Source organism: Pseudomonas sp. LA5 (genome assembly GCF_028640825.1).
GTDB lineage: Bacteria > Pseudomonadota > Gammaproteobacteria > Pseudomonadales > Pseudomonadaceae > Chryseomonas > Chryseomonas aestiva.
Window position 1 is genome coordinate 1 of sequence record NZ_JAQYZY010000034.1, and the last position, 49,780, is coordinate 49,780.

80 protein-coding genes and 1 tRNA gene (1 of these 81 cut by a window edge) are annotated in these 49,780 nt (G+C 64.0%); 41 read left to right on the top strand and 40 right to left on the bottom strand.

Features of this window, described 5'->3' with window-relative positions:
* The 25 genes from PVZ72_RS11225 to PVZ72_RS11345 form a co-directional block, all read right to left on the bottom strand.
* Nucleotides 1-1,523: sialidase family protein (locus PVZ72_RS11225; protein ID WP_273861918.1), on the bottom strand; the 1,523-nt coding region annotated here is incomplete at its 3' end.
* Complete coding sequence (locus PVZ72_RS11230) at nt 1,523-2,437, bottom strand: hypothetical protein (protein WP_273861919.1); 915 nt, start codon at nt 2,435-2,437, stop codon at nt 1,523-1,525. The genes PVZ72_RS11225 and PVZ72_RS11230, both read right to left, overlap by 1 nt.
* Nucleotides 2,434-8,148, bottom strand: coding sequence for a DUF4214 domain-containing protein (locus PVZ72_RS11235; RefSeq protein ID WP_273861920.1), 5,715 nt, complete (start codon nt 8,146-8,148; stop codon nt 2,434-2,436). The genes PVZ72_RS11230 and PVZ72_RS11235 overlap by 4 nt, the downstream gene beginning before the upstream one ends.
* A gap of 353 nt (nt 8,149-8,501) precedes the next feature.
* Nucleotides 8,502-8,855, bottom strand: a complete 354-nt coding sequence (locus PVZ72_RS11240; RefSeq protein WP_273861921.1) for a hypothetical protein — start codon at nt 8,853-8,855, stop codon at nt 8,502-8,504.
* 70 nt (nt 8,856-8,925) lie between these two features.
* Nucleotides 8,926-9,399 (bottom strand): phage tail tube protein, encoded by a 474-nt coding sequence (locus PVZ72_RS11245; RefSeq protein WP_273861922.1) that lies wholly within the window; start codon nt 9,397-9,399, stop codon nt 8,926-8,928.
* Between the two features lie 56 nt (nt 9,400-9,455).
* Nucleotides 9,456-9,854 carry a DUF3168 domain-containing protein gene (locus PVZ72_RS11250; RefSeq protein ID WP_273861923.1) on the bottom strand — a complete coding sequence of 133 codons (399 nt, stop codon included), beginning with the start codon at nt 9,852-9,854 and terminating at the stop codon, nt 9,456-9,458.
* Complete coding sequence (locus PVZ72_RS11255) at nt 9,838-10,347, bottom strand: HK97-gp10 family putative phage morphogenesis protein (RefSeq protein ID WP_273861924.1); 510 nt, start codon at nt 10,345-10,347, stop codon at nt 9,838-9,840. Before PVZ72_RS11255 ends, PVZ72_RS11250 begins: the two co-directional genes overlap by 17 nt.
* Nucleotides 10,348-10,349: 2 nt before the next feature.
* Entirely contained in the window at nt 10,350-10,535 is a 186-nt protein-coding gene (locus PVZ72_RS11260) for a hypothetical protein (protein ID WP_273861925.1), read from the bottom strand.
* Complete coding sequence (locus PVZ72_RS11265) at nt 10,532-10,873, bottom strand: phage head closure protein (RefSeq protein WP_273861926.1); 342 nt, start codon at nt 10,871-10,873, stop codon at nt 10,532-10,534. The genes PVZ72_RS11260 and PVZ72_RS11265 overlap by 4 nt, the downstream gene beginning before the upstream one ends.
* Complete coding sequence (locus tag PVZ72_RS11270; RefSeq protein WP_273861927.1) at nt 10,873-11,349, bottom strand: head-tail connector protein; 477 nt, start codon at nt 11,347-11,349, stop codon at nt 10,873-10,875. Before PVZ72_RS11270 ends, PVZ72_RS11265 begins: the two co-directional genes overlap by 1 nt.
* 3 nt (nt 11,350-11,352) lie before the next feature.
* Nucleotides 11,353-11,853 (bottom strand): hypothetical protein, encoded by a 501-nt coding sequence (locus tag PVZ72_RS11275; protein ID WP_273861928.1) that lies wholly within the window; start codon nt 11,851-11,853, stop codon nt 11,353-11,355.
* A 42-nt stretch (nt 11,854-11,895) separates the two neighbouring features.
* Nucleotides 11,896-13,272, bottom strand: a complete 1,377-nt coding sequence (locus tag PVZ72_RS11280; protein WP_273861929.1) for a phage major capsid protein — start codon at nt 13,270-13,272, stop codon at nt 11,896-11,898.
* Nucleotides 13,273-13,283: 11 nt separating this feature from the next.
* A complete protein-coding gene (locus PVZ72_RS11285; RefSeq protein WP_273861930.1) occupies nt 13,284-14,126 on the bottom strand; it encodes a head maturation protease, ClpP-related in 843 nt (280 codons plus the stop codon).
* Nucleotides 14,127-14,129: 3 nt separating this feature from the next.
* Nucleotides 14,130-15,440, bottom strand: a complete 1,311-nt coding sequence (locus PVZ72_RS11290; protein WP_273861931.1) for a phage portal protein — start codon at nt 15,438-15,440, stop codon at nt 14,130-14,132.
* Nucleotides 15,433-15,597: a hypothetical protein gene (locus PVZ72_RS11295; RefSeq protein WP_273861932.1), complete on the bottom strand. Its 165-nt coding sequence runs from the start codon at nt 15,595-15,597 to the stop codon at nt 15,433-15,435. Before PVZ72_RS11295 ends, PVZ72_RS11290 begins: the two co-directional genes overlap by 8 nt.
* On the bottom strand, nt 15,594-17,327 hold the full coding sequence (locus tag PVZ72_RS11300; RefSeq protein WP_273861933.1) for a terminase large subunit: 1,734 nt from the start codon (nt 17,325-17,327) through the stop codon (nt 15,594-15,596). Before PVZ72_RS11300 ends, PVZ72_RS11295 begins: the two co-directional genes overlap by 4 nt.
* The gene (locus PVZ72_RS11305; RefSeq protein WP_273861934.1) at nt 17,327-17,806 is read right to left on the bottom strand and encodes a phage terminase small subunit P27 family; all 480 of its coding nucleotides are present in this window, start codon (nt 17,804-17,806) and stop codon (nt 17,327-17,329) included. Before PVZ72_RS11305 ends, PVZ72_RS11300 begins: the two co-directional genes overlap by 1 nt.
* 135 nt (nt 17,807-17,941) lie before the next feature.
* Nucleotides 17,942-18,307 (bottom strand): HNH endonuclease, encoded by a 366-nt coding sequence (locus PVZ72_RS11310; RefSeq protein WP_273861935.1) that lies wholly within the window; start codon nt 18,305-18,307, stop codon nt 17,942-17,944.
* On the bottom strand, nt 18,307-18,483 hold the full coding sequence (locus tag PVZ72_RS11315; protein WP_273861936.1) for a hypothetical protein: 177 nt from the start codon (nt 18,481-18,483) through the stop codon (nt 18,307-18,309). Before PVZ72_RS11315 ends, PVZ72_RS11310 begins: the two co-directional genes overlap by 1 nt.
* Nucleotides 18,480-18,650 (bottom strand): hypothetical protein, encoded by a 171-nt coding sequence (locus PVZ72_RS11320; RefSeq protein ID WP_273861937.1) that lies wholly within the window; start codon nt 18,648-18,650, stop codon nt 18,480-18,482. Before PVZ72_RS11320 ends, PVZ72_RS11315 begins: the two co-directional genes overlap by 4 nt.
* Entirely contained in the window at nt 18,650-18,922 is a 273-nt protein-coding gene (locus tag PVZ72_RS11325; protein ID WP_273861938.1) for a hypothetical protein, read from the bottom strand. The genes PVZ72_RS11320 and PVZ72_RS11325 overlap by 1 nt, the downstream gene beginning before the upstream one ends.
* Nucleotides 18,923-18,954: 32 nt before the next feature.
* The gene (locus PVZ72_RS11330; RefSeq protein WP_273861939.1) at nt 18,955-20,595 is read right to left on the bottom strand and encodes a cellulase family glycosylhydrolase; all 1,641 of its coding nucleotides are present in this window, start codon (nt 20,593-20,595) and stop codon (nt 18,955-18,957) included.
* A 211-nt stretch (nt 20,596-20,806) separates the two neighbouring features.
* Nucleotides 20,807-21,037, bottom strand: coding sequence for a hypothetical protein (locus PVZ72_RS11335; protein ID WP_273861940.1), 231 nt, complete (start codon nt 21,035-21,037; stop codon nt 20,807-20,809).
* Between the two features lie 17 nt (nt 21,038-21,054).
* A complete protein-coding gene (locus PVZ72_RS11340; protein ID WP_058790151.1) occupies nt 21,055-21,381 on the bottom strand; it encodes a hypothetical protein in 327 nt (108 codons plus the stop codon).
* Nucleotides 21,381-21,677, bottom strand: a complete 297-nt coding sequence (locus tag PVZ72_RS11345; RefSeq protein ID WP_143008497.1) for a hypothetical protein — start codon at nt 21,675-21,677, stop codon at nt 21,381-21,383. The genes PVZ72_RS11340 and PVZ72_RS11345 overlap by 1 nt, the downstream gene beginning before the upstream one ends.
* Before the next feature lie 97 nt (nt 21,678-21,774).
* Here PVZ72_RS11345 and PVZ72_RS11350 point away from each other — a divergent pair, with 97 nt between their 5' ends.
* The 4 genes from PVZ72_RS11350 to PVZ72_RS11365 all read left to right on the top strand — a co-directional run bounded on the left by PVZ72_RS11350 (nt 21,775) and on the right by PVZ72_RS11365 (nt 23,017).
* Complete coding sequence (locus PVZ72_RS11350) at nt 21,775-21,957, top strand: type II toxin-antitoxin system HicA family toxin (protein ID WP_058790149.1); 183 nt, start codon at nt 21,775-21,777, stop codon at nt 21,955-21,957.
* Between the two features lie 62 nt (nt 21,958-22,019).
* Nucleotides 22,020-22,445: a type II toxin-antitoxin system HicB family antitoxin gene (locus tag PVZ72_RS11355; RefSeq protein ID WP_273861941.1), complete on the top strand. Its 426-nt coding sequence runs from the start codon at nt 22,020-22,022 to the stop codon at nt 22,443-22,445.
* Complete coding sequence (locus tag PVZ72_RS11360) at nt 22,442-22,666, top strand: helix-turn-helix domain-containing protein (protein ID WP_273861942.1); 225 nt, start codon at nt 22,442-22,444, stop codon at nt 22,664-22,666. The genes PVZ72_RS11355 and PVZ72_RS11360 overlap by 4 nt, the downstream gene beginning before the upstream one ends.
* A gap of 87 nt (nt 22,667-22,753) precedes the next feature.
* Nucleotides 22,754-23,017, top strand: coding sequence for a hypothetical protein (locus PVZ72_RS11365; RefSeq protein ID WP_273861943.1), 264 nt, complete (start codon nt 22,754-22,756; stop codon nt 23,015-23,017).
* 232 nt (nt 23,018-23,249) lie between these two features.
* Here the strand turns inward: PVZ72_RS11365 and PVZ72_RS11370 are convergent.
* The 13 genes from PVZ72_RS11370 to PVZ72_RS11430 all read right to left on the bottom strand — a co-directional run bounded on the left by PVZ72_RS11370 (nt 23,250) and on the right by PVZ72_RS11430 (nt 28,951).
* Nucleotides 23,250-23,325, bottom strand: a tRNA-Asn gene (locus PVZ72_RS11370).
* A 105-nt stretch (nt 23,326-23,430) separates the two neighbouring features.
* Entirely contained in the window at nt 23,431-23,985 is a 555-nt protein-coding gene (locus tag PVZ72_RS11375; protein ID WP_273861944.1) for a hypothetical protein, read from the bottom strand.
* Between the two features lie 2 nt (nt 23,986-23,987).
* Nucleotides 23,988-24,287, bottom strand: coding sequence for a hypothetical protein (locus PVZ72_RS11380; protein ID WP_273861945.1), 300 nt, complete (start codon nt 24,285-24,287; stop codon nt 23,988-23,990).
* Nucleotides 24,265-24,696 carry a hypothetical protein gene (locus tag PVZ72_RS11385; protein ID WP_273861946.1) on the bottom strand — a complete coding sequence of 144 codons (432 nt, stop codon included), beginning with the start codon at nt 24,694-24,696 and terminating at the stop codon, nt 24,265-24,267. Before PVZ72_RS11385 ends, PVZ72_RS11380 begins: the two co-directional genes overlap by 23 nt.
* The gene (locus PVZ72_RS11390; protein WP_273861947.1) at nt 24,693-25,130 is read right to left on the bottom strand and encodes a VRR-NUC domain-containing protein; all 438 of its coding nucleotides are present in this window, start codon (nt 25,128-25,130) and stop codon (nt 24,693-24,695) included. The genes PVZ72_RS11385 and PVZ72_RS11390 overlap by 4 nt, the downstream gene beginning before the upstream one ends.
* Entirely contained in the window at nt 25,127-25,438 is a 312-nt protein-coding gene (locus PVZ72_RS11395; RefSeq protein WP_273861948.1) for a Ref family recombination enhancement nuclease, read from the bottom strand. Before PVZ72_RS11395 ends, PVZ72_RS11390 begins: the two co-directional genes overlap by 4 nt.
* On the bottom strand, nt 25,435-25,632 hold the full coding sequence (locus PVZ72_RS11400; RefSeq protein WP_273861949.1) for a hypothetical protein: 198 nt from the start codon (nt 25,630-25,632) through the stop codon (nt 25,435-25,437). Before PVZ72_RS11400 ends, PVZ72_RS11395 begins: the two co-directional genes overlap by 4 nt.
* Complete coding sequence (locus PVZ72_RS11405; RefSeq protein WP_273861951.1) at nt 25,629-25,937, bottom strand: hypothetical protein; 309 nt, start codon at nt 25,935-25,937, stop codon at nt 25,629-25,631. The genes PVZ72_RS11400 and PVZ72_RS11405 overlap by 4 nt, the downstream gene beginning before the upstream one ends.
* Entirely contained in the window at nt 25,934-26,143 is a 210-nt protein-coding gene (locus PVZ72_RS11410; RefSeq protein WP_273861952.1) for a hypothetical protein, read from the bottom strand. Before PVZ72_RS11410 ends, PVZ72_RS11405 begins: the two co-directional genes overlap by 4 nt.
* Nucleotides 26,140-26,934 carry a hypothetical protein gene (locus PVZ72_RS11415; RefSeq protein WP_273861953.1) on the bottom strand — a complete coding sequence of 265 codons (795 nt, stop codon included), beginning with the start codon at nt 26,932-26,934 and terminating at the stop codon, nt 26,140-26,142. Before PVZ72_RS11415 ends, PVZ72_RS11410 begins: the two co-directional genes overlap by 4 nt.
* Complete coding sequence (locus PVZ72_RS11420; RefSeq protein ID WP_273861954.1) at nt 26,921-27,892, bottom strand: helix-turn-helix domain-containing protein; 972 nt, start codon at nt 27,890-27,892, stop codon at nt 26,921-26,923. Before PVZ72_RS11420 ends, PVZ72_RS11415 begins: the two co-directional genes overlap by 14 nt.
* Nucleotides 27,889-28,599 carry a phage regulatory protein/antirepressor Ant gene (locus PVZ72_RS11425; RefSeq protein WP_273861955.1) on the bottom strand — a complete coding sequence of 237 codons (711 nt, stop codon included), beginning with the start codon at nt 28,597-28,599 and terminating at the stop codon, nt 27,889-27,891. Before PVZ72_RS11425 ends, PVZ72_RS11420 begins: the two co-directional genes overlap by 4 nt.
* Before the next feature lie 148 nt (nt 28,600-28,747).
* Entirely contained in the window at nt 28,748-28,951 is a 204-nt protein-coding gene (locus PVZ72_RS11430; RefSeq protein ID WP_273861956.1) for a Cro/CI family transcriptional regulator, read from the bottom strand.
* On the opposite strand from PVZ72_RS11430, the gene PVZ72_RS11435 reads away from it, so the two are divergent.
* From PVZ72_RS11435 to PVZ72_RS11455, 5 genes are all read left to right on the top strand, one after another.
* Nucleotides 28,950-29,804 (top strand): LexA family protein, encoded by an 855-nt coding sequence (locus tag PVZ72_RS11435; protein ID WP_273861957.1) that lies wholly within the window; start codon nt 28,950-28,952, stop codon nt 29,802-29,804. The genes PVZ72_RS11430 and PVZ72_RS11435 overlap by 2 nt on opposite strands.
* A gap of 23 nt (nt 29,805-29,827) precedes the next feature.
* Nucleotides 29,828-30,553, top strand: a complete 726-nt coding sequence (locus PVZ72_RS11440) for a thermonuclease family protein (protein ID WP_273861958.1) — start codon at nt 29,828-29,830, stop codon at nt 30,551-30,553.
* Between the two features lie 280 nt (nt 30,554-30,833).
* The gene (locus tag PVZ72_RS11445) at nt 30,834-31,163 is read left to right on the top strand and encodes a hypothetical protein (RefSeq protein WP_273861959.1); all 330 of its coding nucleotides are present in this window, start codon (nt 30,834-30,836) and stop codon (nt 31,161-31,163) included.
* A 96-nt stretch (nt 31,164-31,259) separates the two neighbouring features.
* Nucleotides 31,260-32,363, top strand: coding sequence for a hypothetical protein (locus tag PVZ72_RS11450; RefSeq protein ID WP_273861960.1), 1,104 nt, complete (start codon nt 31,260-31,262; stop codon nt 32,361-32,363).
* A complete protein-coding gene (locus PVZ72_RS11455) occupies nt 32,363-32,902 on the top strand; it encodes a hypothetical protein (protein ID WP_273861961.1) in 540 nt (179 codons plus the stop codon). Before PVZ72_RS11450 ends, PVZ72_RS11455 begins: the two co-directional genes overlap by 1 nt.
* Before the next feature lie 36 nt (nt 32,903-32,938).
* On the opposite strand, the gene PVZ72_RS11460 is transcribed toward PVZ72_RS11455, so the two are convergent.
* Nucleotides 32,939-33,199: a hypothetical protein gene (locus PVZ72_RS11460; RefSeq protein WP_273861962.1), complete on the bottom strand. Its 261-nt coding sequence runs from the start codon at nt 33,197-33,199 to the stop codon at nt 32,939-32,941.
* 131 nt (nt 33,200-33,330) lie between these two features.
* Between PVZ72_RS11460 and PVZ72_RS11465 the strand changes: the two genes are divergently transcribed.
* From PVZ72_RS11465 to PVZ72_RS11620, 32 genes are all read left to right on the top strand, one after another.
* Complete coding sequence (locus tag PVZ72_RS11465) at nt 33,331-33,951, top strand: hypothetical protein (RefSeq protein ID WP_273861963.1); 621 nt, start codon at nt 33,331-33,333, stop codon at nt 33,949-33,951.
* Between the two features lie 105 nt (nt 33,952-34,056).
* Nucleotides 34,057-34,317 (top strand): DUF1654 domain-containing protein, encoded by a 261-nt coding sequence (locus PVZ72_RS11470; RefSeq protein ID WP_108582119.1) that lies wholly within the window; start codon nt 34,057-34,059, stop codon nt 34,315-34,317.
* 717 nt (nt 34,318-35,034) lie between these two features.
* Entirely contained in the window at nt 35,035-35,211 is a 177-nt protein-coding gene (locus tag PVZ72_RS11475; protein ID WP_158541725.1) for a hypothetical protein, read from the top strand.
* A gap of 62 nt (nt 35,212-35,273) precedes the next feature.
* Nucleotides 35,274-35,498 (top strand): hypothetical protein, encoded by a 225-nt coding sequence (locus PVZ72_RS11480; RefSeq protein WP_273861964.1) that lies wholly within the window; start codon nt 35,274-35,276, stop codon nt 35,496-35,498.
* The gene (locus tag PVZ72_RS11485) at nt 35,495-35,710 is read left to right on the top strand and encodes a hypothetical protein (protein WP_273861965.1); all 216 of its coding nucleotides are present in this window, start codon (nt 35,495-35,497) and stop codon (nt 35,708-35,710) included. Before PVZ72_RS11480 ends, PVZ72_RS11485 begins: the two co-directional genes overlap by 4 nt.
* Nucleotides 35,711-35,719: 9 nt before the next feature.
* A complete protein-coding gene (locus PVZ72_RS11490; RefSeq protein WP_273861966.1) occupies nt 35,720-36,094 on the top strand; it encodes a helix-turn-helix domain-containing protein in 375 nt (124 codons plus the stop codon).
* Between the two features lie 80 nt (nt 36,095-36,174).
* On the top strand, nt 36,175-36,618 hold the full coding sequence (locus tag PVZ72_RS11495; RefSeq protein ID WP_273861967.1) for a tellurite resistance TerB family protein: 444 nt from the start codon (nt 36,175-36,177) through the stop codon (nt 36,616-36,618).
* Between the two features lie 4 nt (nt 36,619-36,622).
* Entirely contained in the window at nt 36,623-36,802 is a 180-nt protein-coding gene (locus tag PVZ72_RS11500; RefSeq protein WP_273861968.1) for a hypothetical protein, read from the top strand.
* A gap of 2 nt (nt 36,803-36,804) precedes the next feature.
* A complete protein-coding gene (locus PVZ72_RS11505; protein ID WP_273861969.1) occupies nt 36,805-37,059 on the top strand; it encodes a hypothetical protein in 255 nt (84 codons plus the stop codon).
* A 536-nt stretch (nt 37,060-37,595) separates the two neighbouring features.
* Nucleotides 37,596-37,814: a hypothetical protein gene (locus PVZ72_RS11510; RefSeq protein ID WP_273861970.1), complete on the top strand. Its 219-nt coding sequence runs from the start codon at nt 37,596-37,598 to the stop codon at nt 37,812-37,814.
* Complete coding sequence (locus tag PVZ72_RS11515) at nt 37,811-38,362, top strand: 3'-5' exonuclease (protein WP_273861971.1); 552 nt, start codon at nt 37,811-37,813, stop codon at nt 38,360-38,362. The genes PVZ72_RS11510 and PVZ72_RS11515 overlap by 4 nt, the downstream gene beginning before the upstream one ends.
* Nucleotides 38,359-38,670, top strand: a complete 312-nt coding sequence (locus PVZ72_RS11520; RefSeq protein ID WP_273861972.1) for a hypothetical protein — start codon at nt 38,359-38,361, stop codon at nt 38,668-38,670. Before PVZ72_RS11515 ends, PVZ72_RS11520 begins: the two co-directional genes overlap by 4 nt.
* Complete coding sequence (locus PVZ72_RS11525) at nt 38,624-39,118, top strand: hypothetical protein (protein ID WP_273861973.1); 495 nt, start codon at nt 38,624-38,626, stop codon at nt 39,116-39,118. The genes PVZ72_RS11520 and PVZ72_RS11525 overlap by 47 nt, the downstream gene beginning before the upstream one ends.
* A gap of 9 nt (nt 39,119-39,127) precedes the next feature.
* Nucleotides 39,128-39,373, top strand: a complete 246-nt coding sequence (locus PVZ72_RS11530) for a hypothetical protein (RefSeq protein WP_273861974.1) — start codon at nt 39,128-39,130, stop codon at nt 39,371-39,373.
* A complete protein-coding gene (locus tag PVZ72_RS11535) occupies nt 39,370-40,095 on the top strand; it encodes a hypothetical protein (RefSeq protein ID WP_273861975.1) in 726 nt (241 codons plus the stop codon). The genes PVZ72_RS11530 and PVZ72_RS11535 overlap by 4 nt, the downstream gene beginning before the upstream one ends.
* Nucleotides 40,096-40,128: 33 nt before the next feature.
* Nucleotides 40,129-41,373, top strand: a complete 1,245-nt coding sequence (locus PVZ72_RS11540) for a phosphoadenosine phosphosulfate reductase family protein (RefSeq protein WP_273861976.1) — start codon at nt 40,129-40,131, stop codon at nt 41,371-41,373.
* Nucleotides 41,374-41,409: 36 nt separating this feature from the next.
* A complete protein-coding gene (locus PVZ72_RS11545) occupies nt 41,410-42,822 on the top strand; it encodes a DNA cytosine methyltransferase (RefSeq protein WP_273861977.1) in 1,413 nt (470 codons plus the stop codon).
* A 43-nt stretch (nt 42,823-42,865) separates the two neighbouring features.
* Complete coding sequence (locus PVZ72_RS11550) at nt 42,866-43,438, top strand: DUF3850 domain-containing protein (RefSeq protein ID WP_273861978.1); 573 nt, start codon at nt 42,866-42,868, stop codon at nt 43,436-43,438.
* On the top strand, nt 43,428-43,745 hold the full coding sequence (locus tag PVZ72_RS11555; RefSeq protein WP_273861979.1) for a hypothetical protein: 318 nt from the start codon (nt 43,428-43,430) through the stop codon (nt 43,743-43,745). Before PVZ72_RS11550 ends, PVZ72_RS11555 begins: the two co-directional genes overlap by 11 nt.
* The gene (locus tag PVZ72_RS11560) at nt 43,738-44,163 is read left to right on the top strand and encodes a hypothetical protein (protein WP_273861980.1); all 426 of its coding nucleotides are present in this window, start codon (nt 43,738-43,740) and stop codon (nt 44,161-44,163) included. The genes PVZ72_RS11555 and PVZ72_RS11560 overlap by 8 nt, the downstream gene beginning before the upstream one ends.
* A complete protein-coding gene (locus PVZ72_RS11565) occupies nt 44,156-44,533 on the top strand; it encodes a hypothetical protein (protein WP_273861981.1) in 378 nt (125 codons plus the stop codon). The genes PVZ72_RS11560 and PVZ72_RS11565 overlap by 8 nt, the downstream gene beginning before the upstream one ends.
* Before the next feature lie 112 nt (nt 44,534-44,645).
* Nucleotides 44,646-45,113, top strand: a complete 468-nt coding sequence (locus tag PVZ72_RS11570; protein WP_273861982.1) for a hypothetical protein — start codon at nt 44,646-44,648, stop codon at nt 45,111-45,113.
* A 19-nt stretch (nt 45,114-45,132) separates the two neighbouring features.
* Nucleotides 45,133-45,567 (top strand): hypothetical protein, encoded by a 435-nt coding sequence (locus PVZ72_RS11575; RefSeq protein WP_273861983.1) that lies wholly within the window; start codon nt 45,133-45,135, stop codon nt 45,565-45,567.
* Between the two features lie 57 nt (nt 45,568-45,624).
* Nucleotides 45,625-45,978, top strand: a complete 354-nt coding sequence (locus tag PVZ72_RS11580; RefSeq protein WP_273861984.1) for a hypothetical protein — start codon at nt 45,625-45,627, stop codon at nt 45,976-45,978.
* Nucleotides 45,975-46,205 carry a hypothetical protein gene (locus PVZ72_RS11585; protein WP_273861985.1) on the top strand — a complete coding sequence of 77 codons (231 nt, stop codon included), beginning with the start codon at nt 45,975-45,977 and terminating at the stop codon, nt 46,203-46,205. Before PVZ72_RS11580 ends, PVZ72_RS11585 begins: the two co-directional genes overlap by 4 nt.
* A complete protein-coding gene (locus tag PVZ72_RS11590; protein ID WP_273861986.1) occupies nt 46,202-46,426 on the top strand; it encodes a hypothetical protein in 225 nt (74 codons plus the stop codon). Before PVZ72_RS11585 ends, PVZ72_RS11590 begins: the two co-directional genes overlap by 4 nt.
* Nucleotides 46,427-46,428: 2 nt before the next feature.
* Nucleotides 46,429-46,734 carry a hypothetical protein gene (locus PVZ72_RS11595; protein WP_273861987.1) on the top strand — a complete coding sequence of 102 codons (306 nt, stop codon included), beginning with the start codon at nt 46,429-46,431 and terminating at the stop codon, nt 46,732-46,734.
* A 96-nt stretch (nt 46,735-46,830) separates the two neighbouring features.
* Complete coding sequence (locus PVZ72_RS11600; RefSeq protein ID WP_273861988.1) at nt 46,831-47,052, top strand: helix-turn-helix transcriptional regulator; 222 nt, start codon at nt 46,831-46,833, stop codon at nt 47,050-47,052.
* A 340-nt stretch (nt 47,053-47,392) separates the two neighbouring features.
* Nucleotides 47,393-47,929, top strand: a complete 537-nt coding sequence (locus tag PVZ72_RS11605) for a hypothetical protein (RefSeq protein WP_273861989.1) — start codon at nt 47,393-47,395, stop codon at nt 47,927-47,929.
* A gap of 86 nt (nt 47,930-48,015) precedes the next feature.
* Entirely contained in the window at nt 48,016-48,186 is a 171-nt protein-coding gene (locus tag PVZ72_RS11610) for a hypothetical protein (protein ID WP_273861990.1), read from the top strand.
* Nucleotides 48,187-48,221: 35 nt separating this feature from the next.
* On the top strand, nt 48,222-48,689 hold the full coding sequence (locus PVZ72_RS11615; protein ID WP_273861991.1) for a hypothetical protein: 468 nt from the start codon (nt 48,222-48,224) through the stop codon (nt 48,687-48,689).
* 100 nt (nt 48,690-48,789) lie between these two features.
* Complete coding sequence (locus tag PVZ72_RS11620; protein WP_273861992.1) at nt 48,790-49,110, top strand: hypothetical protein; 321 nt, start codon at nt 48,790-48,792, stop codon at nt 49,108-49,110.
* A gap of 22 nt (nt 49,111-49,132) precedes the next feature.
* Here PVZ72_RS11620 and lptG read toward each other — a convergent pair whose 3' ends face one another.
* Nucleotides 49,133-49,780 carry the 3' portion of an LPS export ABC transporter permease LptG gene (gene lptG, locus PVZ72_RS11625; RefSeq protein ID WP_273861993.1) on the bottom strand. 414 nt of this gene lie beyond the right edge of the window, so 648 of the gene's 1,062 nt are visible here — the last part of the coding sequence; its start codon lies off the right edge, out of view — the gene reads right to left on this strand; its stop codon occupies nt 49,133-49,135.

The following is a 49,780-nucleotide window of genomic DNA, read 5'->3' on the forward strand; positions in this document are numbered from 1 at the left end:
GGAAGTGGGGGTATCCAAAACTGAGCAGCAGGATCGTAGTGCTGACCAATAATTACGTTACCCATATTTACCTTATTTCCGGATAACTGAGTGGGCCACCATAGGAAGCTGAGATATTGCCCGCCAGGAACACCAGTGAAATAATTCCAAGTAGCTCCATCAGAGCTGAATGCGACAACACCAAGCGTTGTACCGCCCACGGAAATTGTGCCACCACACACGGCTTGGCCGTTGAAGAGGCCAAGTCCGCCGCGAAACATAAAAGGGACGGTAATCGCAGCCGACCACGACTGACCGTTGTTGTCACTGTAATGGAATACGTTCCCTGTAGGGCCCGAGTATTGCGCTGTAGCCATGATGACTATGCGACCGCTGGGCAGCACTTCGATACCGGACACCACAAGCGCTGAGGGAATAGCGAGTCTTGTCCAGTCCTTGCCGTTGGCGCTTCGAAATATATAGCCAGGCCCATTGCAGGCCCAAAAGTAACCACCTACAAACTTGAAGACATAAGAGGTAGTAAACTGCGTTAAGCTTCCAGCTATGGATGAAATGGAAGTAAACGTGAAGTTAACGCCATCGCTACTAATACTTACGCCATCGCCCGGATGCCAACTAACGAGCAACCCATTCCCTTGCGCAATATAGTTATCATATCCGCCAGTCACACCAAGCGGTTTATAGGCTCCAGTGCCGGACGTAGCGCTAATGTCCGAAAACGCCCACAGCCGGTCGCGCTGGTTCTGCAGCGAAACAAAGAAGGTACCCTTGAAAAACTCTATCTGGCGCGTCAGATAACCGTTGCCTGTTGCACCTGCCCCATTCACCGTGAACTTTGCCCAGGTACCGCCGCCATCAAGAGAGCGAGCGAATACCAAGTCTTCATTCGTAGGCACAGCCATCGTGTTGCCGTTCTTTGCGGTAATCCCTGTCGGGTTGGGCTGATAGGTGCCTAGGTTTCGGGTCCAGTCGATCAGCGTGCCCAAGCGGGCGAAGAGCTTCGGGTAGGCCGCCTGGTTCGCCGTCAGTCCCGCGGCGATTGGCACGTAGCTCGCACCTGGGTTCACCGATGAGTAGAGGTAGTCGCCCGGGCGCAGGCCGACGTCCTGATAGCTCACCGTCTTCTCGTTGGCGTCCACCACGATGGCCTTGCCGGCGTTTCCAGCAAGGCTGCCGAGGCCAGCAGCAGAGCCGGCGGCGGCCGCGAAGACCTGGGCACTGTCGGCAGATGCCTTGGCGGCGTCGGCCGAGGCCTTGGACGCCACGGCCTGGTCGCTGGCCAGCTTCACCTGTGCAGCCGCATCGCTCACGGACTGGCCAGCGGCAGTCTGGCTATCCGCTGCGGCCTTCTTGGCGGCGGCAACGGCCGCGGCCTGCTCTCCCGTCCAGGCGAGAGCGTTGTTCATCTCGCCGACCAGGTTCTGCTGCGCAAGGAGGCTGGCCGCGGCGTTTTTGTTGAACGTGGCCTCATCCTGCTCAGGCTGGGGCGCCGGTGGGAACGGGGTCAGAGTGGGGGTTGCCATCAGTTCAGGCTCCTTACTTCAGCGGTGGCCTCGCAGTACGAGGGGTTCGAGATGTTGATGCGCAGGTTTTCGAAGCGGCCGACGGTGATCGACGCCTCCAGGTCCTCGGTGCCGATGTAGACGCACACGGTGTCGCGGAGCTGGTCCAGCAGCCGGGTGACCCGGGACAGCTCTTCGGTCGGGACGCGCACGTCGTAGTCGACGATCCGGCGGGAGCCGCGGCTGATGATCGTCTCGTTGCCGAACTGGTCGACGGTGGTGGTGCTATAGGACTGGATGCTGATCGAGGTGCCATAGACCGACTCGCCGACCTCGACCAGCCGGCCCATGGTGAGCAGGCCGACACGGGCGGTGGCGCCTGGGTTCTTCACGACGATCCGGAACGTGGCGGTGCCGTAGGCCGGCAAGCCCGTCAGCACCATCGTTTCGGCTCGATCGATGGGCGTGAAGTAGTACTCGTACCAGCTGTTCACGCCCTTCCGGTCCTGGGTGATGGTCTTGTTGAGCAGCTCCTGGTCGCCGACCTTCATGATCACCTGCACCGACGAGGCATCCAGGCCAAACAGCGCAATGGAGTTCACCACCTGCCCAGGCGTCACGGTGACGTCGATGGTCTCGGCGTTCGTCGTGGCGGTGCCGATCATCCAGGTGTTGCCGGCCTTCTTGTCGAACATCTTCCAGCGGTTGCTGGCACCGGTGTCGAACCACTTCGGCGGACTGGAGGTGTCCGCCGAGGGCTTTACCGTCGTGTTGCTTTTTGCGTCGCTGAGCCATTCCCAGACGTGGTTGGCGTCCAGCACCCTTTCGCCCTTGGCGTAGTCGGTGCGGGCTACGCTCCAGGCTGGGACGGTTTCCAGGACGTTCGAGCTGGTGAGAGCGGCGCCTTTGATGGGCGCCGGGTTGATCAGCTTCATGCCGTGACCGCCTTTGTCGTGACCGTGCCTGCGATTACCAGGCCGGCGTCGTTCTGCTGCTGGACTGCCGCCCGGGTGCCGTTGGTGTGCTTGGCGATGTCGCTCAGCGCGCCGCGCATATCGGCGGTCTGCTGGCGCAGGCCCTGGACTTCGGCAATCAGCGCGGACAGGTCGGCGCTGGAAAGCATCCCGGCCGTCTGCCTGGCGTTGAACACCTGGCCGGGCTGGTTGAAGTCGATGACCTCCGGCCCGCGCTCGCCTACCAGCGCCAGACCACCGAGGTAGCTGCCGCCGTTGGCGAACGCTGGAATCTGGCCATTGGCGATCGCCGCCGCCTTGATGGCCGCAGCGACGTCGTGCACGCCGCCATTGGCAACCTGCCCTGTCCAGTACGCCATGTCGGCCTCGGTCGGCATCCGCCCCAGGGTCGAGGCATAGGCCGCCGCAATCTGGCTGGGCGCTGCTGCAGCATTCGCCGCCCCGGCCGCCGCGATGGCGGTGGAGAGGTTGTTGCTGTTCACTGCGCCGCCCGCCAGCTGCTGCTTCCAGTAGGCCGCACCCGCCGCATCCGCCGACCGCCCGAGCGCCGCCCGATAGGCCGCCTCGATAATGCTGTCCGCGTTGGTGGCACCGGTGCCGTCGGGCGAAGCCTTGGTGATGGCCTTCAGGATCTCGGCCAGGGCCTCGTTGACCGTCAGCAGGCGGTTGTCGATGCCGTTGATGCCATCGATCTGCGCCTGCGCCAGGTCCAACTGGCCCTGCAGCTTCGTCGACTCCATGTCGTACTGCTTTTTCGCCAGGGCGATCTGGTCCTGCAGCGCCTTGACGCTGGCCTGGGCCTGATCCAGCTGGCCGCCGGCGGCGCTGTTCAGCTCATCGATGAGCACCAGCGAACGACCCTGGTCCCGGGCAAAGTCCTCCCAGTTGCCGTAACGGCTCGCGTCGTTGTTGGTCACCGTCGACAGGGCGTCGTCGATACCCGCCAGGCCGGCAATGGATCCGCCAGCGCGGGCGATGGCCGCGGCGCTCACCAACGTGGCCTGGGCCTGCTGGTACAGCACCGCTTTCGCGGCATCGCTCTGGCCCTGAAGGGTCTTCAGCGCCGAGGCCAGGCCGTTGGCCATCGAGGTCAGCGAGGACATCACGCCCTGGCTGGTGGTCAGGCTGGCATTGAGGCCTTCGGCCTGGGCGTTGTAGGCGGCGCTCAAGGCGTTCTGCTGGCGCTGGACGGCGCGCTGCAGCGTGCCCATGGCACCGGACAGCATGTCGCTCTGCGCCTGCTTGGCCGCCTTGTTCTGCGCTTCCAGGATGTCGTAGTAGCTGCTGGCCGTTTCCCAGAGGCCGGTCAGACTGGTGAACATCGCCTGGCCCGCAGCCGTGCTCACGTCGATAGCGCTTACGATGTCACGGTAGCCTTGGCGCAGCGGCGGGAGCGAAACGCCCATTGCCTGGAACTGCGCGTTGACCGCCGACAGGGTGTCGGCCTGCTTCTCGGCCTCGGTGAAAAACGCGCCGTAGTAGCCGTTGACGTTCTCGGTCAGCTTGTCCATGCCGCCGGCCAGCGCACCCAGGGCCTCCGCCGCGTAGGCGCCGGCCGGGGTGATCTTGAGCACGCCGACATTCAGCAGATCCAGCATCCCGTTGACGCTGATCAGGTTGCCCAGCAGCAGCTTCAGACCGTCCAGCGTCAGGCCGGCCCGGAACTGGCTGCCCATGGCGGTGTTGATCTGGTCGGTGATGCTGTCGAACGTACCGGTGAACCAGTCGCCGATGAGCTTCTGCAGCTCCTCGGTCGTCTTGCCCTTGGTGCTAATCTGGGTGGCCGCAACGCTCAGGCCGTCCAGCGCGCTCTGGCTGACGTCGATCCCGAACTGCTCGTAGAGCGCCTGGATCTGGTCGATGCCCGCGTCGAAGGTGGCGTCGAGAACAGACTGGGTGCCTTCGTCCAGGGCGCTGAAGACGGTGCGCTTCTTGTTCTTCGAAAAGAGGCCCCCCTTCTTCTTCTGGAACTCGAAGCCGGAAGCGCTCAGGTCCCCGCCTTCAACGCCCAGGCTGATCCCGGCGTCCTTCGTTTGCCACTGGCCGCCGAATAGCTTGGAGCCGAACGCTGCGCCAGCGACCGTACCGATAGCCGCACCGATGGCGGTGCCGATGGGACCGAAATAGCTGCCGATCTGTGCGCCGGCGTAGAAGCCACCGACCGCGCCACCGGCACCGGCAACAGCCCCTTTGAACCCGGACTGCTGCCACCCCTGCAGAGCGCCGGCGATCGCGGCGAAATACGGGCCGTAGGAAGAGATGGTGCTGGCGACATTGCTGGCCGCCTGGCTGGCGTACTGCCCTGCCGCCCAGTTGGCGTATGCCTGCCCCGTGTACCCCGCAGCAGAGGCGCCCGCCGCCGAGCTGGCCGCGGCGCTACCGGCAGCAGCGCCACTGGCAGCGCCGCCAAACATCCCTGACACGTAGTTCGCGCCATTGCTCAGCATGTTGCCGTAGTAGCCCACGCCAGCCTGGGCCGCGCCGGATAGGCCGCCGACCTGGTACCCGCCATAGATCGCCGAGCCCACGCCGGTCAGGCCGTTGTAGACGCTGTAAGCGTTCTGGGCGAGCGAGACGATGTTCAGGCCGCCGCCACCCGAGCCGCCGATAGCGCCCACGCCTTGGGACGCAGACAGCCCCCCTACCCCCAGCGCCGCGCCGATCTGCATGATGATCGGCTTGGTAATGGCCATGTGAGCCAGCTCGGCCAGCAGCTGCTTGAAACCATCCTTCAGGTTGGTGGCGAAGCCGTCGAAGCCCTGGCCAATGTTCTTCCAGGCGTCGGCAAACGCATCGTCGACACGATCCACCGCACCTTCGGTGAACTGGCCCCAGGCCGTGGCCTTCACCCGGTTCTGCTCGTACTCCAGACCCAGGAGCCGCAAGGTCTCGGCGTATTGCGCCGAATGGTCCTTGTCCAGCTCCATCGCCTTGGTGAGGGCGCTGACCTCCTTGGTGTAGTCCCGGAGCAGCTTGGCCTGCGGCTGCAGGCGATCCATGATCCCCTCGACGGAGGACAGCTGCTGGCTGACCTTCAGCGCCTGGTTGCGCTGGTCCATGGCCGCCACGTAGGCGGCGGTCTCCTTGGTCAGCGCTTCTGCGTTGCGGCCCGCCAGTATCTCGGTCTTGCCCCGCTCCAGGTTGTACGCCTCGAGCGCAGTCGTTCCTTGGAGCGTGGCCACGCCCTGGGCGAGCAGCGCGGCGGTCTCCAGCTGCAGGTCCTGGGTCGCCTTGTTGATGTCCCGGCGCGCCTCAGCGTCCATTTGCGCCTTGACCGCAGCGGTCACCTGCTCGCGTGCAGCGGCACCGGTCTTGAGCAGTTCCTCCTCGACCCTCTGCTGCAGCGTCAGATCGTAGAGGCTGTCCTTTCCGGCCGCGTAGGCATCCGCCAGGCCTTTGGCCTTGGTCGTTGCGATGCCAGCCTGGCTGAGGAAGTCCGCCAGGGCCTTGGCCTGGTTCTTCACCAGGGTCTCGGCTTCCTTCGTGGCGCTGTTGCTGTCCTTGGTGGCCTGGGTAGCCGCCTGATTGGCTGCCTTCTGCTTATCGATCGCGGCAGCCTGATCCAAGATCGCCTTCTTGTCGGCGTCGTTGAGCTCCGTGTGCTCGCTGATGTAGCGGTTCGCGGCCTTCACCGCGTTGCCGTTGTCCTCTAGGCCGGCGAGTGTCTTGTCCAGGGTGGCCAGATAGGTCTTGCCCGCCTCGCTCATTTCGCCGGCGGCGAGCGTGGTGGCGGCCGCGTTCTGGCCGACGGACTTGCGGAGGTTGCCCAAGGTGGAATCGAGTTGCCGTGCCGACAGGCTCAGCGAGCTGATCTTCCCAGCCTGCTCGTCCCACTGCCCGACAGTGTCGGCCGGCAGACGGAAGCGCGACTTCAGGTCGCCCAGCACGTCTGAGAGCGGCTTGCCGGAAGCGCTCGCGGCCTGCATGGCAGTCACGAATTCGTTGGCCACCCGCGCGCCGTAGCGGCTCGACAGGGTCTCCTTCATCGACGACGCCAGGTCATCGAAGGCGGAGGTCGCCTGCTGGGCAACTGCGCGCTGCTCCTTGGCAAGGCTAGCGAGCTCGCCTTCCTGCTGGTCGCGGGTGAGCGTCCGGAATTTCTCGCTCAGCGATTTGACGCGGCCTTCCAGCACGCCCAGGTCGGTCTCAGCCTTGTGGGCATTCGCGCCCATGGTGAGGAACGCAGCGCCCACGCCCACCGCCAGGGAAGCGATACCCAGCGGCCCGCCGAGCAGCCCCACGAGACCGCCAGCTGCACGCGCCAGCAGGTTCTTGGCAGCCGCCGCCTCGGTCTGCGCCGCAGTGTTGGCGACAGTCGCGGCGGTATCCCGGGCACGCGCAGCCGCTTCAGCGGTGGTTGCCACAGCTAGAGCGTCAGAAGCTTTAGCTGAAGCTCGCTTCGCGGTCACAAGATCCTTTTCAACCACCGTCAGGACAGTTGAAAAGCGAGCAGCATCAGCGGTACCAGCAGCCAGCTGGGCCTGATAGGCCAGCTGCTCGCGGGTAGCAAAAAGTCCTGCCACCCGAGCAGAGGTCTCTGCCTCCAGCGCTTTTGCAGAGACGAGGGTCGCCGACGCATCACGCAGGCGAGCAGCAGCCGCCTGAGCAGTGACAGCGGTCTCCTCGGCCTTGGCGATGGCCGCCGCCTTGCTGGCAATGACGCTATCCAGCATCGCCTTGGTGGCCTGGTAGCCGGAGGCGACTGCCTCCAGACCGAACTTCGTGAACGCAGCGGCCAGCTTGCCGCCAAGCGCCGCGACCAGGATGTCGACGTTCTCGGCCAGGAAGCCGATGGTCTGCCCGATCTTCTCGGCCGCGCCGTTATCGCGCATGTTGGCCAGTTTGTCGGTGACCGCCTCGATGCCCGGCAGCAGGCCCACGGCAATCTGCCGCGAGACGCCAGTGAACGTCGCCTGCAGGTCGGTGAAGGACTGCTTGGCTTTCACCAGGCGATCGATGTCGAAGGCGTTGATGATCAGGCCGGTAGTCTGCGCCCGGTCGCCGAACTCTTTGAATCCAGCACCGGCGTTCTTGAGCAGCGGCGCCAGGGCGGAGGCCTCGTCGGCCATCTGCTCCATGTAGGTGGTGATCTGCTGCTGGCTGATCCCGGCCTTTTCCAGCGAGGAGTAGTAGAGCTGCAGCGCCTGCGGGCCGGACAGCCCTTTGAAGGCATCGGCGGTCAGCCCGATCTTGGGCGCAATTTCCTTGAAGAAGTCGGACATCTCGCCCGAGCCACGGGCCAGGAATTCGCCCACGCGATCGGTGGTGTCCTTGAAGATGTCGGCCAGCTTCTCCTGCTCGACGCCAACGGACTTCGCGCCATAGGCATAGCGCTGGAACTCCTCCACCGAGGCGTTCGACAGCGAGGCGAGGTTCTTCACCTCCTTGGCATAGTCGATGGTGGAGTTGGTCAGGGCCACCAGGCCGGCGATGGATCCCGCGGCGGCCAGGTTGCCGGCGCCGATGGCGGAGAACGCGCCAGACACCGCCTGCTGCAGGGTGCCGGCGTTGCGGCCGACCCGGTCGAACGCCTGGTCTACCTTGCTCAGGTTGCGGTCGATGTTGGTGCTGGTCTTCGCCACGGCGGCATCGCCGCGGTTGATCTCCTGGATCATCTGCTGGGCGGTGGCCTCCAGCTGCACCAGCATCTTGATAACGTCGCCGTCGGCCATCTGGCTTTTCTCCAGGCACAAAAAAACCCGCCGCAGCGGGTTCTTAGAATTCGATGATCTAGGTGTAGGGCGGCGCTAATCCAGCGGCCGCCCTAATCAGGCGCCTGGTCTCGACGCGGCAACGCCACGAAGAGCAGCCTTGAGGTCCCGAGGGTCGACCGGCTTGACCTGTTCCGACCCTTCGGCGGGGGTTCCCCCGAATGGGCTGGTGGCCCGGGTGAATTCGATCTTCCCTTCGTAGGCCAGCAGGATCTCCGGGACCAGAGCAGACCAGGCATCGCGCGGTGCCCAGCCCAGGACACCGGTGGCGATCTTGAAGAGGTCCGCCCAGTAGCTGCCGTTTCCGGGGCGCGTTACGCGTTTCCCGCTTCGGCTTCCTCTTCGATCTGCTCTTCGGTCTTCTGGGCCGGGTTGAGCATCGCCAAGAGGTAGGGATTGACCGCAGTCATGACGCTGCTCACGCCGGCGCAGGTGATCGCCCACTCCAGCGCCTCGACGTCCTTGGGCTTGGTGGACAGGCCGGCGCCGAAGGTGACGATGGCGCCCAGCGCTTGGGGCGAGAGGCTAGTGATGGCCCGTACCGCGTTCAGCAGCCCATTGAAATGGGTGTCGATAGCCTTGACGGCCTTCAGGTTGAATTTCAGCTCGTACTTCTCGTCGCCGATGGTGACGAAGGTGTTGCCGTGATCGATGTTGGTGGTGGACATGGGTCAGTCTCCGAAGGAATGCAGGAAAAAGAGAGCCCCAGCGTCCCGGGGCCCTGGAGAAAGCAGCGGATCAGGACGTCGGCATGACCTCGAAGATTTCGCTGTTGATGCCGATGCTGAAGTTGCGGCGCAGGACATCGCTGTTCTGGACGTTGGTCTTCTTGATCGACATGACCTTGCCGACGAAGTAGTCGGTCTCGCCGTCCGGATAGATCACCTTGAACGGGTAGTTGAAGCGGCTGTTCGACTTGAAGGCCGCGACCATCGCGATCTGGCCGGCGTCGGAGTTGTCCAGGGCGACGGGCAGCGCCATGGTGCCGGCGTCGGCAGCGCCCTTGTGGTGGCTCACGCGGGCCGCCTTCAGTGCGGTGAAGGAGACGTCCGAACGCTCGTCCCCGTGGTCGCCGAGGTTCTCGACTTCGCCGATCTCGACGTAGGTGATGCCCTTCAGCAGCGTGATAGCCGCGTCAGTGGTGCTGGGAAGGTTGGCGGTCAGTACGGGGCCCACGAAAAACGCGGTTCCGGCGCCGGTCATTTGGGACATGGCAATGCCTCCATAGGCATGGAAAAAGCCGCAACGCGGCGGGGGTGGTGGTGGTGCTAGCTCTGGGTGATGACCTTGACGGTCACGCTGCCCTGGTAGGTGACGCCGTCGGCGTCGGGGGTGCTGTCGGTGTTGGAGACCTCCAGGCCGACAACGCGGCCGACCTCCAGCGCCAGGCGGACGCCGTGCAGCGCCCGGTCCACCTCACCGTTGATTCGCTTCACCTCGGCCTGGCCGGGGTAGTCGCTCCACACGGTCAGATACAGGATCCGCTGGTGACGGCGGCGCCGGTTGTTGAGCGGCGTGCGATCGCTGCCCAGCTCCCGGCCGATGGTGACGTAGGGGTAACGCGTGCCCTCCGGCACCGAGTCAAACACCGGGACGCTGATCCTGCTGGACAGGCGCTCATAGATCGCCTTCTGCAGGGCACTGGAAACGTCAGTTACCTGGTCCACTGCGGGCTCCTTGTCCGGCGCGCTCCAGGGTCTGCCGGACGGCGCCCCGGATGATGGTGATGATCTCGTCTCGGTTCATGTCGTAGGACGGGCGCAGCCAGGGGTGGGCCGCGCGCGCCGGAATGTCCGGGTACAGACCGAAAAAGTGGCTGCCGTCGGTCTTCATGGTGGAGCGGCGGTTGCGCCCGCCGGCACGCTTCCGACCGCTGTAACCCTTGGTGCCGCGCTCGAGGAACTTCACGTAGAAAAACTCGCGATTGTCCTTCTTCCCGCGGAGACCAATTTGGGCATCCAGGCCATTCGCCGAGACATAAGCCTCCAACGCATTGGCAGCGTCACCGGTGTCCTTCGGCATCAACTCGTACTGAGTCTCCCGTACAAGGTCAGCAGCTTCCTGCATGCCCTTGCGCAGCTCGTTTGGAAGGTGCTGGTGGATGCCTCGTAGGGTCTTACGAAGCTGGAAGTCACCCTTCAGCGAGCTGCGCCGGGCCATGGTCAGGCCTTAGCGTCAGCCGCGTCGGCTGCCTTGTCGGCCTTGCTGGTGGTCTTGGGCTCGGCGACCTCTTCCACCCAGCCGGTGGTCTTGATTTCTTCGAACTGTGCGGCGGTGATGATGAATTCGTCGCCGACCTCCTTATCGCCGAAGGGGCCGGAGAGGTTGGCAAGTGCGCGAACTTTCATGGGGTTTTCCTCATGGGGTCAGGGAGGGTCGAACACAGCACGCGGAGCATGCTGACGGCGTTGTCGGGCAGGACTGCCTCGACGACGTAGGTGGTGTCGGTGGACTTGTGATAGATGCGGTGGCCTGGCTGCACGTCCTTGCGCGGGCGCATGGTGAGCTCGACGGTGACCGTGGCCTGCAGCTGCTGGGCGACCGGTGAGGTGCGGCCGGATGGGCTATCGATGCCCACCCAGGTCTTGCCGTACTCGGCCCAGGTCTTGCGACCGCCGCCCATGCCGTCGCTCTGCTGGGTCTCGCTCTGCAGCGACACCTGGTGGCGTAGCGGACCGGCGCGCATCAGACGCCCAGCCCAGTGCGGTACGGGCCCAGCAGCCAGCGAGAGCCCATCGGCAGCTCGGCAGTGATCGTGCCCGTCACCACGTCCTCACGGTTGGCGTAGAGGTGACCCAAGGAGAGGAGACACGCGGCCTGGATGGCGTCGTTGATGACGATCCCCTGGGCCACCATCTCGACCGCGGCGCGCGCGTCAGCGAACGCCTGGCGCGCTCGATCCCTTGCACTCTGGCGGTCATCCACCTGCCCGAGGGGATCGATGGCAGCCAAGGCTGACTCATAGCGATCCCGTGTGTAGAGGATCGCTGCCGGCACAGTGGCCAGGGCGGCGTCCAGTGCAGCCTGATCGGCATAGAAGCGGCGCTGCATGTACTGGCTCGCCTGCTCCTCGGCCGCGCCCAATTGGGCCTCGACCAGGACGCGGTCTTCGTCCTCGGCGCGCAGGTGCTGCATCGCCACATCGATGTCGATCACCGGCATGGCTTACTCCTGGGGCGGGTTGTCGTTCGGCTGGTCAGCGGGAGGCTGGTCAGCAGGCGGTTGATCCGCAGGGAGCTGATCGCCGGCGGCGGACGGGGCGTCGTCGGCCGGCGGGGTGTCAGCAGCCGGCGAGAGCGTGGCCAGGCGCTTGGCCAGTTCGGCTTCCGCCTCCTCCCGCTTGCCGATGAAGTCATCGACTCGGGCGCCCTGAGCATCGACGATGATCCAGCGCTGCCCCTTCTTCTCCAGCCGCAGAGCGGCAGAAGCGTCAGGCCCGGGTGGGACGCTCAACGGGGTGGTGAGAGTCGAAGCAGAGTTGCCAGGTGCAGAGGTGCTGGCGGCCGGCTTCTTCTCGCCGCCGACTTCACCGACGATCTCGCACAGCTTCAGCTGCTCCAGCTCCTTGGCCAGCCAGACCGGTGCCGCGTAAGGCTCGTTGTCGACGTCACGGATGGTGCCGCGGTCCTCATAGGCACGCAGCGGCTTGATCAGTAGATCGGACATGTCTCACCTCGAAGGGCCGGCAGCGCCGGCCCGTGCAGGGGGTTAGGCCGCGGTTGCGAGCTTGCCGGTTACGAAGGCTTCGGTACGGTAGATGGCGAACGCCAGGCGCTCTTCAGCGCGCAGGGTCACCATGTTCTTCTCGAAGTCGTCGGCGTTCTCGGTGGAGATCAGCACCTCGACCTCCAGACGGTCCAGGATCTGCGCGCCCAGCTTGAAGGCGCCGACCAGGAAGTCGTTCTGCTTCATCGCCTGGGTGCCGACCACCGGACGGTTCCACAGGCGGGCTGCGGTGCCGTCCTGTGGCTGGCCGATGATGTAACGGCCAACATCGTCCTTGATCAGCTCGATCAGAGCCCAGTCGATGGGATTCAGTACGATGCCGTCCGAGGGGAACTCGGCCAGTTCGGCCTGCAGCAGAGCCAGGCGCAGGCGATCAATGCGCTGCTCACCGGTCACAGTCACGCCAGCCGGAGCCGCGTACTGGGAAGCTACGGGGACCAGGCCTTGCAGGTTGGCGCCGGCACCGCTGCCGTACAGCAGCTGGGACTCTTCAGCCAGAAGCAGGCCGTAGCGGGCCCGGGCGTCGATGTAGCTCTGCAGCGCCTTGGCATCGTCCAGGATCTGGCGCGAGGCCTTGAACAGGTGGGCGATGGTGCGAACCGGCGCAGTGATCAGCTGGGTGGTGATGTCGGAGTACGGCTTGGCGCCGCCTTCGGCAACGGGCGCGCCGTTGTTGGTGAAGCCAGTTTCCCGGACGTACTCGTAGGAGCCCGCCTCGGTCTGGCCAGGGGCAACCAGGTCGCGGATGGTGGCGCGACGCAGACCCGGCAGCGCGACGATGTCGCTGCGCTCGGGCTGAGCCAGGCCCCCAGCCGAGGTGGTGGTGATCGCGGCGCGGGGCACGGACACACGGCGAGCGCCGCGGAACGAGGAGTTGACGCCTTCCATCTGCTCGCTGGCAACGAACAGCTCACCGGCGGATTTGGGCGCCTCGTGGCGCTGGGTGGCGCTATTGGCGGCGACCAGCTTTTGCTCGACCTCGAGCTGACGGGCCTGCAGCTCGCCTTGTTTCATCAGCAGGTCGTCGACCTTGGCCGAGGTTTCCTTGCTCAGGCCCTCATGGCGTTCGATGGTCTTCTGCGCCTGCTCGGCGTGCGCCTTCAGTTGGTCGCCGATGTCCTTGAGGTTGGCCTGGGTCTGCTTGTACTGCTCTTCGATGCCTTCTTCACCGATCTTGCCCATCTGGGCGTTCCAGCCGCGATAGGTGGACTTGCCCGGTTTGACCAGGGCGGTGGCGAGGCCGACCGCCAGGACCGAGCCGAAGATGGCCTCGGGGGTGGCGCCGAAGGTCATGGGGATCAGGGCAGCGATGGACAACACAGCCATCAGGAATGCCGGGGACAGACGAAGTTTTCTCATGGTGTGAAGCCTCATACGGGAGTTTGGAAAGAGAGTTTCGGGAGGGGTGCCAGGTCGAGCGCGACAGCGCGGGGCTTATCGGTCGGGGCAGCGTCTTGCGTACCCCCGCCAGCAGCGCGCGGCGTGCTGGACTTGAAACTGGCGAAGAGCTCGCGCCGTTCGCTGCGGGTCATGCCCGCCTTGGCCAGGGCCACGTCCATGGCCTTGAGCGCGTTGCTCTGCTGGGTCTGTTCGTCCTGGCGCTCGGTGATCTCGTCCGAGGACAGCAGGCCGGTGGCGAAGCCCAATTCCAGGGCGCGCCGGCCGCGGATGAAGGTTTCGTCGTCCATCATCTCGGCGACGTCGGCCACCGGCTGGCCGCTGCCCTCGGCGTAGAGGTCGGCCATGGCGGCGTCGAACTCTTCCATGGTCCCGGCGATGTCACGCAGGCCATGGCGGTTGCCGACGGCGAGCGTCCAGCAGTTGTGGATCATCAGGAATGCGCTGCTGGCGACCTCCCGCTTGACGCCGGCCATGTAGATGACCGACGCCGCGGAAGCGGCCAGACCCAGTACCTTGGTGCTGACCTGCTGGCTGTGCTCGCGCAGGCGGTTGTAGATGGCCAGGCCCTCGAACATGTCGCCGCCCGGCGAGTTGATGTAGACGTTCACCGGCTTGTCGCCGATGGCGCGCAGCGCGGCATCGATGCGGGAGACGGTCACGCCGTCGCCGTACCAGTCCTCGCCGATCACACCGTAGATGGTGATGGTGTCGCTGGTGGATTCCACGGCCGCCTTGATGGCCGGGTTCCATTTATCGAGCGCGCGCGGGCTCAGCTCGCAGCGGAAGCTGCCAGCCTTGGATTTGAATTGCATGAGTTACCCCTTGGAGTTTGCCGGGTCGTCCAGCCAGTTCTGCAGAGCAGCCCTTGCGGCTTGCCCATCGTTGCCCTGACCGAGCAGGTCGATCGGAGACAGGTTGGTTTGCACGGTGAGCACACCGGCGTTGCCGCCCATCCTGGGCAGGTTCTCCTTCATGCGGCACTCGTCGCGGGTCCAGATGCCGTTCTGCACCATCTGCGAATAGAGCGTGGCCCGCGCGGCGCTGTCGGCGCGCAGCAGGCCCTCAATGGCGAATTCGGGATAGAGCTGCCGGCGCTGGATCGGGGTCAGGAGGCTGCGGACGATGGACTCCTCGATGCGGCGCAGGTAGCTGCGCAACGTGAAGGTGATGAACCGCAGCAGCTTCTGCTCCAGGCCGGTGCCCCAGTTGGAGGCCTTGTCGCTGTAGCCCACCAGGGTGGGGTCCACGAGGAAGAACCGGCAGATGTCCTCGGCGCTGTACTCGCGGGACTCCAGCAGCTGAGCGTCCACCGGGTTGATGCCGATGACCTGGGCCTTGACGCCCTTCTCCAGCACCGGAGACTTGCCCGCGTTCATGGCGCCGCTGATGCGCTGCACGTAGTCGCGGAAGTCGTCGCGCTGCTGCTTGTTCAGCTCCCGATCCACTTCGAAGGCGACCGTCTGGTGCATGCCGTTCTTGAAGGTGGAGCTGGCCACGTCCTCGGCGGACATCGCCGACCCGAAGACGTTGGCGCCGTAGGCGATGGGCGAAAGGCCGATCTGCCCATCCAGTGAGAACGCTGGAATGTGCATCATGTTGCTGGTGGGAATGTCCCGCAGCTGCCCGTTCTTCTCCCGGTACCGGTAGATGATCAGCCCGTTGTCGTCGACATCCAGGTCCATGCGGCCTGGCAGCAGGAACTCCAGCGCCACGACGCGGCCGCTGATGCGGACGATCTCGACGAAGGCGTTGCCCTTCAGCAGCATAGATGTCACCACCGCCTCCCAAAACTGCACCGCAGTCATGCGGCTGTTCGGGGTGGTGTTGAGGATCCAGTGCAGATCGTTGTCGCTGGCCACCTCGCGGCCGCCATCCGGCAGGCGCCGGTAGAGACCAAGCGGCAGCGTGGCGATCGTTTCGGCGACCAGCCGGACGCAGGCCCAGCAGGCGGCAAGACGCATGGCCTTGTCGACCGTCACGGTCTTGCCGTTGGAGGACGTCGTGCCGACCGTCTGCGCCCAGATGTTGGCCGCACTGCCGGACAGCGACCGACCCACCCAATCAATGATCGACGTCTGCGGCGCGGACACCGCGCTGCTGAGTACCGACAGAAGGGACTTAGCCACTGGTCAGCCCTCTTCGGATGAATGCCGCAGCGGCGAAGCACGAGGCAGCGCCAGCGAGCAGCGCCCAGCCCAGGCCGAGCAGGAGGTAAACGCCGGCCACGGCCAGGCCGAAGCCCAGCGCTGCGATCAGCAGGTAGAGGATCGATGCGGTGCTCATTCGAATATGGGGTCCCGGATTGAATCCATGAATCGGTCCATGCCGCCGTCGCCGAGCGTGACCTTCGCCATCGCCCGCCCCACCGCCATGATCAGCGCCACGGCGCCGTCGATCTTGTTGTCGTCGCCCTGCTTGATCGGTCGCACGATGTCGTCGTTGCCAGGCAGGTTCTTGCCGACCACGTTGCCGATGCACCAGGTCATGATCGGGTTGCCGTCGTGGTGGAAGCGGCCCGACTCGATGGCGGCTTCAAGCTCCTTCATCGGGTCGGACATGTTGGTGAAGTTCTGCACGATGGTGACGGGCGTCAGGCCCTCGTCATCGAGCTGGTGGCTCAGGTTGGTCGCGCCGTGCGGGTCGATCGGGCTTTCCAGCACCGGTGCCGCCTGGTTCGCCTCCTTGGCCTCCTCGAGGATTTCGCGATAGTCGATCTCGGCACCCGGGGTGACCTGCAGGTCGCCGGAGTTGAGCCACTTCTGGAAGCGCTCAGCCATCCGCCTGTTGTCGCTGTCGTAGGCCGTGTCTTCGGGCACCCAGAACGAGGGCGCCACGCTGTAGTAGTGGATCCTGCCGTCGATCACGCGCCAGAACAGCCGGGCCATGGAGTTCATGTCCAGCTTGCGCGCCAGGTCGAAGCCCAGGATGCACTCCTGCCCCTCGAACTGCTCCAGGGTCAGCGTCTTGTCCTCGCAGGCCTTCCAGTTCTCGACGTTGAAGAAGCCGGCCTTCGCGCTCACCCACAGGTTGAGGTGCTTGGTCTTGAAGGTGTTGGTGAAGCGCGCCGACCGGATCGCTCGGGCCAACTGGCTCTCCAGATACTCCTGGAACACCGAGACCCCCATACAGGGGTTGGCCTTGGCCAGATTCTTCGGGTCAGTCCAGTCGTCGCCCTCGTCGAGGGTCCAGATGTAGCCGAACAGCTCGGGATCCGGTACCGCACCGGACAGCATCTCGATGACCTGGCGGCGCTTGTCGTAGCACGGGCCCTCGATGTTGGCGCCGGCCGTGGTGATGATGAACATCAGCGGCTGCCGACGGGCGCCCATGCCGGTCAGCATGGTGTCGTACTGGGCCGAGCTGTCGTGCTCGTGGAATTCGTCGATGATCGCGCAGCTGGGCGACGCACCGTCGCCCGGGTTGCCGATCAGGGGTTCGAAGCGGCTGCCCTCGGCCGGCACGTTCATGTTCGAGGCGTTCACCTCGATACCCGCGGCCTCGATCAGCATCGGCGAGCGCTTCACCATCAGCCGGGCCGGGCGGAACACTTCCCAGGCCTGCTTCTCGGTGGTTGCGCCGCTGTAGACCTCGCCGCCGAACTCGCCGTCAGCGACGAACATGCTGATGCCCACGCCGGCGGCGACGACGCTCTTGCCGTTCTTGCGCGGCACCTCCCAGTAGCTCTCGCGGAAGCGGCGGAAGCCGGTCTTCTTCTTGACCCACCCGAAGGTGACGGCCATGCCGAAGGCCTGCCAGGGCTCCAGGGTGATCAGCTGACGCTTGAACGCCCATTCGCCCTTGGTGTGGGGCAGCAACTGGATCAGCTTCAGCTTCTTCTCGGCCTTGGCCGGGTCGAACTTGTAGGGGTAGCCCTTGCCGCGGCTATCCGACACGTCGTCGAAGTGCCGCTGGATCGCCTGGTGGATGTAGCGGCAGGCAGGAACCTTGCCCTTCAAGACGGACCGAGCCCACGCCAGCGCCTTGTCGACGTTGGGTGTCTTGGTCTTGGCCATTAGGAATTGAGGATCGCTGCGAATTCGTTGGTGGATTGCTGTTTGTTGCCGCCGATGATCCGGCTGCGGCTGGCTGGGTCCAGGCCCAGCATGGAGCCGAAGGTCACCATCTGCCGCATCGCCTCATTGGCTGCGGTCAGCGCGGGGTTCTTCATCGGGCCGCCCATGGCGCCGGTTACCACGATGCCATGTTCCCGAACCGCGTCCTGGGCCATGCGCCAGTTGTCATAGGCCGTGCAGAAGGCCTCGACGTTGTGCAGGTCGGTGAGCGCCAGGACCTTCGCCCGGAGCAGCTCCGGCACCACCATTTTCCAGACCTTGGCGGCGTTTTCGCCCAGCCATTCCGGCGGGTCGATGTTGGTCACGAGCGCGAAGTCAGGCTCGTTCTTGTTCAGCGCGCGCTTGCCAGGATTGCCGGCCAGTGCCTTCTGGGCCGTGGGTTTGGGACGACGACCCGACCGTCCCGCGACCCCGGCCATCGGCGCCTCCTCAGAACTTTATATTTCGCGGGTGGAAAAAAACGGTGGAGCGGACGGTGTCCTACGCAAAGGCTGTAGGGTTTCGACCCGCCCCACCCTGCACTCATTTGGTGCATAGGGTGGGCTTGTAACGTGCTACACCGACGGACGGTAGGCTGCGGCTGCCTCGCGCTGCGTCTTGGCCCGGTGGCATTCGTGGTTGATGGCCGACAGGTTCGACGGCGTGTCCGTGCCGCCCTGCGCCAACGGGACGACGTGGTCGACCTCGTGCGCGGGCCTGACGCGAGCCAGGCGCTTGCACTCCTCGCACTGGCAGAGGTAGTTGTCGCGCTTCAGCACCTGGTCGCGCAGGCGGCGCCAGGGTCGTCCACCGCGGCCCGATCCCTTGCGGGTTGCCCAGGGCTTGGCCTGGTCGGCGTGGTCGTCGCAGTAGCCGCCTGGATTGCGGGTCAGTGCCTGGCAGCCGCGTGCGCGGCACGGCTTATTGGGTCGCAGCGCCATCAGCTCTTCGCTGCCAGTTCCATAATGGCAAGCATGGCGCCGACCATTTGGTCTTCGCCCTTGGCCATCAGCTCCTTGACCTGCTGGGCTGTCTCGTGGACGACTTGCTGCCGCTCCGGGGGTAGCTCGGTGATCATGCCCTTGAGGGCGTAGTACTCGGCTTTGCCGCTGCTCATGGCTTGGTCTCGCTCATCGTCATGGTCATGCCGCGCTGCACCCAGGCGCCAACGCGATCAGGGTCAGGTTGCCGACCGGTCAGCCTGGCAGTCAGCAGCACGCCGTACAGGTAGGGCTTCACCCACCAGGCCATGCGGATGGTTACGGTCAGGGTTGATCGGGCCATCACACGAACCTCATCTGTTCGATGCGCTCCAGCCGGGCAGACAGCCCAGCCAGCTCCGCAGCTTTCCGGTCGTACTCAGCCTGCAGCAGAGCAATGGACTCAGCCGATGCCGCCAGCACCGCAGTCAGTTGTTGCCGGCGCTGGCGCATCTCTGCGACCTGCCGGCGAAACTCTGGCGTTGGGCCGTCCGGCGGACCGAGGACGGTGAATTCCCGGGAGGGACGGACCCAGGCGGCTGCGACAGAGCCAAGCATCTGGCGAAGATCGATCACGGAAAACCTCCAGCAGCAGGACAGCGCCTGTGTTAAGACCTGGGCGCCTTCCACTCGGCCATGCGCTCACCGGCGCGGGCCTTGATCAGGTCGCGGGTTGCGGCATGGCCAGCGTCGTCCAGGTTCATCTTCTCGCCACCCATGGCGCCATCGCCGCCGGCGATCCACAGGGTGACCGGGACGCCGTTGGCCTTGGCCTCATCCAGCGCCCGGGCCAGCGCCGCACGACCAGAGTCAGTGGGCGGGATGCCGGTCTCACCGACGAAGGCGCGCAGGCCCTTGGCGGCGAAGTAGCTGTAGGCCGGGCGGAAGACCTGGGCCACCTGCTCCACCGGGAAGGCATTGAGGTTGCCACTGGAGTATCTGCCGCTCGAACCGCCGTCGAGATCGCCGTAACCGTGGACCTCGGGGATCCAGTTGTTCGCTGGGTCCTTGATGCCAGCAGCGAACGAGCCGCTGACGGCTGCCCAGTTGCGCGCGGAGGCCCACTGGTTGCCACAGATGAACACCGGCTTGCTCGTCACCCGGCGGATGATCAGCAGCATGATGTTCACGTCGGCGACCACCTTGGCCTCCATCGCGGTGACCGTGAGGCTGTCCAGGGCGCCGCCCGAGGCGTAAGGCTCATTGCCCAGGCCATAGCCCAGGATCATCGCCTCATCGAAGGTCGTGACCATCGAGGCGATGTGGTCGCCCAGGTCCGCAGCGCCCCAGCCGTTGGCGTCGTCGATCAGCACCTGTTCCTGGCGCCTCCAGCGACCGCCCTGCCCGGCTGCCTCGCCGGCCGGCAGCAGCGCGCCGGTCTGTTTGCGGACGCCTTCGACCATCGCGGTCTGATTGCGGTACATGCGCCAGTAGTGGTGCGGGTCGAAGATGACCAGCGCCTCGCCGTTCGAGTCCTCGCGGATCCAGCCCAGCACGGTCTTCATCTTGGCGACGAAGGTCGGGTCGAGCTGGCCGCCCTTCACCGGCAGGCCGGTCGAGTCGATCAGCGTGGCGCGCTGGAGGCCATAGGGGAACCGGATCAGGCGGATGCCCAAGTCGCGCACGTAGAGACGGACGTCTGCACGGCTCGGCCATTTGAAGTGTGTCCCGGCCTCGCCCGGCAGCACCTGGTTCGCATTGGGATGCGCCGCCAGGTTGATGCCGAGGAACGGGATGTTTCGCAGCGCAGCAGCGCCAGGCACCGGTGCCGGCACAGGGTCGGGGGTCGAGGCAGGCGGGTTGTCCGCCGGCTTCTCAGGTTCAGGCGTCGGCACCGGTGCGGGCACCGTCTCCGCCTTCGGGTAGCGCGCTCGTACCGATGCAGGCTTGCCGACGATCTTGGTCGGATCATCGATCGCCTGGTCGATGGTGAGGATCATCAGCGCCTGGGTGTCCGCCAGCCGCTGGAACCTGGCCACGTCCAGCACGTTCACTGCTTGGCCGGTCGCCAACTGGACCACCACCTGCTTGGCCACGATCAGCTCGTGGAACGGCACGGTGAGCTGGGTCTTGTTCAGGTAGCCGATGATGGTGGTCGTCAGCGGGAGGCTGGTGGACGGCGTCTCGGGCGCCGGGTTCGCCGGTTGAGCGGCAGCGCCCGCGGCCTCGGCCAAGGCTTTCCCTGCGGTCTGAACATCAGCAATTGCTTGCGCAAGCTTGGCGCTGGCGGCGGTTACAGCGTCGGTCATGGTGCTCTCCGGTGTGGTTGGCACCGGAATGCACTGCTCGGGCCGATGAGGTGAAATCAGAAGACTTTGGCGCCAGCCATAGCCAGGCCGGCGAGGACGCCCCACAAGACTGCGAAAGCGATGATCGCCAGCGGCATCCAGTCGGTGCCGGTTGGGCCCTGTATGCGCGGTGGCGGCGGTAGCGGTGGCGGCGGCTTCTGCCGGCGCTCACTCACGGGTAGCCCTCCAGCGGCTCGCGGTGGCCGCCCCACTGCTCTGGCAGCGTGCAGGCCGAGACCTCAATGGCGTAGAGCTTGGCCGGCACCTGCATGGAGCCGACTTCGAAGCCTGGCGCCGCGACATAGATCGTCTGCAGCGTGTTGCGGCACTCCCAGGTTCGGGTGACGTAGCCGGAGCCGGTGCCTACCAGGAAGACCACCAGCAACGCCGGGAGCCAACGCAAAGCGAATCGTGCCTGTTTCATCCGTGCGCCCTCCGCACTCGGCGCTGAATCTGCCGGCGATCCCGGCCATCCACCAGAGCGCCGATCCGGCGGAAGAAATAGGCGCCGCAGAAGATCGTGTGACCGACCACCAGCGCGCTCGCCATGCTGTTGTTGATCAGCTTCCAGGGCTCCATCAGCCACAGGGCCATGTGCGCCAGCACGTACAGGGTCGAGGCCGTGACGATGAACATCACCTCGGTCCGGTCGTCTTGCCGGAACCGGTTGCCGTTGGCGGCGAACCAGACGCACCGGGCGATAACCAGGCCGTAGGCCAGGACGGCGGCAATGGAGATCAGCAGCATCAGTTGGCTCCAGGCGGGTTGAACCGCTCTATCGCGCCCTTCACCTTTACTTCAAGCATTCCCAGCACGGGGTAGGCGCAGAACCCGAGCACCATCAGGTAGCCCGAGCGGTATTCGTTGGTCATGGGGATGAAGTAGCCCGACACCTTGCCGACGAAGAACGCCGTCAGGAACTTGATGGCGAAGCTCTTCGCGGAGAACCGCATTTCGGTGGTCGGCGGCCAGAAGTAGCTGATCACGCCGCCGAAGCCGCCGAGGAATCCAGGCATGCACCAGAGCAGGATGGATTCGAGCATCTGGTCCACTGGCACACCTCAAATAAATACTACATTCGTGTTGTACATACTACACACGGGTAGTATACTGACCCCATCAACACAACGAGATGAGGTGATGAAAGGAAGCGAGTTCAGACGGTGGTTGAAAGCCCAAGGGGTGAAGATCGAGAAGGGCAAAGGCGGTAGCCACTTCAAAGTCACCGCTCCAAACGGCAACACGACGACCTTTCCGGATCACGGCGCTAAAGAGATGAAAGAGCCGACCCGGAAAGCAATCATCAAACAACTGGGGCTCTGAGAGCCCCCTTCGCCGTTTCAGCAGCGCACTGCATCGCCAGTACCAGGCCACAGGAGGTCACCATGTACAGCTACGCTATTCGATTCGAAACCGACGATACCCCCGGCCTGGCCGTGTTCTGCCGCGACCTGCCGGAGTTCAACAGCTACGGCGACGACGAGGCCCATGCCCTGCGCGAGGCTGTGGACGGCATCGAGACCACCCTGTCGATCTACGTCGACCAGCGCCGCGCCATCCCCCAGGCCAGCCCGGCGGAGCCTGGCGAGCTTGTCGTGCACCTGCCGGTAGCGACCGTGGCGAAGATCGAGCTGTGGAACGCCATGGTCGAGCGCGGTATGCGCAAGGCCGATCTGCGGCGCCTGCTGGGCGTTGCCCAGAACACCAGCGACCGGCTCGTCGACTTCCTCCACGCCTCGAAGATCGAAGCGCTGGAGCAGGCCCTGGCCGCCCTTGGGCGTCGCCTGGTCGTCAGCTCGGTGGCAGCGTGACCATTCCGCACGAGGTGGTCGGTTACATGATAGTTGGAGGCATGACCCCGGTAGGCGCCTGGCGTAGGCACCTAGGGCTATCTTTGGCCGAGGTGGCCGCCCGCATCGACATCAGCCAGCACGACTATGCCCAGCAGGAGCAGGATAGAAACCTGCTTCGGCCTGCCCGCGACAAGATCGCGGCAGCGCTGGGCATTGCACCGGAGCTGCTGGATGTTTGAGGAGATACGCCATTTGCCCCGCTTACGCTTGACCGAAGCGTACCGATCGCGCGCAGGCTGCCCTCTTAATCGAGAAGGAACAGAGCCATGCGCAACGAAGTACAGCGGCTTAGTCTGCTCTCCTATGTCCAGGCATTTTTCCCATCCAATTTCGAGGTGACTCTGAGGCGAAGCTTCAAGGACCCAGATGATCGGGTCCTCACAGTTCGTGACGTCATTACCGGAAACGCAGCGGCCTACGAAGGCTCGGCGCTATCGATCCTGGACATCTGCTCGATGGGAAGCATCGCCGAGAACCTTTGCGGTCGGCTGAGCGATCAGGCGGCAGGTCGAAAGAAAGTGATGAAATAGGAACTGATGCCGGCGCTTCCCCGGCGGGCAGATGTTGTCGTCCCGGTCATTCGCGACTTCATGGACGCATGGGCGCTGCCACCATGCTTGGCATCTCAGGCTGGAATTGAACCAGCTCGCACCAGGGTGATAAGTCCAGGCGCTGGCGGTACGTGACACCTGGCTATCAACCAGGCCGCCGCTCGCCGCCACAGGTCATATGGCCACTCTACCGATGAGCTTCTGAGATATTTGGCTGGCACGGGAGGGCTCGAACCTCCGACCGGGCGGTTAACAGCCGCCTGCTCTGCCGACTGAGCTACATGCCAAAAACGAAAAAGCCCAGCGCGGTGGCTGGGCTTGTGTGCCGCTGCATCTTCATCATTCGCAGGATCGGCAAGATAGGGAAATGTTCGGCCAAACGGCCAATCCTGTCAAGCAACTTCTCTTTCGAACAATTCCTGACCTTCCAGCAGATGAATTGCAGCAGCAATCGCCAAGTCTAGGGCCTCGTTTAGCATCTCGTGGATGTAGCCCCGCCAGCGCCGCATGGTGCGCTCGGAGGTGCCTCGGTTGTTGTCCCAGCGGGCCATGTCGTAGATGTCCTCGCGCAGCACAATGGTGGAGCGCTTGCCCTCCACGCCGGCGCGCTGCGGCATCGCCCAGGCCAGGACGGCGTAGGACTTGAAGTGTCCGTGCGCCGGGCTGGCGATGATCTGCGACAGCCGCTTGATGGCAGGCGCCCGCTCGGCCGCCTCGATGGTGTAGCGAGCGATCAGCGCGTCCCAGTGCCGCTCCTTCAGGTTCTTGCGCAAGAATGCCCGATATTCGCAGTCCAGCTCGAACCGCTCCTGCCGCGACAGGCCGCCGAAGCCCCCTCGCCCGTCTTGATCCGCGTCTACCCAGGCTGCCGATGCTGTCTTGCCCTCGCTGCCGGCGAGCAGGATGCGAACCAGGGTGGATACCTTGCTACTGCTGAAACTCTGCATGGTCAGTCTCCCGTGCGGTGCGAGCCACCAGGCCCGCGGCGGTTGTTCTCTTGTGTCGGCTGCGTCCGCTGCAGGGTGTCCAGCTGCTGTTCCAGGTGCAGGAGGCGATTGCTCAGGGTGAACACCAGCTGCTCGGCTGGCAGGGCCTGGCCGGTTTCCCGGTCGACCCAGCCGGTGCCTTCGCAGGTCGTACAGTCCATCTCGTGGAAGACGCCGGTGACGACGCCGCGCCCACGGCACGAGGTGCACCGGTTGATCAGCGCGGGCCGGCGCTTGAGGTCAGGCCCGTGCTGCTTGCGCATTGGCCCTCCGCTGGATCTCCTCTTCGATCAGCTCGCGCTCGGTCAGGGCGCGTGACATGTCACGTTCTGCTTTTTGCTCACCTGCCTTGTTGACGGCGGAGCGGTCCTTCCAGATGCGAGCGCCAGGGCGAGAGCCGGGCCGTTGGGCCGACTGGTAGCCGCGGCAGGCGTGGCGGGTGCTGGCGGCGTTGGTGTAGACGGCCAGCAGCACCTCGCGCCGGCGGCGCAGCTCCTCATCAGTGGCGGCAGCCAGGCGGCGGGCAGACAGGGCGGCCATCTCGGCGATCACCTCACGGGCATTGCCCGGCGCGGCCTGGTGGGCCTCGTCGTGGTGGCTCAGGAAGACGACCAGCGAATGGCCGAGGATCTGCCGGGCCATGCCGACCAGGTCTTGCGCAGGGTGGTTCATTGGCGGGCCTCGGTCTTGGGCAGGCGCATGTAAGCTCGGATCTGCTCTTGGGCGTCGTGGGTGCCACGGCAGACGATGGCCAGATAGCCTTGCTCGGCGAGCAGCTGCAGGGCGTCGCGCTGCTTGGGCGAGACGGGTGCGTCGTGCGGGGGTGTGGACTTGAACTCGATCCGGAGGCCGAAGTAGCCGCCCCGGGCGATGTCGACGTTGATGTCCGGCATCCCGGCGCGCACGCCCTGCCCTTTCAGCTTGCCGGCCGTGACCTTGTGGCGGTGGCCACCGTTGGGCACGTGGTAGATCAGTTTCGATTCCTGCGGGTACTGCAGGTCGATCCACTTGAAGAGCGCGGTCTGCTCGATGCCTTCCCAGTCCACCGGCTTCTTCCGGGTGCGGGTCTCGCGCGGCGCGGGCCAGGCCTTGAGAGCAGCGGTCATGCGGCACCCGCTTCGGCCAGCAGGCCGTGGCAGCGCTGCAGTAGCTCGTCCTGCGTGCCGTAGCGATCCTCGAAGCGGCGCTTCCAGGGGTGGACTGCGATCAGGCCTGGCATCCCGGTTCCATCCTGGTGGTGGCCAGCACACAGCGGCAGCACGCGCAGATGGGCGCCGGGCCGGGTGCGGCCGTCGATGTGATGGATGCTCACGATCGGGTTCAGGCGACCATCCAGGCGGCAGGCGATGCAGCCCAGGGCGGCCAGGGCGGTGTGGAAGCGCTTCTCGGCGGCGCTGGGTGTTCTGCCCTTCATTCCGACACCTCACCAGCAGAGCGCCGGCGCGGGGCCCGGCGCTCGCGCTTCACCGGCTGGGCCAGGTCCTGCTCGCGCAGGTTGATATAGCCCTCGGTATGCGGGACGTCGGGGTGCATGCCCGAGCCGCGGCAGAAGCCCTGGTCGAAGGCCAGGCGCCGGGCGTCGTCGTATTCCTCCTGGGTGAACATCATGCCGGCACCTGCTGCGACTTCTGGCGCGTAGGCGAGCGGTCACCGCGAAGCGGCATGAGGTGCTTGGGATTGATGAGGGCGAACCCTTTCCTCCCTTTGCAGCCGGATTGCAGGCCACTGGCGCTGACCAGCCAGCCGCCACCGCCGCAGTCGTTGCGGGCGGGGCGGCCTTCCTCATCGGCCCACAGGCTCACCTGGCCTTCGGTCAAGAACTCCTCGACTCGAACGGTCTTCCCGATGTTTTCGGTGATCCGGAAAGCGCCAACCACCAGCGCCAGGTCGCCTGCCTTGATGTTCTGATTCATGCTGCCTCCTGGGCTTCGCCCATGATCTGGTGGTGCCGCTCGCAGATGGCTTTAGCTTCGTCGAAGGTCGGCACGAACAGGCTGATGAACTCGCCGGAGAAGCTCGGGCGGTACTCGGCCTCGGCGCCGATGAAGACCTTGCACACCTTGTAGGCGGGGATGGTGTTGCTGATGACGAGGTACTCGCCCTGGGCTTGCCACTTCATGACTTCGCTCTCCGCATCTGCTCGATGGCGGCCAGGGCCTGGGCGCGGCGGTCGTCGAGGTCCTGGGTGGCCTGCACGACCGCCTGCTGGCGGCGCTCTTCCTTCTCGCGGCGGCTCTTTGCCAGGTCGTCGCGGATGACTGCCAGGCGGGCCTGGACGTCGGCGGTCGCCGGCGCGGGGTTGCCGGTGATCAGCCCGGCAATGGCCCGGCCGTTCTTCGTGGGCGCCTTGTGGCCCAGCAGCAGGCGCTGCTCGGCGGCGATAGCAGGGCTGACACGGCCGAGGCGCTCTGCCTGCTCGACGGCGGCGATACGGCGCTGGGCGTCGAAGCCGACGGAGATGCTCCAGCTGACAGGAACCGCGGCGGCCCTTGCCTGCTGCACGAGGCGCTCGTAGGTGGACAGGAAGGCCATCCGGGCGCCGACCTTGTCGCCTACCTTCAGGATCGGCGCGGCAGCGGCCATGGCCTGCCGAATCTCCTCCGTCATCACCACGGTTTCGAACTCGTCCGAGGAAGACAGACCGATGCTCCAGGCCTCGTCCTTGCCCGGGCGGCCGTCCGCGGCCTGGACGCGCTCCAGGATGGCGGCCAGGGTCAGCTTGCCGGCCAGCTGCCGGCGACAGGCCTTCAGCGCGGCGCCAACGGCCTCGGCCGGGTAGTCGGCCAGGTCGTCAGCCATCAGCTCGGCCGCGTCGGCAGTCAGGGTCTGTCCCAGCACCTCGGCGGTGGCCACGATGGCCAGGGCCAGCCGGGCGACCTGGTCAGCGCTCAGGCGATCACAGGAATTCATTCGCGCGGCGCTCCTCGCGGTTCAGGATGCGCTGGGCAGCCTCCTGACCGGCGTTCAGGTTGGCTTGCTTGCGCTCCTGCTGCTGGGCAGTGGTCGCGTTCATCTGGCGGTTGGTGGCCCACTGGGTGTGGTAGGCCTCGGCGCGCGCCAGCAGGTCGCCCAGGCCATGGCAGCCGTTGATCAGGCGGGAGTCGTTGATGCCGACGAAGTAGGCGGCGACGTGGTGGGCGATGTCGGCGCCCAGGCGGTCAACCAGCTGGCCTACCTGACCAGCAACCTTTGCGTTCCACACCGGCCAGGCGCTGTAGCGCTTGCGGTAGGCCATGGCGTAGTTCGCCCAGGCCTTGAACGTCTTGCAGGTCTGGTCCTTGGGACCGGGCATGTCTTCAGGGATGGCAACGCGAGGACCTTGGTCAGCGACCAGCGTCAGCACGGCGGGCTGGGACGGCGCCGCCGGCCCGGGCTGCAAGCTCTCTGCCGTAATCTCTGAAGTACTCTCTGTTGTATTCTCTGTAATGTCTGCGGGATTTCCGCAGGCTTGGCTGCTGGAACCCTGCACGCTTGCCTGCGGCTTTCCTGCATCCTTGTTTGCAGGATTCCTGCAAACTGGATTGCGGGATTTCCGCATACTGGATTTCAGGGTTCCTGCATCCAAGTTTGCGACGATGGCGTCCAGGCTGACGCGGTAGAACAGGCGGCACGGAACGCCCTTCTTCATCTCCTCCAGCACGCCGACCTTCACCAGCTTCTTCCGGGCGCTCTCCTGCTCGGAGCGGGTCATGCCGGTCTCGGCCTCCCACTCCTCCATGGTCTTGTAGAACCAGCCGTCAGCGTCGTCGGTGCGGGTGGACCAGTACACGGCCTGCGAAAGCATCAGCGCGCCGGTGATACCGATGCCCAGGCCCACGAATGCGCGCTGGAAGGCGATTGGGCGATCCAGCAGTTCCTGCAGCTTCACAGTGCTTCCCCTACGAGCAGGGCCAGCTTGGCGAGGCCCTTGGGAGTGATGCGCACCTGGGTGGCAGCGCGGAGCTCGCCCTGCTCGTCGGCGCCGATGGTGGTGATCTTGTGGAGGATGAAGCCGGACTGAATGCGCGGCTGGTACCCGACCCAGCGGCTGCTGCCGGGGCGCTGGTAGATCCAGCGGTTTTCCTTCAGCCAGTCGAACAGGCGGCGCGGCTGCACTTTCAGGTGCTTGGCGGCGTCGGTAATGCACATGGCGCCACGGGAGCCAGCGATGCGCTCCAGGGCTTCAACCTTCGGCGAGGCCTCGGCCAGCTCAGCCTGCTGGCGCTCGATCAGCTCGGCCTGGTCGGCGGCCAGGCGAAGCGCCGCGGCGAAGGACTGAGGCGGCGCCACAGCCAGCGACGGGGCGGCGTGACGCTCCAGCTCGTGAAGGCGGCGAATCACCTTGTGGCGCAGCGGGATGCTGTAGCCGGTGACGAGGGTCTCGGTCAGGTCCTTGTCGAGGTGGAAAGCGCTGGTGTAGCCGCGCCCGTCCTTCTCCTCGCGGAGATGGCGCAAATCTGCGCCATCCTCTGCCAGGGCCTTCTGCATCACGCGGATGTCGCGGATGACGTCCTTGTGTTGCTTGTCGACCAGTTCAGCTATCTCGCGGCTGCTCATGGTCAGGGTGTTGCCGGTACTGAGGATCTGTTGCATCATTCACCTCGCTCCTTCGCAGAGCTGTTTCACCTAGAAGCCCGGTTGCCGCCGGGCTTTTTTGTGCCTGCGATTCACGTACTGGACGGAATCACAGCTATTCCGCGTGACTGCTGGCGCAAGGCCATGACGCGGATAATGGGTTCCATGGTCAGGCGGCGCTGCGGCGCGGCCGGGCCGGGATCGGTCTGATCTCGTTCGCTTCGATACGCCCGTCGTCGTGCACCACGACCTCGATGACACGGCCGGAGCGGGCCATCTGAGAGATCGCGGACTGACCAACGCCAAGCGCGGTTGCCAGGGTTGACTGGGTCCCGTGCTTTTCCAGGTACTCGTTCAGGGGAATCTTCTGCATGGACGCGCTCTCGGTAGTGCTCACCGACAATAGTAGCAGTGCTACTTTCTACGCTCAACGAGAAATGAGCAAAGCTGTTTGTACGGGTAGCAGCTCTGCTAATACAGTTGCGCGCATGGCAAAACGACGTGACCTCACCCCTGAAGAGCTGGCCGAAAGCGCCCGCCTGAAGGCGATCTACGAAGACCGGAAAGCAGCAGCGAAGGCGCGCGGCCAGTCACTCACCCAGGCTGACGTCGCAGAGCGCGCGGGATGGTCCGGGCAGAGCGCATTCAGCCAGTACGCCACCGGCAAGATCCCGCTGAATCTGGATGCGGCGCTCACTCTCGCCCGGGTGCTGGGCTGTGAGGTGGGAGAAATTTCTCCCCGCCTGGCGAAGGTCATGAACATCCCCAGCGCAGCAGAGGTTCGCGAGGCCCCCAATACCGAGCCGGCGCCTGCCAACCGCGGCAACATCCCACTGATCAGTTGGGTACAGGCCGGATCGTTCCACGAGGCAGTAGAGGCCTACGCACCTGGCATGGCCGAGAAATACCTACCCTGCCCCGTTCCGCACAGCGACTGGACGTTCGCCCTCCGCGTGCGCGGCGACTCGATGTTCAACCCCCACGGCGGGAAGTCCTTCAGCGAAGGCGACATCATTTACTGCGACCCAGAGGTCGAGGCGATCAACCGTAGCTACGTAGTTGTGAAGATGGTCGACGAGCAGGAGGCCACCTTCAAGCAGCTGGTGGTCGAGGGCACGTTCCGGTACCTGAAGGCGCTGAACCCTTCCTGGCCCGAGCCTTTCGTTCGCATCGATAGCGAAGCTGTGATCCTGGGCGTGGTGATCGCCAAGCTCGAGCAGTTCTGACTCAATTGGCACAGGAGGTGCCCATGATCCGTCACTCTATCTCTGCGCTGCTGCTGGCAGCCCTTCCCCTTCTCGCCACAGCGCAGGAAATCGACTGCCGCGTCGTTGGCGTGCACGATGGCGACACCCTCACCTGCCTTACGGCGCAGAAACAGCAGCTGAAGATACGACTGGCCGAGATAGACACTCCTGAATCGAAGCAGCCCTACGGCAACCGTGCCCAACAGTCCTTAGCTAGCATGGTCTTCGGCAAGGACGTGCGGCTGGACGTCCAAGATACTGATCGGTATGGCCGCAAGGTGGCTCGCGTCTACCAGGGCAATACCGACGTCAACGCCGAGCAGGTGCGCCTGGGCTCGGCGTGGGTCTATCGGCAGTATCTGAAGGATCGGTCACTGCTAACGCTCGAGGCCGAGGCAAGGGCGGAAAAACGCGGGCTGTGGGCTCTGCCTGAGGCTGAACGCCAGGCGCCCTGGGAGTGGCGCCGTGCTGCGCGTGACCAGCGGCAAGAGTCGCGAGATCCGAATGACGAGGCACCAATGGCAGCACCGCAGAAGCGGCCAACGTCCTTCTCGCAATTCGGTAGCCCAGACGCCACTGGCTCCTCCGGCTCCTTCAGCTGCGATACGCTGAAGTCGTGCAAGCAGATGAGCAGCTGCGCCGAAGCGAAGTTTCAGCTGCAGCAGTGCCACAATTCCCGTATCGATGGTGACCACGACGGCGTGCCCTGCGAGGCGATCTGCCGCTAGCCGAGGACCATGCAGTGGATCTCTTATCGGCTATCTTGGGCGGGCTATGCAGTATGTTGTGCGATGGTCTCGGACGCTTCGTACTCCGCCTTTTGAGCGGAGGCCGCTTCCCAGGGAAAAGTGCGTACTGGGATGGCCTCTGCGAGATCATCGGTCTGTTCACCACGATCACCGGCATCATCGCGGTCGTGGTGCTGGTCTATGCTCTGACGAATTGAATCAGTAAAGCCAGCCGGCCGGATGCCGATACCCCTGGTGATCACACAGCAAGGAAGCCTGTATGCGATACCTCCTGACTAGCTCGGTCACCCTCTTTCTCGCCGCCCCTGTCTTCGCGGAAGACACCGCCCTCGCCCAGGCCGCCAACGCAATTCGCCCGGCAGTCGAGGCCGCGACGAGCTATACCCAGAAATCCATCCTGCAGACCTGGGCCGCCGGCAAAGGGCCGATGGCTGACGGCGCCAGGCGCAACCTCGCAAATATTGAGCGCCAAGAGCGTATCGACAACCGTGGGCCGCGCCGCTCCATGCAGGAATGCATCAAGCCGGGAAGCGTGATTGATGACGACGTAAAGGAGTGTATGGATGGGCTCAGAGGTAAAGACTGGTAGAACCAGGACCAGTTTAATTTAGCGCGCTAAGACAACAGCAAAATTAAAAGAATCCTGGCCAATTGATATGTAATCGGCCAGCTTTGGGAGAGCACCGTGGCATCGTCAAAAAAACCAAAAGTAGTGCACTACAAGAACGCCATAATTACTGGGCAACCAAACTTGCAAGCGCTACTCGAAGGCGCCATGGGAAATAATGGCCCTGTAAAGCGCCCAAACCAAAGACAGCAAAAGGCCAATGCCGAAGATACCGTAGTAATCTTCATCAACAAGTTTCAAAAATACAACGGCATGAACTTCGGTCAACTTGTATACTTAGAAAAAGGCCGTAAACAACCATTCATAACGGTTGACGATGACGCAGAATTTTACTCTATTGACTCGCTCTCCTCTGATGACATTCCTGACACGGAAGTTCTTAGCCCGGACATTCAGGACCCTGGAGTAGACAGCACTACAGTCAAGAAAAGGAGAGAATTCGTTGAGTCGATCCTATATTTCGGCGTGCTAGATAACCACTTAGTCTTGATGCAATCTGCCGCACTCCAGAGCAGGCACCTTGAAGCTCATTTGACTTGGCTATTAACTAGTTGTACCTCTAGCTTACAGACGGGCGTTCTCCTTTCGCTGAGCGATAAGCCTGCAGAGAGCGTATTCGAAAAGCTGAAAAAAGCCCCAGCCAAAAGCATTCACGTTGGCGCTCCCTTGACCACTGAACCAGCGATTGACCCTTCACACCCCAACGCCCAAGGCGCGCGACTGGGAGGAAAGGGTCAGCCCGTCGAAGAGGTTCATGCTAGCAAGGTCCGCTTCGAGCCAACCGGAGTAGCGGCAGCAATCATCAAGGCTGTAGCACCAGGCCTTCTTGACAGGCTGAACCTTGAGGAGTCTCTCGACGAAGCGAACATCCACCTAGCCCTAGAGATCACGTACAATCGGAAGACCACGAAGACCGGTCAAGAGGTGATCGACTCGATAGCCACCAGTCTCCGCCATAGCCCCGCCAGTGACGTGGTTATCAACCTTCAGGGAGGGGGGAAAATTTATGGTGACGAGCTCAAATTATCCGGAAATATTAGTGTTGATTTTTTGCCCAGCGGACTCATCAACGAAAGTACGCTTTACCACGAAATGCATCGATGGTTGAGTAGCAAGATCGAATCTAGCGAGATAGATGCTACTTCTGAGAGCACAGAATAGTGAACATAATAGGTCGAGCACAGACAAACGCCCAACGATTAGCGATACTTATACCCGCATGTATCGCTGGCGGCTATCTGCTTGGCCTAGTGCACCCGTATATACCACAAGACAAAAGCATAATTCCTGCAGGCATGATAGCTGTTATAGCCGCACCAATCAGCATTGCAGTAAGCCTTTTAAGCAAGCTTGGCGATGTTAATAAACTCAAAAGCTTTAGCCGCACGGAGCGCAGAAGACTAGAGCCTATGATTGATCGGAAATCTGTAGCCATTCATAGATTGATATTTCTATACTCAATACTTTCTATTTTAGTTGGCCTCGGGTTATTTTTCGCATCTGTTGACTCCGGAATAACCTATGCTCTAGGGATTTACAGAGCTGTGGGAGCTTCTATCGCCTTCACAATGATAAGCTCATTAATGCTTTTAGCTGAGCATAAAAGAGCCACAGATTTTGAAGCGAAAGTTATTAACCGCAGCAATCACAGAAAGCAAAAAGCTGCGTTACTTAAAAAACTTGAAACTAAGACAGATTAAATACTAAGACAAAACTCCTATTCTAGTATCACACCCCTACTCCCTCGGCTTCCCGCTCTGCAGCCGGTTCATCTCGGTGCGCACCATGTTGCGGTACTGCTGGGGCTCCATGCCGGCCAGCTCCAGGTCAGCCCAGGCGCGCCAGCCCTTCCCTTTCTTCTCCTTCGCTCCGAAGATCCGCGCGGCATCGCCGTAGCCGCGGTCCTTGTTCGCCTTCCAGAACTCGAACAGCTCGGCCTTGTGCTCCTCCATGGCGCGGCGTTCATCCATGGGTAGATCGGCGAGGTTGTAGGACATGGGTCGTCTCCTGATCTGATGCGGCCGCCATGATACGCACGCCAAGTTGCCTGCTCGCGCAGCCCGTCAGCTTTTGCCGGGCGCCGAGCGCTTGGGTAGCTAGACTCATCGTTTTCCCTCCGGAGTTCAGGATGAAAGCCATTGCCCTACCCGTCCTATTGGCGCTGACCCTCGCGGGATGTGCTGCGAAGCAGATCGACCCGCCGGTGCAAGGCCAGACCGCCATGGTGACGTCAATCGAGGGCGCACGCGGGACCCTAGTCTTGCCGCTGCAATTCCAGAGCCTTGTGGTGAGCAGCCGACCCACTGTTGGCCGGACCTGGGGGGCGTACACCTTCGACATTCAGGCCGGCAAGGCAATGTCCAAGGCACTGGCATCGCAGCTACGCGCGCGGATCCCAAGCCTGACCGTCGGCGATGCCCCCGGCCCGGCCGGACAACCCTCCATCACCGCCCGGAACATCATCATGGAGTTCGGCGTGGACAACGGGAATACGATGAAATGGATGGCCGTAGCCGGACCGTTCGCCTCCGCTGCCGACGCCAGGATGGTGGCCAGCGCCACCCTGACGTTCGATATAGCCATCCCGGGTAGCGCTCCCGAGTCCATGCGGGTAGAAGGCCTGGCAGCTCGGGAGAGCAGCTACATCATGATGACAGAGGGAAAGCTGCAGGAGACCATTGGGCAGGCAATCGACGATGCTGCCGCGAAGGCGACACAGGCCTTCCTGTCGAAGCTGCCCCGCCGCTGAACAGAGAGCCTGCCTAGCGCGGGCTTTTTTCTGCCTGGAACCTTGCCGCTTCGCCTCCTGTCGCATACTGTATATTTGAACAGTATCACAGTAAGGAGGTACCCGATGCCGCGTAACGTTGCCACCGCCGAACAGCCCCGCCCACCAGTGGACGCCTACACGCTCCTTTCCCAGCGGGTCATGCGCGCCATCAACGCGCCGGCCGCGCAGAAGGACAAGGCTGCGGTGCTGGAGCGCTACCCTAGCGACGACCCCGAAGCCTGGGACCGGGTGCTGGATGAGATCGGTGAGAACGACAACGTGACGATCGCGCATCGCGACGATGGCCATGTCCAGGTGTTCTGGACGGTACCGAAAGAGGACTGACCCACCGTCACCAAAAGCCCGCCGCCGAGCGGGCTTTTTCATGCCTGCGGTGTTTTTTATTAGCACTGCTATTGACTGATATTAGCAGCATTGCTAATTTTATCTCACCGGCAGGCGACAACCTGCCCGGCAGCGAAAGCCGCCCTGCTCTTTAACAACCACGATCCCACCGCAGTCCCGACAGGCCTTGGCCTGAGCGACGGTGGATAAAAACGACTGCTGATCTGCGGGTGAGCCCCGCCCCATGCCTGGCTCTGGCACCAGGCCGACTTGATACGTCGAGGCGCACGAACCCTCTCCCTGCTGGATGCCTGAGATGAAGGCGCTCCACCAGCACAGCGGCTCAGTGAGCAATACGCGCCCAGCCCACCGTGGCCTGTAACGGAGGCCAGCAGTACCGATTCGAATTAGCGCGCCGAGCTTCGGCAATGAGGCGCGCCGGACTTGATGTAGCCCTGCCCGCCTACCAGGCCGCCAGAGCTGTAGCGCTGCATCTCGTATGGACCCATGAAGGCGCCGCTGCCTGCTGATCTGCGGCGCTGGAGGAAGCTCGAGGCCAACAAGCCTACCCCCTCACGACCTGCAATCAGCAGCGGGTACGGAGCGCGCCAGGGCGGACACACCTGGATGACAGTCGGGAAAGACCGGCACCCGTTTTCCTCGCTGGCCTTGGGGACAGGGCCAGCCGGGAAAACCACCCCAAAGGAGCAGCACCCAATGATCGAGTTGAAAGAAGGCCAGGCCGTAACCGTCAAGCTGCGTAGCGGCGAGAAGCAAGGCACCTACCTGAACAGCGTCAACCTGGGCAGCGGAAAGGGCCGCGGCGTCTGGCTCAAGATCAACGTGAACGGACAGATCCGCAGTGCTCGCGCAAGCCAGGTAACTGCAGCGTAGGGCATCACTGGCTGGCCTTCCCACGAGGGCCAGACGGGATGCCACCCGAACAGGAGGCCGCCATGGCCGAGAAGCTGACGCCGCGACAGCGGCAGGTGCTGGAGGCGGTTGAGGCCTTCATCCAGCAGCACGAGATGCCGCCCACCCGGGCCGAGCTGGCCAAGGTCCTGGGCATGACCTCGCACAACGGCGCCCAGGAGCACCTGCTGGCGCTGGAGAAGAAAGGATTCCTGAAGCTGCTGCCGGGTGTCTCCCGCGGCATTCGCCTGCAGAGGACGCAAGCATGACCCAGCCCTACGCCGTCTGGCTCCGCGAAAAGATGGAAGCCTGCACCGACCCGTTCATCCGCACCACTGTGATGCTGCCGCACGCCCAGGACATGGCCGCCATGTACCGGCGCGAGATGCAGCAGGCAGACAGCCCCGGCCTGAAGCTCTACTTCCAGCGCACCCTGGCCGGCTTCGAAGACCTCATCCGGCAGTACGCCACCGCGGCGTAGGGACACACCATGATCGTAGTAGGCGAATGGAAAGGCCTGCTGGGCAAAGGCCTGGCTCCGAGGGAATTGGAATGCGTTCTGGGGCTGGCCAGCGGCCTGACCCACAAACAGATCGCCCGCGACATGTCGATCGCGCCGATGACCGTCACCAAGCGGGTCAGCAGCGCGATGTTCAAGCTGGGCGTGCAGCGCGCCCCTCAGCTGGTGGCCGAGGCGATGAAGCGACAAATCATCAGCCCGCTGTGCATCGCACTGATGGCACTGATCGCTTCCCACTCCTTCCTCGACGAGGACCCGATGCGCCGAGACCGCCGCGCACCGGAGCGCCGCATCGCCCAGGTCCGGGTGCTGCGCCGAGCCGAAGCACCCGACATCTACGCATGACTCTGGCCGGTTCGCCGGCCCTCACCGGATCGCCTTCAGAGAGGGCGATGCGTTGAGCCCTCACAAACTGGAGATACCCCATGTTCGGAAAATTGTTCGGTAAGAAGGTCGGCGCCGCCAAGGTCGAGCTGAAGCGCGTCGAGAACCGCGACCTGATGCAGGCGGTGGTGGGCGGTTGCCTGCTGGTGGCCGCTGCGGACGGCGAGATCGAAAAGTCCGAAAGCGACAAGATCGAGGAGCTGCTGCGCTCGAACAAGAACCTGGAACACTTCGGCGGCGAGATCACCACCACGGTCTCCCGCTTCACCGAGCAGCTGCAGGCCGGCTTCCGCGTGGGCCGCATGAACATCCTGCGCGAGATCCGCGACATCAAGAACAACGCCAGCGACGCCGAGGAGGTGTTCGTCAACATGATCACCGTCGCCGAGGCTGACGGCGAGATCGAGCCGGCCGAGCTGAAGGTGCTTGCCGAGGTAGGCCGCGAGCTGGGCCTGCGCGTTCAAGACTACGGTATCGAGGCCTGACGCCATGCGCGGTTGGTTCAAGCACATGACCAACCGCGCCCGCCGGATCGCCGCCTTCGGGCTGGCCGGCGGCGTGGTGCTGGTCGATTCCGCGAGCCGGATCATGTCGATGGTCAGCGATCTGGTGATCGTCGCCCTGCTGCTGGCTGTCCTGCTTGTCGGTACCGGCAAGAAGGAGGACTGACGATGGCCAAGAGCGCCAAGGAGCGAAAGGCAGACCAGCGAGATCGCGAAGCCGAGCGCCTGGCCGCCCTGGGCCACCAGGTGATGCAGTTCGAGATGTACCAGCGAACCGCCGAGGCGCTGGACCGGATTTGTGCCGCCGGCGGCTTCGAGCAGCGGGGCGAGGTGCTGACCCTGCTGATCCACTCAGCCGACCAACTCGCAAAACGTGACATGTCACGTTTCAACGAATTGATCACCCCGCCCCGCTCCACCTGATCACGCCCCGTCCTGGCGGGCTGCTTCGGCGGATATCCAGGCGTCAGCCGGCGGAGCGCATCACCGGCAGCCTGGCATCGGTTCACCAGCAATCTCGCCGAGGGCCAGGCCGTATTCCCCACGTCACGGGGACTTCATCGGAGTGAGCACTGCACGGCCGGCATGCCGTGTTCCATGCCGGGAGTCAGCGTTCCGTCGCTGGTAGTGCTCACTCCGATGTAGAAGACGGAGTCGCGCCAGTTAGCACACAACAGGCACTGGCACTGCATCACGCAGAAGCGGCGGGGAAAGCAGACCCGCAGGGCAACGGATAGGCGCCCACCTGAAAAACTGCCTGTAGTACCAGCCACTAGAGCAACGTCCGGTATGCCTGCTGGGGCTATAGCCGGAACCTGAGAGAAAGGCTTTGTCGGCCTATTGAGGATAGCCGGAGTAGCGCCCGGCCTTCTGCACCCTTTTCGCCAGGTCGCACTGGGTCGCTCCCCCAGCGGCGCGGCCTGGCCCTTTTCTTCCCCTTCCCCATCGAGGCCTTCGCCATGAGCGCACAGGTTCTGCTTCACCCTGCCGTTGTGGATTGCGCGCAGGTATCCACCGTCCAGCTCGAAACCGGTCGCCGGGTTATCCACAGCGGCCACCGTCGCGAGCTGGTGCACTGCCGCAGCCTGGCCAAGCATGGTGACGCCCTGGCGAAGTGGCAGGCGGCCCACGGCCTGGCCGACAAGGTCTTCGCAGCTGACCGGGAGCTGATGGCATGAGCCGGCTGGACGTCGTGATCGACCTCGAGACCATGAGCACCCTGCCCAATGCCGCAATCGTAAGCATCGGCGCCGTGGCGGTGCGGGATCGGGTACCGGTGGGCGAGTTCTACGTCCGCGTGCAGCTGGAGACGGCGCTGGACGTCGGCTGCGCTGTCGACGGCGACACCATGGAGTGGTGGATGCGCCAGGACGTGGATGCTCGTCAGGAGGTCGACGGCTCGCAGGAGGCCGGCAGCTTGTACCAGGCGCTGACAGACCTCGAGGCCTGGCTGGAAGAGACCGCCGCCGGTGATCGCTTCCTGGTCTGGGGTAAGGGCCCGAGCTTCGAGTGCACCATCCTGACGAGCGCCTATCGGGCCTTCAGGCGTGACGCGCCCTGGTTCTTCCGCAACGAACGCTGCATGCGCACGCTGCTGGACCTCTACCCGGAAGCAGGTGATCTGCCCTTCGAGGGGATCCAGCACCACGCGCTGCACGACGCCCGGCACGAGGCGGCCCAGCTGATCATGGCGCTGACCCTACACGAGTCGAGGCCAGCAGCATGATGACCCACCAGACCAGCGCTCTGGAGCGGAAGGCCGACGACAGGAAGGACCTGGAGCGCCGAGTGCAGAAGCACCTGGCCGCCGGTGGCAGCCTGTCCACCCTGCCCTACCTGGCGCGCAGCAAGCCGCGCATGCCCAAGGACTACCAGAGCGAGGCGCCCCGGGTGCGGGGTATCGCAGCTGAGTCCCGGGCCAAGAAGCGTGCCGCCGACAAGCACGCCACCACGTTCTCCGACCTACTCCGGTCCCTGGAGCGCCCCCATGAAGAAGCGCAAGCCGAACAACCAGCAGGCCCGCCTGGCCCGTAACTGCCGCGCCCTATTGGCGAACAGCCAGGTGGCGGTGATGAACATCGACCGCCCGGCCCATCCCGATCTGGTGGATCAGCGCCTCATCAGCCTGCGCGATGGCAAGCCCATCGCCTTGAGCCAGGTGCGGCTGGTCGCCGACGCCTTCTGCGACTTCGCCTATCCATGGACGGTTTACTTCGCGGTCATGTGCCGCGACCAGCAAGGCGCCCAGTACATCAAGGCCGAAGAGATCGCACTGAGCAGCATCTGCCGGGCCAATCAGCTGACCGACGTGCTCGAGCATTTTTGCCGCGAGCTACGCGACGGCTGCAATGCCCGGCACCTGGTCAGCAGCGGCTGGATTGCCAACACCAGCGGCATCGCCCTCGACGAACCCCGGGCCTACGAGCTGTTCGAGAAGTTCGGGGCCTGGGCCCACATAGAGCAGAGCCGCGGCGCGGCGTGAGGGTAACTCATGAACATCTATCGCAAGACGTTCGTAGCCGTCTGCCCGAATGACGGCGAAGCGATCATCTATGACCTGAAGATCGAGACCGACCGGACGATCTACGTCGAGCACATCAACACCGCCACGGCGTTGATCAAGGCCGGCTTCCAAGAAGCGATTGCGGACGACCTGCACCGGCAGTTCGGTGGTCTGCAGACGATCCAAGCCACGCACCAGGGCGTCGACCTGACGACGATTCGAGGCGGCCGATGATCCATTACCACGGCACGCCGATTGGAGGGAGCCGGCAGGATGCGGCGCGATTCCTCGCAGGCCGGCATGCCCTGGTGCCCTTCCCCCGCCAGGATGACATCGGCATCGTCGCCGAGGTATGCCAGTCGTTCGTCTTCGACAACGGTGCTTTCACGGTCTGGCGCCAGGGCGGCCAACTCGACGTCGACGGCTACGTCGCCTGGGTCGAGCAGTGGCACCGCCACCCCGGTTTCGACTGGGCGCTGATCCCCGACGTGATCGAAGGCAGCGAGGCCGAGAACGATCAGCTGATCGCAGACTGGCCGCAGCACCTGGCCGGCGTGCCGGTCTGGCACTTGCACGAATCGCTAGAGCGCCTGGAGGCACTGTCCCGCGCCTGGCGCACGGTGGCCTTCGGCAGCTCGGGCCAGTGGGCGACCCCGGGCACGGATGCCTGGTGGAAGCGGATCAGCGCTGCGATGGCCACGATCTGCGACAGCCATGGCAGGCCGCGCTGCAGGCTCCATGGGCTTCGCATGCTAGACCCCGCCATATTTTCCCGCCTGCCCTTCGCCAGTGCCGACAGCACGAACGCCGCGGTAAACGGCGGCAGCATCTCTCGCTTCGGCATGTACGCACCACCCACCGCCGGCCAGCGCGCATCGGTCATCGCTGACCGTATCGAAGCGCACAACAGCGCAGCCATATGGCGCCCAGACGATCAGCTGGAAATGGCCATCTGACGTATCGCCTGGCGCCAACAGCAAGGAATCCTCATGACCCCCCACCAAAAAACTGGGCCGGCGCAGATCGGCATCAGCGGCCTCGCCATGGCGAAGCTCTCATCCTTGGTCGGGGCGGCGTCATCCGGACCCGGCCTGGATCCCACCGACACCAACGTGCTCAGCATCAGCGGTGGCAAGGACAGCACAGCGCTCCTCCTGCTGGCGAGGGAGCTGAGCGTGCCGAACATACAGGCGGTGTTCTGCGACACCGGGCACGAGCACCCGGTGACCTACGCCTATGTGGACCACCTCCAGGCGACACTGGGAATCGAGATCCGGCGGATCCGAGCCGACTTCTCCAGTCAGATGGCGACCAAGCGCGAGTACATCGCAAAGCGCTGGCCAGCAGACCTGATGGCTGGTGTGCCCGAGGTGCCTGGCTACTGGTTCCGCAACGACTTGGAGGGATGTGATAGCGAAAGCGATTTCCCACCAGCAGCACCGATGCCTTCGAGGGCGCCCGTCAACACCTACGCTCCTCACGCTTTCATGTGCTGGAACTGGATGCCGGCCCGCCGGGCTATTGAGCCTCTCACGGAAGAGCGCGCCGCCGAGGTCTGCGCTGCAGCTATCGACATGCTGCAGCCTACAGGCATCCCATTTCTGGATCTGTGCCTATGGAAAGGGCGATTTCCCAGCACCAAGACTCGGTTCTGCACACAGGAACTCAAGGTGTTCCCTATCCAGAAGCAGGTGTTCGAGCCGCTGCTGGCGCTGCATACAACCCAGGACGTCTACAGCTGGCAGGGTGTTCGAGCAGATGAGTCACTGGCCCGGAGCAAGCTGCCGATGCAAGACGAAGTCGGCGATGGACTGATCAATTACCGACCGCTGCTTCACTGGTCTGCGGCGGACGTCTTCGACATGCACCGTCGCCACGGAATCCGGTGGAACCCTCTCTACGAAGACGGCATGTCTCGTGTCGGCTGCATGCCGTGCGTGAACGAGCGCAAGGAAGGCCTCGCCAACATCGCTCGAAGGTATCCCGAGGTGATCCAGCGGATTACCAAGTGGGAACAGGCCGTCTCGATTGCGAGCAAGCGGGGGTCAGCCACGCTGTTCACGGCAGTCATCGATCCCACCGTGCTGGGCAGTGACGCAATCAGTCACCACACGCACGGCATCGAGCGCATGGTCGAGTGGTCGATGACCGCCCGGGGCGGGCGGCAGTTCGACCTCCTGGCCGCAGCTGACGACGGAAAGGCCTGCAGTTCTGCCTACGGCCTCTGCGAGTGATCTCCCGCACCATCCCGCCCCCAAGGAAACCCAACCATGACCGTCACCTATGGATCGGTCTGTAGCGGCATCGAGGCTGCTACGGTCGCCTGGCACGCGCTGGGCATGCGTGCCGCCTGGTACGCCGAGATCGAAGCCTTCCCCAGCGCCGTTCTGGCGCACCGGTATCCCGAGACTGCCAACCTGGGCGACATGACCCGGCTCGCCGCCCTGGTGCTGGCCGGCAAGATCGAGGCGCCGGACGTCTTGGTCGGCGGCACGCCCTGTCAGGCATTCAGCGTAGCCGGCATGCGCGAAGGCCTGGCCGATCCGCGCGGCGCCCTCACCATCAAATACGTGGAGCTCGCAGATGCAATTGACCATGTTCGAGTCCAGCGCGGACAGCCAGAGAGCGTCGCCGTCTGGGAGAACGTCCCAGGAGTCCTCAGCGACAAGGGCAACGCGTTCGGCTGTTTCCTCGGGGCCCTGGTGGGCGAATCCGAAGAACTCCAACCGCCAGGGAAAAGGTGGGCGGACGCTGGTTGTGTGTATGGACCCCGGCGAGCAGTCGCGTGGCGGATTCTGGATGCCCAATATTTCGGCCTGGCCCAACGACGCCGCCGTGTGTTCGTTGTGGCGAGTGCTCGAAGCGACTTCGATCCCGCATCGGTACTTTTTGAGCGCGAAGGCCTGCGCCGGGATCATCCGCCGCGCCGAGGCGAGACGCCGGACGTTGCCGGGACCCTTACTTCAAGCCTTGGCAGACGTAGCGGGCAGCCAGATTGCGGAAGCACACCAGGCCAGTTGATCGCCGGCACACTTCAGGCCGGCGGCAAGACTGCCGGCTCCGCCACCCTCCAGGACGCAGAGTCCGGTCTGCTGCTGGCCTTCGGGGGCGGCGCCAACTGCCAAGCCACGGACGTGAGCACGGCACTCAGCGCTCACCCGGGCGGCACCCGCATGGATGCCGAGACCGAGACGTTCGTGGTGCACGGCACCCAGGATCCCGACGTCACCCAGGGCCTGGCCCATGCCCTGGGCCGGAACCAGGGACAGGAGAACGCTGTGCTGGCGTTCAGCTGCAAGGACCACGGCGCTGATGCCGGCCACATCGCCCCCACGCTGCGCGCCATGGGTCACGGCGAAAGCCACGCCAACGCCGGCGGCCAGGTGGCAGTCTGCGTGACTGGTGATGTCGCCCATACCCTGAAGGCCGAAGGGTTCGATGCCAGCGAAGACGGCACCGGCCGGGGCCAGCCCATGGTGACCGGCGAAAGCGGCGTCCGCCGTCTGACTCCGCGCGAGTGTGAGCGCCTGCAGGGCTTCCCCGATGACCACACGCTGATCCCCTGGCGCGGGCGTCCGGCTGCCGAATGCCCAGACGGCCCTCGCTACAAGGCGATCGGCAACAGCAAGGCCGTCCCGGTCGTGCGCTGGATCGGCCGCCGGCTGCTCGCCGCCCTGCCCTAACCCCTTCCCGCATGCCATCTGGCGTGCCGACAGAGTATTGATCATGAGCAATCAGCACGTTCTGAAGATTCACCCTGCGCCACTGGCTGACCTGTTGTCCGGCGCCAAGACCGCCGAGGTCCGCCGCAACGACCGAGGCTTCCAGGTGGGCGATACGGTCCGCTTGATGGAGGTCAACCCCGAGACACTGAATTGGACGGGCAGACCTGATCTTGTCCGCACCATCAGCCACATCCAGACGGGCTATGGCCTGCCGGACGGTATTTGCGTTCTGTCCTATGCCCAGGCCGGCATGGAGCTAGTCGGGTATGCGAACTTTGATCGGCTAGACAACATGCTGGATGACCGCACCGCAACCGTGTTTCCGGATCGCTCAAGCTACGCAGGCACCCCGGTTTACCGGGCCCGCGCCGCCCTCGCCACCCAGCCCGCGCCCGCCGCCGAACACAGCGCATACGACACGTTCGTCGATAGCATTGGCGCGCATCCCACCCGCGAGCAACTGAGCGAGCTGTACAGAGAGCATCACGCCGGCCATCCGGCTGACTTTGCACTTGATGTTCTTGAGCGATGGGGTCCCAGACCCGCCGTGCGAGGTGCTGAGCATGACCAGTAAGCTCGAAAGCTGGCGCCGTGCCGCCTACAACGCCGAAGAGTGCCTGGCCGGCTGTCTGGCCTCGCCGGAGATAGCCAAGCACCTGGACCAGGGGACTGCGCGCACGATCCTCGAACGGCTCAGCCAGGCGCGCCTGGAAATGCTCGCGGCTTCGGAAGCCACCCAGCCCGCCGCTATCAAGCTGCCTGAGCGCAAGAAGTACAACGGCCTGGGTTCTACAGCCGAGAACCTGACGTCGGCGGCCTGGAATGAGTGCTTGGACGCGGTACAGAAGCTGAACGCAGTGCGAGGTGCTGAGCATGAATGAGCAACAGTTGCAGCAGGCATACACCCGTCACTGCGAGACGACCGGGCAGACCAAGACGACGCGCACTGGTTTCGAGGACTTCAAGGCCGGTTTCCGACTAGCCCAGCCCGCCGCTGGTGAGCCGGTGTATCAGTGCAAGAAGAAGGGTGGCGTTTGGCACGATGTCAGCAAGCATACCTATGACAGCGTTTTCGCTGGGGAAGAGTTCGAGAAGCGCACGCTCTGGACCGCCCCGCCTGCCGCCGCGCATGGGGATGAGGCGGTGCTGTGGGAGCTGCTCGAAGCACTGCGAACTGCCACGGATCGGCAAGCATTGCCCGGCGAGTTCATCCGCGTGATGTGGGAAGCCGGTTGCGACTGGATCAATGCCCGCGCCGCCATGCGCGCCCAGGGCGGCGGGGAGACCCTTCATGGATGACCGACAAGCCTTCTTCTGCATTGATGACGATGAATATCAGGAGATCATGCGCAAAGGCCAGGAGGCCGAGCGCGAGTATCACCGAGAGCAGGCCAGGCTTCGCAATGAAGCCCTTGCCCACGTGGCGTCAGTGGTTGGTGCTCGCAAGCTCCAGCACATCAAGGAGTACATCGCAGAAAGCGAAATCACCACGGACTTCGCCATTGTTGATGAACACCGCGGCCACAAACAGGAATGTACGGGGTACGCCTTCCGCTACATCTACCTTGCTCAGTACAGCAACGGCGGATACAGCGGCGATGACTTCGCCGGCTGGGTCTGGATACCGCTGCCAGGCGCCAAGTTCTTGAAATTCCACTACTCCATGTAGGAGCCCCTGTGAACGCCCCGATCTACTGCCGCACCAGCGGCCAGCGCGTCGGCACCTGCGCGTGCCTGCGCTGCAATCCCCCACCACCGCCTGCGCAACGTTGAGGTGACCTATGCCTGGAGGAGCCCCGCCCCGCCGCCGGCTCGAAATCCGCGGCGAGCTTCTGACCCTGCGCGAGATCGCCGAACGATACGGCATCCCCTATCGCGCCATCCATGACCGCTACTACGCCCAGTGCCTGGAGGGTGAAGACCTCATCAAGCCGCTGCGCAAGACGGCCACGGAAATCATCGACGCCTGCAAGGCCACTGGTTTGTCCGTAGGCGCTATGCGGTATCGGAAGCTGGCCGGCAAAGACCTGTACGCGCCAGCACGACCACGGCTGAGCGCGGAGGAGCTGGAGCTGCTGGCGCAAATATCCCGCGATACCGGAATTCCGCGAAACGTCCTGAGCACCCGTTACCACCGCGGATGGCGCGGCGCCAAGCTCCGCAAGCCAGTCAGGGATCGAATCTGCAAGAGCACTGATCGCGGCCTGGACGACTGGGTGCCCGGCTCCCGGCCTCGCAAGTCCGCCTGATCCCACCGAAGGAACGACCATGCCACTTCCCTACGAAAACAGCACCAGCGGCGACAAGGCCTACGCCGAGATCCAGAAAATCCTGGGCCAGTTCGGCTGCGATAACTACGGGATCATGCATCGGGAGAAGGAGCAGGCGGTCATGATTCAGTTCGACTGGCGCGGCCGCCAGGTGCAGTTCAAGTTCAGCTGGGGCGGCTATGCCGTCGCCTGGCTCCGCGAGCACCCGCACACCAGCCGATCACGCTCGACCCTGGACCAGCACAAGGCCAAGGCCGCGGCCGTCGCGAAGATTGCTGTCTGTTCCATGGCGCGTGACTGGGTGAAGTCCCAGGTGACTGCCGTGGAGTGCAACCTCCTGTCATTCGAGGAGGTGTTCATGCCCCACATGCTGCTGCCTGATGGCCGCCGGCTGGTCGAGGCAGCGCAGAAGCTACTCCCGCCGCCTGCCTGATCCCCTTCCTACCCCTACCCCATTGAACCTGCGCCCTGGCGCGGGATGAGGATTGTCATGTCTGAACAAATGATCGCCCAGATTGAGCCCGTCGAAGTCGTGCGTGACGCCGAAGGCTGGTGGTTCCATCCCCAGTACCTGGCAGAACCTGAGTTCGAGGACGTCGAATACATCCCTCGCGAGCAGTTCGAGCAGTACATCGCCGCCCGCGGGATCGAAGTCACGTTCACTGGCATGGAAGGCGACAACGACGAGGAGTTCGAGCGCTACTGCGAGACCGGCGATGCTGACTGCTCGCGCTGGACGCCCACCCCGCCGCCAGGTGATGGGTGGTTCATGCTCTCGATCCACGACACCGAAGACGGCCCGGTCTGCGTCTGGGGACGCAAGGTCCAAGGCGGTGCGGCATGAGCCAAGGACTCGAGATCCGCATGGGCGCCATGGCGCCGAGCCTGGTCGAGCAGCTGACCCCGCTGGGCGTGAGCCAGGAGGCCGCCGAGCGTTTCGAGCGCCTGAGCAAGGCAATCACCGGCCTTCGCCTGGGCGACCTGCTGCCAGACGCTCAGGCGAAGAAGTGCCGGGAAAAGCTGTTCAAGCAGATAGAGAAAGAGCTGCAGCGCGCAGGAGCCCAGCCATGACCATCCTCGTACAGCAGCTGCGCGCGGAGATCGGACAGCTGATGGTGGAAATCGCGGAGTTGCGCAAGGACAAGGACCGTCTCGACCGCGGCTACATCATGATCGGTGCGCCGGGCGTGAATGCCTGCGAACACCGCGGGATTGATCTGCGGGCCGCCATTGATCGAGTCACTCAGCTCGACGAGCAGCGGGCCCAGCGCCAGGCGATGACCAAGGAGTAGCCATGAGCACAGACCGCGAACTGCTGGAGCTGGCGGCACGAGCTGCTGGCTACCAGATCGAGTGGGTACGCAACTCCGGCTGCCATTATCGCTGCGAGGAGGAGATCGGCCGCGAGGCGTGGTGCCCACTGGACGACGACGGTGACGCGCTGCGGCTTGCCGTCAGGCTGGACATCAACCTCTACAACCCGGGAAGTCATCCCGCAGCGCTTCATCGCACCGAAGATGCCAGCACGTTTTACGAATCGGGGTGCGCTCGCAGATCCATCGTCCTGGCTGCCGCAGCAATAGGGCGGAACCTGCCATGAGCCGAATCGAGCACGCAATCGGCTCACCTGATGAGCCGGACCAGTCCAAAGTGCAAGACGTGACATGTCACGAAATTCAGCGAGTGGGGTTCCCTCATGAACACTAATAGTCAGCAGGGCCTGGCCCTGGTCCGCCGTGACGCCGCGTGCGAGATGCTGGGGATCAGCCGCAGCAGCCTTGCCAGGAAGATGGCTACCGATCCATCATTCCCCAAGCCGATCAAGGACGGCGGCACGCGCCAGGCGCCCGTCTACTTCGTCCGGCACGAGATCGAAGCCTACATTCGCCGACAGATGGCGACGCGCGGCGCAGCATAGCGCGAGAGGGCCTGTATGGTGGGCTGTATGGGTGACGGATCACCCGCTCAGCAAGCCTGTATCCATCAGGAAATTCGAGTCTCCCCCGGGGCACCAAGTTGTACCTTCCAGGCCGCCGCTGAGAGGCATGGAAACTGAAGAAACCGCCCATTGAGGCGGTTTTTTTGTGCCTGGCAATCGACCGTGCAAGAGTTGGTATCGCCGGGTCATCTGCCGCCTTGCAGCAAAAGACTGCGCCCCTAGTAGCAGCGACTAGACTGCCCTGACCGGTCCGCCAACGTCTCGTCCAGCGCAGGGCGAGCGTCCCTGGAGCCGGACCTTCCATCACCGGAGCCAACCGATGATCAAACTCGTCGTTGTCGCTGCACTCCTACTGCTCGGCGGCTGCGCTGCCAAGGTTACCTCCTCTGCGGATCAGACGCCGATTCCTGTCTATGCCGATGCCAAAACCACGCTGGTGGTGCTGTTCAAGGCCGATGCCAAGGTTCAGGCCAACGAAAAATGGCCGCTGCTGAAGAGCGAATGGCTGGAGGCCCTGCGTATCCGGGGCCAGGCCAAGGGGCTGCAGGTCCTGACCGAGCGGCCGAAGGCGGCAGCGACTCTAGCCACCATCGAGGTTACCAACTTTCGCTACATGAGCTCAGGCCTGCGCTATTCGGTGGGAGTGATGGCGGGTAATGCCTGGATCAGCGCCCAGGTGCGCTACCAGGACGCAACCTCGGGGGAAACTCTGGCGACGCGCAACTACGACACCTCGTCCAGCGCCTGGGAGGGTGTATTCTCGGCGATGACGTCCGATCAGATTAAGGCGCTGGCGACCACGATCGTCGATGACGTGACCATCAACTCAAGCAGCAAACCACGCCGAAGCCCTTAGTAAGCGCCGCTTACCCGCCCAGTGAGCCCCCGACTGCTCGTCCAGGCTCACCGGCGGCGTTACCTATCCTCACCCGAGAAGACTGTGTGAAACCGCTCCTGCTATGCCTCGCCCTGCTACTGACCGGCTGCAACCACTACAGCCCAGCCGGCTCCGTCTGCGAACCCAGTCCGCTGAGCGGCGAGGACTGCAAGCACCGGCAGGCGGTCGGTGACCACCTGATGGACAAGTATCGGGAATGGCAACGTTACCAGTAGGCTCGCCCCTGCCTGAGCTTTGCCGAGACCGGAAGATGCGTCTGAGCCCTCCCCTGCTGCTCGTCCTACTGCTGATCCTGGGTGGCTGCGCCGTGCAGCAACCGGCCCAGCCAGCCGGTGCAGCTATCGACCTGGATCGCTCGCCCAGCTGGACGCTGCAGGCCCGGTTGCACAGTGCGCTCTATGGTTGCGAATTGCTGGTGCTGCACGGCAACAACGCCCGCCTGGCGGGCGAGCAAGGGCGGCTGGCGGACTTTCGTCAGCGGCTGAGCAGTTGCCAGACCCAGGCCACTGCCGAAGAGAAGTCTGCCATGGACCAGTTACCCGCCGGCCAGGATCGACTGCTGCGCAATGCGCAGAAGGCCTATCTGGCCGCCTGGCAGAGCTATCTGGCCGGGCTCACCATCGATCATCCGGCCGACTTGCAGCAGAAGCAGTCTTATCTTAAGGCGCGTTCAGCGCTGCTCGACGTGGCGACAGAAGCACCCGGACATGCGCGCTGAGCCCCGCAAATGACCGGATAGCCAGCTGACCACCGGCAGCTGAAACGCAGGGGCAAAGCATGCAATAGTAAGACATCGATACGGACGCGAGATCTTGCGCATGGAAACGCTCTCCCCCCTCTCCCAGGTGGCGGTCAAGGACCTGGAAACGGCCCAGCCCCCCGCCCGCTTCTCTCCGGCCTTCATCGAGCGGCTGCTCTCGCGTTGCGAAACGCGCATTGACGAGATGGAAGCCTGCCCCGACATGAGCGCGGATCTGCGTTTGATCCACATGCAGAACGTCGATCTGCTGGTGCGTACCGTGGTGGGCGAATGCCGCCACCGGGATCAGATCCGCCGGGTGCAGCGGATCCTGAACTTCTGCGAAGCGCACGCCGGCTGGTTGCAGCCGCAGCCGGCAGCGAGCAAGGGCGCCGCCTAGCGAGCGGCGCCGCCGGGCGGCGCTAGCCAGCCCGGCGCAGCAACAGCACCCCGGCCACGGCGCAGAGCAGCGCCGGTGCCAGCACGGCCAGCAGCGGCGAGAAGCCGAACACCAGGCTGGAGGGCCCGAGCAGATCCTGGAAGATCCGCAGGGCGAAGCCGATGATCACCCCGGTGAAGATCCGCTGGCCCAGGGTCACCGAACGCAGCGGACCGAAGATGAAGGAGATCGCCATCAGCACCAGGGCGGCGGTCACCAGCGGCTGGAAGATCTTCGACCAGAACGCCAGCCAGTAGCTCTTGTTGCTCAGCCCCTGGTCGGCCAGGTAGTGGATGTACCACCACAGCCCGGAAATCGACAGCGCATCCGGCTCCATGATCACGGTGTCGAGCACCTGCGGCGTCAGCTCGACGTTCCAGATCACCTTGGGCTCCTGGCGGATGCTGGTCTGGCGATTGCCGAAGTCGGTGATGCTGACGTTTTCCAGCTCCCAGTGATCGCCGCGATAGATGCCGCGCTGGGCGAAGCTGGATTGCAGCAGGTGGCGATTGTCGTCGAATTCGTAGCGCGTCACGCCCAGCAGCAGGCCGTTGGGCTGCACCGCGTTGACGTGGGTGTACTCGTGACCCTGCCGATGCCAGAGGCCATGGCGCGAGCTCTGCGCCTTGCC

Excerpts from the sequence above, each read along its gene's own strand:
- PVZ72_RS11550 (WP_273861978.1), top strand. The coding sequence starts at position 42,866 with ATGAGCAATCAGCACGTTCTGAAGATTCACCCTGCGCCACTGGCTGAC.
- PVZ72_RS11520 (WP_273861972.1), top strand. The coding sequence starts at position 38,359 with ATGATGACCCACCAGACCAGCGCTCTGGAGCGGAAGGCCGACGACAGG.
- PVZ72_RS11270 (WP_273861927.1), bottom strand. The coding sequence starts at position 11,349 with ATGCCGGTGATCGACATCGATGTGGCGATGCAGCACCTGCGCGCCGAG.
- PVZ72_RS11235 (WP_273861920.1), bottom strand. The coding sequence starts at position 8,148 with ATGGCCGACGGCGACGTTATCAAGATGCTGGTGCAGCTGGAGGCCACC.
- PVZ72_RS11525 (WP_273861973.1), top strand. The coding sequence starts at position 38,624 with ATGAAGAAGCGCAAGCCGAACAACCAGCAGGCCCGCCTGGCCCGTAAC.
- PVZ72_RS11415 (WP_273861953.1), bottom strand. The coding sequence starts at position 26,934 with ATGAATTCCTGTGATCGCCTGAGCGCTGACCAGGTCGCCCGGCTGGCC.
- PVZ72_RS11615 (WP_273861991.1), top strand. The coding sequence starts at position 48,222 with ATGCGTCTGAGCCCTCCCCTGCTGCTCGTCCTACTGCTGATCCTGGGT.
- PVZ72_RS11310 (WP_273861935.1), bottom strand. The coding sequence starts at position 18,307 with ATGGCGCTGCGACCCAATAAGCCGTGCCGCGCACGCGGCTGCCAGGCA.
- PVZ72_RS11375 (WP_273861944.1), bottom strand. The coding sequence starts at position 23,985 with ATGCAGAGTTTCAGCAGTAGCAAGGTATCCACCCTGGTTCGCATCCTG.
- PVZ72_RS11445 (WP_273861959.1), top strand. The coding sequence starts at position 30,834 with ATGCGATACCTCCTGACTAGCTCGGTCACCCTCTTTCTCGCCGCCCCT.
- PVZ72_RS11265 (WP_273861926.1), bottom strand. The coding sequence starts at position 10,873 with ATGCGCGCCGGTCCGCTACGCCACCAGGTGTCGCTGCAGAGCGAGACC.
- PVZ72_RS11595 (WP_273861987.1), top strand. The coding sequence starts at position 46,429 with ATGAGCACAGACCGCGAACTGCTGGAGCTGGCGGCACGAGCTGCTGGC.
- PVZ72_RS11230 (WP_273861919.1), bottom strand. The coding sequence starts at position 2,437 with ATGAAGCTGATCAACCCGGCGCCCATCAAAGGCGCCGCTCTCACCAGC.
- PVZ72_RS11540 (WP_273861976.1), top strand. The coding sequence starts at position 40,129 with ATGACCCCCCACCAAAAAACTGGGCCGGCGCAGATCGGCATCAGCGGC.
- PVZ72_RS11380 (WP_273861945.1), bottom strand. The coding sequence starts at position 24,287 with ATGCGCAAGCAGCACGGGCCTGACCTCAAGCGCCGGCCCGCGCTGATC.
- PVZ72_RS11545 (WP_273861977.1), top strand. The coding sequence starts at position 41,410 with ATGACCGTCACCTATGGATCGGTCTGTAGCGGCATCGAGGCTGCTACG.
- PVZ72_RS11495 (WP_273861967.1), top strand. The coding sequence starts at position 36,175 with ATGTTCGGAAAATTGTTCGGTAAGAAGGTCGGCGCCGCCAAGGTCGAG.
- PVZ72_RS11565 (WP_273861981.1), top strand. The coding sequence starts at position 44,156 with ATGGATGACCGACAAGCCTTCTTCTGCATTGATGACGATGAATATCAG.
- PVZ72_RS11345 (WP_143008497.1), bottom strand. The coding sequence starts at position 21,677 with ATGCTCGAATCCATCCTGCTCTGGTGCATGCCTGGATTCCTCGGCGGC.
- PVZ72_RS11570 (WP_273861982.1), top strand. The coding sequence starts at position 44,646 with ATGCCTGGAGGAGCCCCGCCCCGCCGCCGGCTCGAAATCCGCGGCGAG.
- PVZ72_RS11385 (WP_273861946.1), bottom strand. The coding sequence starts at position 24,696 with ATGAACCACCCTGCGCAAGACCTGGTCGGCATGGCCCGGCAGATCCTC.
- PVZ72_RS11405 (WP_273861951.1), bottom strand. The coding sequence starts at position 25,937 with ATGAATCAGAACATCAAGGCAGGCGACCTGGCGCTGGTGGTTGGCGCT.
- PVZ72_RS11410 (WP_273861952.1), bottom strand. The coding sequence starts at position 26,143 with ATGAAGTGGCAAGCCCAGGGCGAGTACCTCGTCATCAGCAACACCATC.
- PVZ72_RS11435 (WP_273861957.1), top strand. The coding sequence starts at position 28,950 with ATGGACGCGCTCTCGGTAGTGCTCACCGACAATAGTAGCAGTGCTACT.
- PVZ72_RS11465 (WP_273861963.1), top strand. The coding sequence starts at position 33,331 with ATGAAAGCCATTGCCCTACCCGTCCTATTGGCGCTGACCCTCGCGGGA.
- PVZ72_RS11515 (WP_273861971.1), top strand. The coding sequence starts at position 37,811 with ATGAGCCGGCTGGACGTCGTGATCGACCTCGAGACCATGAGCACCCTG.
- PVZ72_RS11245 (WP_273861922.1), bottom strand. The coding sequence starts at position 9,399 with ATGTCCCAAATGACCGGCGCCGGAACCGCGTTTTTCGTGGGCCCCGTA.
- PVZ72_RS11260 (WP_273861925.1), bottom strand. The coding sequence starts at position 10,535 with ATGAAAGTTCGCGCACTTGCCAACCTCTCCGGCCCCTTCGGCGATAAG.
- PVZ72_RS11305 (WP_273861934.1), bottom strand. The coding sequence starts at position 17,806 with ATGGCCGGGGTCGCGGGACGGTCGGGTCGTCGTCCCAAACCCACGGCC.
- PVZ72_RS11535 (WP_273861975.1), top strand. The coding sequence starts at position 39,370 with ATGATCCATTACCACGGCACGCCGATTGGAGGGAGCCGGCAGGATGCG.
- PVZ72_RS11470 (WP_108582119.1), top strand. The coding sequence starts at position 34,057 with ATGCCGCGTAACGTTGCCACCGCCGAACAGCCCCGCCCACCAGTGGAC.
- PVZ72_RS11390 (WP_273861947.1), bottom strand. The coding sequence starts at position 25,130 with ATGACCGCTGCTCTCAAGGCCTGGCCCGCGCCGCGCGAGACCCGCACC.
- PVZ72_RS11425 (WP_273861955.1), bottom strand. The coding sequence starts at position 28,599 with ATGATGCAACAGATCCTCAGTACCGGCAACACCCTGACCATGAGCAGC.
- PVZ72_RS11295 (WP_273861932.1), bottom strand. The coding sequence starts at position 15,597 with ATGAGCACCGCATCGATCCTCTACCTGCTGATCGCAGCGCTGGGCTTC.
- PVZ72_RS11585 (WP_273861985.1), top strand. The coding sequence starts at position 45,975 with ATGAGCCAAGGACTCGAGATCCGCATGGGCGCCATGGCGCCGAGCCTG.
- PVZ72_RS11575 (WP_273861983.1), top strand. The coding sequence starts at position 45,133 with ATGCCACTTCCCTACGAAAACAGCACCAGCGGCGACAAGGCCTACGCC.
- PVZ72_RS11440 (WP_273861958.1), top strand. The coding sequence starts at position 29,828 with ATGATCCGTCACTCTATCTCTGCGCTGCTGCTGGCAGCCCTTCCCCTT.
- PVZ72_RS11500 (WP_273861968.1), top strand. The coding sequence starts at position 36,623 with ATGCGCGGTTGGTTCAAGCACATGACCAACCGCGCCCGCCGGATCGCC.
- PVZ72_RS11340 (WP_058790151.1), bottom strand. The coding sequence starts at position 21,381 with ATGCTGCTGATCTCCATTGCCGCCGTCCTGGCCTACGGCCTGGTTATC.
- PVZ72_RS11600 (WP_273861988.1), top strand. The coding sequence starts at position 46,831 with ATGAACACTAATAGTCAGCAGGGCCTGGCCCTGGTCCGCCGTGACGCC.
- PVZ72_RS11580 (WP_273861984.1), top strand. The coding sequence starts at position 45,625 with ATGTCTGAACAAATGATCGCCCAGATTGAGCCCGTCGAAGTCGTGCGT.
- PVZ72_RS11620 (WP_273861992.1), top strand. The coding sequence starts at position 48,790 with ATGGAAACGCTCTCCCCCCTCTCCCAGGTGGCGGTCAAGGACCTGGAA.
- PVZ72_RS11480 (WP_273861964.1), top strand. The coding sequence starts at position 35,274 with ATGGCCGAGAAGCTGACGCCGCGACAGCGGCAGGTGCTGGAGGCGGTT.
- PVZ72_RS11505 (WP_273861969.1), top strand. The coding sequence starts at position 36,805 with ATGGCCAAGAGCGCCAAGGAGCGAAAGGCAGACCAGCGAGATCGCGAA.
- PVZ72_RS11280 (WP_273861929.1), bottom strand. The coding sequence starts at position 13,272 with ATGAGAAAACTTCGTCTGTCCCCGGCATTCCTGATGGCTGTGTTGTCC.
- PVZ72_RS11365 (WP_273861943.1), top strand. The coding sequence starts at position 22,754 with ATGCGCAACGAAGTACAGCGGCTTAGTCTGCTCTCCTATGTCCAGGCA.
- PVZ72_RS11400 (WP_273861949.1), bottom strand. The coding sequence starts at position 25,632 with ATGATGTTCACCCAGGAGGAATACGACGACGCCCGGCGCCTGGCCTTC.
- PVZ72_RS11330 (WP_273861939.1), bottom strand. The coding sequence starts at position 20,595 with ATGACCGACGCTGTAACCGCCGCCAGCGCCAAGCTTGCGCAAGCAATT.
- PVZ72_RS11510 (WP_273861970.1), top strand. The coding sequence starts at position 37,596 with ATGAGCGCACAGGTTCTGCTTCACCCTGCCGTTGTGGATTGCGCGCAG.
- PVZ72_RS11275 (WP_273861928.1), bottom strand. The coding sequence starts at position 11,853 with ATGTCCGATCTACTGATCAAGCCGCTGCGTGCCTATGAGGACCGCGGC.
- PVZ72_RS11490 (WP_273861966.1), top strand. The coding sequence starts at position 35,720 with ATGATCGTAGTAGGCGAATGGAAAGGCCTGCTGGGCAAAGGCCTGGCT.
- PVZ72_RS11460 (WP_273861962.1), bottom strand. The coding sequence starts at position 33,199 with ATGTCCTACAACCTCGCCGATCTACCCATGGATGAACGCCGCGCCATG.
- PVZ72_RS11475 (WP_158541725.1), top strand. The coding sequence starts at position 35,035 with ATGATCGAGTTGAAAGAAGGCCAGGCCGTAACCGTCAAGCTGCGTAGC.
- PVZ72_RS11350 (WP_058790149.1), top strand. The coding sequence starts at position 21,775 with ATGAAAGGAAGCGAGTTCAGACGGTGGTTGAAAGCCCAAGGGGTGAAG.
- PVZ72_RS11430 (WP_273861956.1), bottom strand. The coding sequence starts at position 28,951 with ATGCAGAAGATTCCCCTGAACGAGTACCTGGAAAAGCACGGGACCCAG.
- PVZ72_RS11395 (WP_273861948.1), bottom strand. The coding sequence starts at position 25,438 with ATGAAGGGCAGAACACCCAGCGCCGCCGAGAAGCGCTTCCACACCGCC.
- PVZ72_RS11285 (WP_273861930.1), bottom strand. The coding sequence starts at position 14,126 with ATGCAATTCAAATCCAAGGCTGGCAGCTTCCGCTGCGAGCTGAGCCCG.
- PVZ72_RS11240 (WP_273861921.1), bottom strand. The coding sequence starts at position 8,855 with ATGTCCACCACCAACATCGATCACGGCAACACCTTCGTCACCATCGGC.
- PVZ72_RS11315 (WP_273861936.1), bottom strand. The coding sequence starts at position 18,483 with ATGAGCAGCGGCAAAGCCGAGTACTACGCCCTCAAGGGCATGATCACC.
- PVZ72_RS11530 (WP_273861974.1), top strand. The coding sequence starts at position 39,128 with ATGAACATCTATCGCAAGACGTTCGTAGCCGTCTGCCCGAATGACGGC.
- PVZ72_RS11320 (WP_273861937.1), bottom strand. The coding sequence starts at position 18,650 with ATGGCCCGATCAACCCTGACCGTAACCATCCGCATGGCCTGGTGGGTG.
- PVZ72_RS11300 (WP_273861933.1), bottom strand. The coding sequence starts at position 17,327 with ATGGCCAAGACCAAGACACCCAACGTCGACAAGGCGCTGGCGTGGGCT.
- PVZ72_RS11560 (WP_273861980.1), top strand. The coding sequence starts at position 43,738 with ATGAATGAGCAACAGTTGCAGCAGGCATACACCCGTCACTGCGAGACG.
- PVZ72_RS11485 (WP_273861965.1), top strand. The coding sequence starts at position 35,495 with ATGACCCAGCCCTACGCCGTCTGGCTCCGCGAAAAGATGGAAGCCTGC.
- PVZ72_RS11605 (WP_273861989.1), top strand. The coding sequence starts at position 47,393 with ATGATCAAACTCGTCGTTGTCGCTGCACTCCTACTGCTCGGCGGCTGC.
- PVZ72_RS11255 (WP_273861924.1), bottom strand. The coding sequence starts at position 10,347 with ATGGCCCGGCGCAGCTCGCTGAAGGGTGACTTCCAGCTTCGTAAGACC.
- PVZ72_RS11555 (WP_273861979.1), top strand. The coding sequence starts at position 43,428 with ATGACCAGTAAGCTCGAAAGCTGGCGCCGTGCCGCCTACAACGCCGAA.
- PVZ72_RS11590 (WP_273861986.1), top strand. The coding sequence starts at position 46,202 with ATGACCATCCTCGTACAGCAGCTGCGCGCGGAGATCGGACAGCTGATG.
- PVZ72_RS11355 (WP_273861941.1), top strand. The coding sequence starts at position 22,020 with ATGTACAGCTACGCTATTCGATTCGAAACCGACGATACCCCCGGCCTG.